The sequence below is a fragment of the Sphingomonas naasensis genome (genome assembly GCF_004792695.1).
GTDB lineage: Bacteria > Pseudomonadota > Alphaproteobacteria > Sphingomonadales > Sphingomonadaceae > Sphingomonas > Sphingomonas naasensis.
In genome coordinates this window covers 1-54,962 of the sequence record NZ_SRXU01000013.1, presented here as the reverse complement: position 1 = coordinate 54,962, position 54,962 = coordinate 1, and the positions used below count along the sequence as shown (strand labels likewise).

At 68.6% G+C, this 54,962-nt stretch carries 58 protein-coding genes and 1 pseudogene; 29 read left to right on the top strand and 30 right to left on the bottom strand.

Going from position 1 to position 54,962, the window contains the following annotated elements; all coding sequences use genetic code 11:
- Positions 1–125 precede the first annotated feature (125 nt).
- Complete coding sequence (locus tag E5A74_RS20400) at positions 126–848, top strand: hypothetical protein (RefSeq protein ID WP_135987470.1); 723 nt, start codon at positions 126–128, stop codon at positions 846–848.
- On the opposite strand, the gene E5A74_RS20395 is transcribed toward E5A74_RS20400, so the two are convergent.
- Together E5A74_RS20395 and E5A74_RS20390 are read right to left on the bottom strand one after the other, a co-directional pair.
- Positions 845–1,417, bottom strand: coding sequence for a hypothetical protein (locus E5A74_RS20395; RefSeq protein WP_135987469.1), 573 nt, complete (start codon positions 1,415–1,417; stop codon positions 845–847). The genes E5A74_RS20400 and E5A74_RS20395 overlap by 4 nt on opposite strands.
- A gap of 1 nt (position 1,418) precedes the next feature.
- A complete protein-coding gene (locus E5A74_RS20390; protein ID WP_135987468.1) occupies positions 1,419–2,261 on the bottom strand; it encodes an ABC transporter permease in 843 nt (280 codons plus the stop codon).
- 52 nt (positions 2,262–2,313) lie between these two features.
- Here E5A74_RS20390 and E5A74_RS20385 point away from each other — a divergent pair, with 52 nt between their 5' ends.
- From E5A74_RS20385 to E5A74_RS20375, 3 genes are all read left to right on the top strand, one after another.
- Positions 2,314–2,970, top strand: a complete 657-nt coding sequence (locus E5A74_RS20385) for a GcrA family cell cycle regulator (protein ID WP_135987467.1) — start codon at positions 2,314–2,316, stop codon at positions 2,968–2,970.
- A 147-nt stretch (positions 2,971–3,117) separates the two neighbouring features.
- Entirely contained in the window at positions 3,118–3,438 is a 321-nt protein-coding gene (locus tag E5A74_RS20380; RefSeq protein WP_135987466.1) for a hypothetical protein, read from the top strand.
- 3 nt (positions 3,439–3,441) lie between these two features.
- Positions 3,442–3,831: a hypothetical protein gene (locus E5A74_RS20375; RefSeq protein WP_135987465.1), complete on the top strand. Its 390-nt coding sequence runs from the start codon at positions 3,442–3,444 to the stop codon at positions 3,829–3,831.
- A gap of 4 nt (positions 3,832–3,835) precedes the next feature.
- Here the strand turns inward: E5A74_RS20375 and E5A74_RS20370 are convergent, their stop codons facing one another.
- Positions 3,836–4,996, bottom strand: a complete 1,161-nt coding sequence (locus E5A74_RS20370) for a serine hydrolase domain-containing protein (protein WP_206365934.1) — start codon at positions 4,994–4,996, stop codon at positions 3,836–3,838.
- A 130-nt stretch (positions 4,997–5,126) separates the two neighbouring features.
- On the opposite strand from E5A74_RS20370, the gene E5A74_RS21045 reads away from it, so the two are divergent.
- The 5 genes from E5A74_RS21045 to E5A74_RS20350 all read left to right on the top strand — a co-directional run bounded on the left by E5A74_RS21045 (position 5,127) and on the right by E5A74_RS20350 (position 9,930).
- Positions 5,127–5,276: a hypothetical protein gene (locus tag E5A74_RS21045; RefSeq protein WP_166745622.1), complete on the top strand. Its 150-nt coding sequence runs from the start codon at positions 5,127–5,129 to the stop codon at positions 5,274–5,276.
- A gap of 15 nt (positions 5,277–5,291) precedes the next feature.
- On the top strand, positions 5,292–7,271 hold the full coding sequence (gene parE / locus E5A74_RS20365; protein ID WP_135987464.1) for a DNA topoisomerase IV subunit B: 1,980 nt from the start codon (positions 5,292–5,294) through the stop codon (positions 7,269–7,271).
- A 218-nt stretch (positions 7,272–7,489) separates the two neighbouring features.
- On the top strand, positions 7,490–8,008 hold the full coding sequence (locus E5A74_RS20360; RefSeq protein ID WP_135987463.1) for an RNA polymerase sigma factor: 519 nt from the start codon (positions 7,490–7,492) through the stop codon (positions 8,006–8,008).
- Entirely contained in the window at positions 8,005–8,577 is a 573-nt protein-coding gene (locus tag E5A74_RS20355; RefSeq protein WP_135987462.1) for a hypothetical protein, read from the top strand. Before E5A74_RS20360 ends, E5A74_RS20355 begins: the two co-directional genes overlap by 4 nt.
- Before the next feature lie 33 nt (positions 8,578–8,610).
- Positions 8,611–9,930 (top strand): serine hydrolase, encoded by a 1,320-nt coding sequence (locus E5A74_RS20350; RefSeq protein ID WP_135987461.1) that lies wholly within the window; start codon positions 8,611–8,613, stop codon positions 9,928–9,930.
- 222 nt (positions 9,931–10,152) lie between these two features.
- Here E5A74_RS20350 and E5A74_RS20345 read toward each other — a convergent pair whose 3' ends face one another.
- From E5A74_RS20345 to E5A74_RS20325, 5 genes are read right to left on the bottom strand one after another with little or no spacing between them, the layout of a single operon-like run.
- On the bottom strand, positions 10,153–10,407 hold the full coding sequence (locus tag E5A74_RS20345) for a hypothetical protein (RefSeq protein WP_135987460.1): 255 nt from the start codon (positions 10,405–10,407) through the stop codon (positions 10,153–10,155).
- Positions 10,394–10,960: a GNAT family N-acetyltransferase gene (locus E5A74_RS20340; RefSeq protein ID WP_135987459.1), complete on the bottom strand. Its 567-nt coding sequence runs from the start codon at positions 10,958–10,960 to the stop codon at positions 10,394–10,396. Before E5A74_RS20340 ends, E5A74_RS20345 begins: the two co-directional genes overlap by 14 nt.
- Positions 10,944–11,735, bottom strand: coding sequence for a LysR family transcriptional regulator (locus tag E5A74_RS20335; protein ID WP_135987458.1), 792 nt, complete (start codon positions 11,733–11,735; stop codon positions 10,944–10,946). Before E5A74_RS20335 ends, E5A74_RS20340 begins: the two co-directional genes overlap by 17 nt.
- Positions 11,732–12,130, bottom strand: a complete 399-nt coding sequence (gene apaG, locus E5A74_RS20330) for a Co2+/Mg2+ efflux protein ApaG (RefSeq protein WP_135987498.1) — start codon at positions 12,128–12,130, stop codon at positions 11,732–11,734. Before apaG ends, E5A74_RS20335 begins: the two co-directional genes overlap by 4 nt.
- 11 nt (positions 12,131–12,141) lie before the next feature.
- A complete protein-coding gene (locus E5A74_RS20325; RefSeq protein WP_135987457.1) occupies positions 12,142–13,347 on the bottom strand; it encodes a trans-sulfuration enzyme family protein in 1,206 nt (401 codons plus the stop codon).
- Positions 13,348–13,430: 83 nt separating this feature from the next.
- Here E5A74_RS20325 and E5A74_RS20320 point away from each other — a divergent pair, with 83 nt between their 5' ends.
- A complete protein-coding gene (locus E5A74_RS20320) occupies positions 13,431–14,729 on the top strand; it encodes a phospholipid carrier-dependent glycosyltransferase (protein ID WP_135987456.1) in 1,299 nt (432 codons plus the stop codon).
- A gap of 151 nt (positions 14,730–14,880) precedes the next feature.
- On the opposite strand, the gene E5A74_RS20315 is transcribed toward E5A74_RS20320, so the two are convergent.
- The 7 genes from E5A74_RS20315 to uvrC all read right to left on the bottom strand — a co-directional run bounded on the left by E5A74_RS20315 (position 14,881) and on the right by uvrC (position 24,804).
- Positions 14,881–15,981: a glycosyltransferase gene (locus tag E5A74_RS20315; protein WP_135987497.1), complete on the bottom strand. Its 1,101-nt coding sequence runs from the start codon at positions 15,979–15,981 to the stop codon at positions 14,881–14,883.
- A complete protein-coding gene (gene leuB / locus E5A74_RS20310) occupies positions 15,981–17,033 on the bottom strand; it encodes a 3-isopropylmalate dehydrogenase (RefSeq protein ID WP_135987455.1) in 1,053 nt (350 codons plus the stop codon). The genes E5A74_RS20315 and leuB overlap by 1 nt, the downstream gene beginning before the upstream one ends.
- Before the next feature lie 182 nt (positions 17,034–17,215).
- The gene (gene recO, locus E5A74_RS20305) at positions 17,216–17,947 is read right to left on the bottom strand and encodes a DNA repair protein RecO (RefSeq protein WP_135987454.1); all 732 of its coding nucleotides are present in this window, start codon (positions 17,945–17,947) and stop codon (positions 17,216–17,218) included.
- A 146-nt stretch (positions 17,948–18,093) separates the two neighbouring features.
- Positions 18,094–19,035: a GNAT family N-acetyltransferase gene (locus E5A74_RS20300; protein WP_240699911.1), complete on the bottom strand. Its 942-nt coding sequence runs from the start codon at positions 19,033–19,035 to the stop codon at positions 18,094–18,096.
- Positions 19,032–19,988 (bottom strand): polysaccharide deacetylase family protein, encoded by a 957-nt coding sequence (locus E5A74_RS21155; RefSeq protein WP_206365933.1) that lies wholly within the window; start codon positions 19,986–19,988, stop codon positions 19,032–19,034. The genes E5A74_RS20300 and E5A74_RS21155 overlap by 4 nt, the downstream gene beginning before the upstream one ends.
- Positions 19,989–20,029: 41 nt before the next feature.
- Positions 20,030–22,825, bottom strand: a complete 2,796-nt coding sequence (locus E5A74_RS20295; RefSeq protein ID WP_135987452.1) for a DUF3857 domain-containing protein — start codon at positions 22,823–22,825, stop codon at positions 20,030–20,032.
- 56 nt (positions 22,826–22,881) lie between these two features.
- A complete protein-coding gene (gene uvrC, locus E5A74_RS20290; protein ID WP_135987451.1) occupies positions 22,882–24,804 on the bottom strand; it encodes an excinuclease ABC subunit UvrC in 1,923 nt (640 codons plus the stop codon).
- 95 nt (positions 24,805–24,899) lie between these two features.
- On the opposite strand from uvrC, the gene E5A74_RS20285 reads away from it, so the two are divergent.
- Positions 24,900–25,646 carry a class I SAM-dependent methyltransferase gene (locus E5A74_RS20285; RefSeq protein WP_135987450.1) on the top strand — a complete coding sequence of 249 codons (747 nt, stop codon included), beginning with the start codon at positions 24,900–24,902 and terminating at the stop codon, positions 25,644–25,646.
- A 6-nt stretch (positions 25,647–25,652) separates the two neighbouring features.
- Here the strand turns inward: E5A74_RS20285 and E5A74_RS20280 are convergent, their stop codons facing one another.
- A complete protein-coding gene (locus E5A74_RS20280) occupies positions 25,653–27,530 on the bottom strand; it encodes an ATP-binding protein (protein ID WP_135987449.1) in 1,878 nt (625 codons plus the stop codon).
- A gap of 161 nt (positions 27,531–27,691) precedes the next feature.
- Positions 27,692–27,931 carry a hypothetical protein gene (locus E5A74_RS20275; protein WP_135987448.1) on the bottom strand — a complete coding sequence of 80 codons (240 nt, stop codon included), beginning with the start codon at positions 27,929–27,931 and terminating at the stop codon, positions 27,692–27,694.
- Between the two features lie 105 nt (positions 27,932–28,036).
- Here E5A74_RS20275 and E5A74_RS20270 point away from each other — a divergent pair, with 105 nt between their 5' ends.
- On the top strand, positions 28,037–28,966 hold the full coding sequence (locus tag E5A74_RS20270) for a hypothetical protein (protein WP_135987447.1): 930 nt from the start codon (positions 28,037–28,039) through the stop codon (positions 28,964–28,966).
- Between the two features lie 27 nt (positions 28,967–28,993).
- Here the strand turns inward: E5A74_RS20270 and E5A74_RS20265 are convergent, their stop codons facing one another.
- The 5 genes from E5A74_RS20265 to E5A74_RS20245 form a co-directional block, all read right to left on the bottom strand.
- Positions 28,994–29,632, bottom strand: a complete 639-nt coding sequence (locus E5A74_RS20265; protein ID WP_135987446.1) for a F0F1 ATP synthase subunit B family protein — start codon at positions 29,630–29,632, stop codon at positions 28,994–28,996.
- On the bottom strand, positions 29,625–30,116 hold the full coding sequence (locus E5A74_RS20260) for a F0F1 ATP synthase subunit B family protein (RefSeq protein ID WP_135987445.1): 492 nt from the start codon (positions 30,114–30,116) through the stop codon (positions 29,625–29,627). Before E5A74_RS20260 ends, E5A74_RS20265 begins: the two co-directional genes overlap by 8 nt.
- Before the next feature lie 54 nt (positions 30,117–30,170).
- Positions 30,171–30,398: a F0F1 ATP synthase subunit C gene (locus tag E5A74_RS20255; RefSeq protein WP_135987444.1), complete on the bottom strand. Its 228-nt coding sequence runs from the start codon at positions 30,396–30,398 to the stop codon at positions 30,171–30,173.
- Between the two features lie 53 nt (positions 30,399–30,451).
- Positions 30,452–31,204, bottom strand: coding sequence for a F0F1 ATP synthase subunit A (locus E5A74_RS20250; protein ID WP_135987496.1), 753 nt, complete (start codon positions 31,202–31,204; stop codon positions 30,452–30,454).
- A gap of 69 nt (positions 31,205–31,273) precedes the next feature.
- Positions 31,274–31,591: an AtpZ/AtpI family protein gene (locus E5A74_RS20245; protein ID WP_135987443.1), complete on the bottom strand. Its 318-nt coding sequence runs from the start codon at positions 31,589–31,591 to the stop codon at positions 31,274–31,276.
- A 412-nt stretch (positions 31,592–32,003) separates the two neighbouring features.
- Here E5A74_RS20245 and radC point away from each other — a divergent pair, with 412 nt between their 5' ends.
- From radC to E5A74_RS20230, 3 genes are all read left to right on the top strand, one after another.
- A complete protein-coding gene (gene radC / locus E5A74_RS20240; RefSeq protein WP_135987442.1) occupies positions 32,004–32,687 on the top strand; it encodes a RadC family protein in 684 nt (227 codons plus the stop codon).
- An 81-nt stretch (positions 32,688–32,768) separates the two neighbouring features.
- Positions 32,769–33,287 (top strand): GNAT family N-acetyltransferase, encoded by a 519-nt coding sequence (locus E5A74_RS20235; RefSeq protein ID WP_135987441.1) that lies wholly within the window; start codon positions 32,769–32,771, stop codon positions 33,285–33,287.
- 45 nt (positions 33,288–33,332) lie between these two features.
- A complete protein-coding gene (locus E5A74_RS20230; RefSeq protein WP_135987440.1) occupies positions 33,333–34,115 on the top strand; it encodes a hypothetical protein in 783 nt (260 codons plus the stop codon).
- Positions 34,116–34,186: 71 nt separating this feature from the next.
- On the opposite strand, the gene E5A74_RS21150 is transcribed toward E5A74_RS20230, so the two are convergent.
- The gene (locus tag E5A74_RS21150; RefSeq protein WP_206365932.1) at positions 34,187–34,828 is read right to left on the bottom strand and encodes a calcium-binding protein; all 642 of its coding nucleotides are present in this window, start codon (positions 34,826–34,828) and stop codon (positions 34,187–34,189) included.
- A gap of 296 nt (positions 34,829–35,124) precedes the next feature.
- Between E5A74_RS21150 and E5A74_RS20220 the strand changes: the two genes are divergently transcribed.
- The 5 genes from E5A74_RS20220 (at position 35,125) to E5A74_RS20200 (ending at position 41,176) form a co-directional block, all read left to right on the top strand.
- Positions 35,125–35,760 carry a hypothetical protein gene (locus E5A74_RS20220; protein WP_135987439.1) on the top strand — a complete coding sequence of 212 codons (636 nt, stop codon included), beginning with the start codon at positions 35,125–35,127 and terminating at the stop codon, positions 35,758–35,760.
- Positions 35,761–35,849: 89 nt separating this feature from the next.
- The gene (purB, locus tag E5A74_RS20215; RefSeq protein ID WP_135987438.1) at positions 35,850–37,160 is read left to right on the top strand and encodes an adenylosuccinate lyase; all 1,311 of its coding nucleotides are present in this window, start codon (positions 35,850–35,852) and stop codon (positions 37,158–37,160) included.
- Entirely contained in the window at positions 37,157–37,711 is a 555-nt protein-coding gene (locus tag E5A74_RS20210; RefSeq protein ID WP_135987437.1) for a biliverdin-producing heme oxygenase, read from the top strand. The genes purB and E5A74_RS20210 overlap by 4 nt, the downstream gene beginning before the upstream one ends.
- 2 nt (positions 37,712–37,713) lie before the next feature.
- A complete protein-coding gene (locus E5A74_RS20205; RefSeq protein ID WP_135987436.1) occupies positions 37,714–40,269 on the top strand; it encodes an HWE histidine kinase domain-containing protein in 2,556 nt (851 codons plus the stop codon).
- 64 nt (positions 40,270–40,333) lie between these two features.
- Positions 40,334–41,176, top strand: a complete 843-nt coding sequence (locus E5A74_RS20200) for a hypothetical protein (protein WP_135987435.1) — start codon at positions 40,334–40,336, stop codon at positions 41,174–41,176.
- 4 nt (positions 41,177–41,180) lie between these two features.
- Here the strand turns inward: E5A74_RS20200 and E5A74_RS20195 are convergent, their stop codons facing one another.
- Positions 41,181–42,182, bottom strand: coding sequence for a tail fiber protein (locus tag E5A74_RS20195; protein WP_135987434.1), 1,002 nt, complete (start codon positions 42,180–42,182; stop codon positions 41,181–41,183).
- A gap of 186 nt (positions 42,183–42,368) precedes the next feature.
- Positions 42,369–43,151: a helix-turn-helix domain-containing protein gene (locus tag E5A74_RS20190; protein ID WP_135987433.1), complete on the bottom strand. Its 783-nt coding sequence runs from the start codon at positions 43,149–43,151 to the stop codon at positions 42,369–42,371.
- Positions 43,152–43,274: 123 nt separating this feature from the next.
- Between E5A74_RS20190 and E5A74_RS20185 the strand changes: the two genes are divergently transcribed.
- Positions 43,275–43,652, top strand: a complete 378-nt coding sequence (locus E5A74_RS20185) for a hypothetical protein (RefSeq protein ID WP_135987432.1) — start codon at positions 43,275–43,277, stop codon at positions 43,650–43,652.
- A 38-nt stretch (positions 43,653–43,690) separates the two neighbouring features.
- Here E5A74_RS20185 and dnaJ read toward each other — a convergent pair whose 3' ends face one another.
- Together dnaJ and dnaK are read right to left on the bottom strand one after the other, a co-directional pair.
- Positions 43,691–44,815 (bottom strand): molecular chaperone DnaJ, encoded by a 1,125-nt coding sequence (gene dnaJ, locus E5A74_RS20180; protein WP_135987431.1) that lies wholly within the window; start codon positions 44,813–44,815, stop codon positions 43,691–43,693.
- A gap of 66 nt (positions 44,816–44,881) precedes the next feature.
- Positions 44,882–46,798: a molecular chaperone DnaK gene (gene dnaK, locus E5A74_RS20175; RefSeq protein WP_135987430.1), complete on the bottom strand. Its 1,917-nt coding sequence runs from the start codon at positions 46,796–46,798 to the stop codon at positions 44,882–44,884.
- A gap of 177 nt (positions 46,799–46,975) precedes the next feature.
- Here dnaK and E5A74_RS20170 point away from each other — a divergent pair, with 177 nt between their 5' ends.
- From E5A74_RS20170 to E5A74_RS20140, 7 genes are all read left to right on the top strand, one after another.
- Complete coding sequence (locus E5A74_RS20170; protein ID WP_135987429.1) at positions 46,976–47,416, top strand: copper chaperone PCu(A)C; 441 nt, start codon at positions 46,976–46,978, stop codon at positions 47,414–47,416.
- A 116-nt stretch (positions 47,417–47,532) separates the two neighbouring features.
- A complete protein-coding gene (locus E5A74_RS20165; RefSeq protein WP_135987428.1) occupies positions 47,533–48,066 on the top strand; it encodes a PH domain-containing protein in 534 nt (177 codons plus the stop codon).
- 54 nt (positions 48,067–48,120) lie between these two features.
- Positions 48,121–48,579: a hypothetical protein gene (locus E5A74_RS20160; protein WP_135987427.1), complete on the top strand. Its 459-nt coding sequence runs from the start codon at positions 48,121–48,123 to the stop codon at positions 48,577–48,579.
- Between the two features lie 238 nt (positions 48,580–48,817).
- Positions 48,818–49,576, top strand: a complete 759-nt coding sequence (locus E5A74_RS20155) for a CDP-alcohol phosphatidyltransferase family protein (RefSeq protein ID WP_240699910.1) — start codon at positions 48,818–48,820, stop codon at positions 49,574–49,576.
- A gap of 5 nt (positions 49,577–49,581) precedes the next feature.
- On the top strand, positions 49,582–50,673 hold the full coding sequence (locus E5A74_RS20150; protein WP_135987425.1) for an inositol-3-phosphate synthase: 1,092 nt from the start codon (positions 49,582–49,584) through the stop codon (positions 50,671–50,673).
- 5 nt (positions 50,674–50,678) lie between these two features.
- The gene (locus E5A74_RS20145) at positions 50,679–51,380 is read left to right on the top strand and encodes an NTP transferase domain-containing protein (RefSeq protein ID WP_135987424.1); all 702 of its coding nucleotides are present in this window, start codon (positions 50,679–50,681) and stop codon (positions 51,378–51,380) included.
- A gap of 175 nt (positions 51,381–51,555) precedes the next feature.
- The gene (locus E5A74_RS20140; protein WP_135987423.1) at positions 51,556–52,431 is read left to right on the top strand and encodes an alpha/beta fold hydrolase; all 876 of its coding nucleotides are present in this window, start codon (positions 51,556–51,558) and stop codon (positions 52,429–52,431) included.
- Positions 52,432–52,592: 161 nt separating this feature from the next.
- Here the strand turns inward: E5A74_RS20140 and E5A74_RS20130 are convergent, their stop codons facing one another.
- Positions 52,593–53,288, bottom strand: coding sequence for an aspartate/glutamate racemase family protein (locus E5A74_RS20130; protein WP_135987421.1), 696 nt, complete (start codon positions 53,286–53,288; stop codon positions 52,593–52,595).
- A gap of 16 nt (positions 53,289–53,304) precedes the next feature.
- On the bottom strand, positions 53,305–53,700 hold the full coding sequence (locus E5A74_RS20125; protein WP_135987420.1) for an SEL1-like repeat protein: 396 nt from the start codon (positions 53,698–53,700) through the stop codon (positions 53,305–53,307).
- A gap of 127 nt (positions 53,701–53,827) precedes the next feature.
- Between E5A74_RS20125 and E5A74_RS20120 the strand changes: the two genes are divergently transcribed.
- Positions 53,828–54,250: a vgr related protein gene (locus tag E5A74_RS20120; protein ID WP_206365935.1), complete on the top strand. Its 423-nt coding sequence runs from the start codon at positions 53,828–53,830 to the stop codon at positions 54,248–54,250.
- Here the strand turns inward: E5A74_RS20120 and E5A74_RS21145 are convergent.
- Positions 54,247–54,962, bottom strand: a pseudogene (locus E5A74_RS21145) (hypothetical protein); the annotation flags it as partial. The gene E5A74_RS20120 and the pseudogene E5A74_RS21145 sit on opposite strands and share 4 nt — an antisense overlap.

Here is a 54,962-nt window from a genome sequence, read left to right as displayed (position 1 = left end):
CCCGGAGCGGGTGTTTAGGAGCAGTGCCACACCGGCGTCAATAATCGTTTCGGCCCGGGCCATGCCGCGATCGCATGGCCGGATCGTTTCGCCGTCGCCCGGGTTCTGCCGGAACGGAGAATGCTATGTCCGCGATCCTCGAGAAATGGGAAGTCGGCCCGCACGGGCCGCTGGTCGATATCGATCAAGGCCTGCTCACCGTCGCCGGCGAGATCGTCATGCCGCTCGGCCGCTTTCCGCGGCGGATGACGGTGATCGCGCTGCAGGGCGGCGGCACCGCGATCTGGAGCGCGATCGCGCTGCGCGAGCCCGAAATGGCGCGGATCGAGGCGCTCGGCCCGCCGCGCTTCCTGATCGTGCCCAATCAGGCGCACCGGCTCGACTCGCGGATCTGGAAGCAGCGCTATCCCGAACTGCAAGTCCTCGCTCCGCCGGGCGCGCGCGACAAGGTGGCCGAGGCGGTACCGGTCGACGCGACCGACGACATCATCGGCGATCCCGCGATCGCCTTCGCCACCATCGCCGGCGCGAAGCTCGGCGAGTTCGCGCTGCAGGTGAAGCGCGCCGGCGGCACCACCCTGATCCTCAACGACGTGATCGGCCATGTCCGCCACCCGCATGGCATCGGCGCGTGGCTGATGGCGCGGCTGATGGGATTCGGCGTCCATGGGCCGCGCGTCCCGCGGCCGATCCGGCGGAGGATGATCGACGATCCGCAGGCGCTCGCCGCGCAGCTCCGCGAATGGGCGGCGACCCCCGATCTCCGCCGCATCATCGTCAGCCATGGCGACCCGATCGAAAGCGATCCCGCCGCCGCCTTGCGCAAGGTCGCCGCTAGCCTCGGCTAGAGAAGCGTCGCTTGCACCGAGACTGTGAGGGCGGCGATGGAGACCGCGGCGAAGACGATCAGCGCAACCCACTTGGACACTCTGAATACGGGCTCTCCGGCCTTGACGCGCTCCCATTCGGCTTTGAGTATCTCGCTCGTCCCCATCACGAGCCGTTCCGTCAGCGCCGATAGCGGGCCCACAAAGGCATCCGGATTGCCGCCCTCGAAATGAGAGATCTTGTTCAGGGTGATCTCCATCTCCCGGATGATGTCCAGCACATTTTGGGAGGGCGCCTCCTTCGGATTCAGCCGTAGCCGCAGCCGGGTGGCAGTGGCGTTCGCCTCCAGAAAATCGGTGCGCGCCAGCTTCCACGCCTCGCTTTCCTCACCCGAGCGGGTCCTGAATTCGTCGAGGATGCCGAAGCAGGATGCGACCAGCTTGGCGACGTCCTCTCGCACCGCGTCGATCCACGCCTGACGGAACTCGGAGGTCTTTTGCTCCTTGCTCGCCACCAGCCCGAGAAAGGAAAGCACCGCCGCGATACATGCCGCGACCACCGCGCCAATGGCGATCGGCGGCAGCGTCATGTCAGTTCTTGATCTTCCAGCCGCTACGCAGCAGCGCGTAGCAGGCCAGCCCCAGCGCGACATCGAGTGCGAGGATGACGCCGCTGCCCAGCAGGATCGGGGAGTCGGCGACTCCGAGAAAGCCGTAGCGGAAGCCCGAGATGATGTAGAAGAACGGGTTGAGGTGGCTGATCGTCTGGAACACCGGCGACAGCTTGTCGACCGAGTAGAAGGTCCCCGAGAGCAGCGACAGCGGCGCCACCACGAAATTGGTCACCGCCGCGGCGTGATCGAACTTCTCCGCCCAGATCGACGTGAGCACCCCGAGCAGCGACAGGAACAGCGCGCCGAGGAAGCCGAACCACAGGATCGCCCACAAATGCCGCGGCATAACCTCGACGCCCGGCCACAGCGCCATCGCCAGCCACACCGCGCCGCCGACGCAGAAAGCGCGCGTCACCGATCCGCCGCACAGCCCCGCCAGCACTTCGCCGGTGGAAAGCGGCGGCATCAGATAGTCGACGATCGTCCCCTGGATCTTGCCGACGAGCAGCGAGAAGCTCGCATTGGCGAAGGCGTTCTGCAGCATGCCCATCACGATCAGCCCGGGCGCGATGAAATCGGCGAAGTGGATGCTCTGGCCGTGCAGCTCGACGGTGCGCCCGCCGCCGCCCAGCGCGACGGTGAAGATCACGAGGAACAGCAGCGTCGTGACCGCCGGTGCCCACACCGTCTGGAGCTGGACCTTGAAGAAACGGCGCACCTCCTTGATATAGAGCGTACGCAATCCTCCCCAGTTCACGTTTCGAATCACCGGAACGCCGGGTTCGGGGAGGCTATGACCGGTTTCTGGGTGGCTGCTCATCGCGTGCTCGCGTAAACGCTGGCCGCGCCGCCCGCAAGTTGAAGGAAGAGACGTGAGCTGGACCGAAGAGCGTATCGATACGCTGAAGAAGATGTGGGACAGCGGCATGACCGCGACCCAGATCGCCGAGGAGCTCGGCGGCGTGTCGCGCAACGCCGTGATCGGCAAGGCGCACCGGCTGGGGCTCCAGTCGCGCCCCTCGCCGGTCAAGCCGAACGAGCCCAAGGCCGAAGCCGCGGCACCCGCGCCCAAGCCTGCCGCGCCCGCCGCGCCGCCGCCCGCGCCTGCCGCACCCCGGGTCGCCGAGACTCGCGCCGCGCCGCCGAGCGCGCCTGCGCCCGCGGCCCCGGCCGAACCCAAGGAGCCGAACGCGCCCGTGCTCCGCTCGGTCGGCCCGGGCGGCTTCCTCCGCCAGAATCCCGGCGAGCAGTCGGCGCCGATCACGCCCGCGCCGCCGCGCCGTCTCGTCCCCGCCAAGCCGAGCGAGGCGATCGCGGGCAAGACCAGCCTGCTCGATCTCAACGACCGCATCTGCAAATGGCCGCTCGGCCATCCCGGCGAGCCCGATTTCCATTTCTGCGGCGACAAGGTGAACCCGGGCTTCCCGTACTGCGTCGAGCATTGCGGCCACGCCTATCAGGCGCAGCTCCCGCGCCGCGATCGCCGCCCACCGCCGCCGCTGCCCTTCGGCGGCCCGCGGGTGCGCTGATCCAGCCCTGACATCGCATCGCCCCGGAACCCGTTTCCGGGGCGATTGCTTTCCGGCGGGAATGGTCTCGCGCGGCGCATATCTGCACAATTGTGCAATCACTCCGAATGCGATATTCTCGCGCGCCTGCGGTCGGGGGCACGCGCGATGGCATCTGCAGCTCGGGACTATGGCAGCTATCTGTTCGACGCGGCGCAACGTCATGTTGCGGCGATGGGCCGCGGGTTCGGTGACGGCGCGGATGCCGCGCTGCGCGAGATGACGGCGCGCGCCGGCGCGTTCTTCAGCGAGGAAGAGGCGCAGGGCCGTCCGGTCGACATCGCCGCGGCCGAGGCCGATCTGATCGCGTTGCTCGATCATGCCGCCATGCTCGCACGCGACATTCCCGGCTATCCCGACGGGCTACTCGGCGAGCAGAGCCTCTTCCCTGCATTGTCGTGGTTCTGCCCACGCCATCCCTTCTGCTGAGCGATGGCGACGTCGATCGAAGGGCTCAAGGCCGCGGCCGACATCGCCAAGCAGATCATCACGCTGTCGACCGGCTCGGTCGCCTTCACGATCACCTTCCTCGACAAGTTCCAGATCCGCGGCAAGGATCAGTTCGCGACGATCCCGGTCGCGCTCTACGTCGCCTGGGTGCTGTTCGGCGTGACGATCCTGTTCGCGCTGCTCCATCTGATGGGCATCACCGGCTCGCTCGAGAGCATCGACCGCAAGGCCAATGGCTGGTCGCTCACCCCGCATCAGACGATGGCGGCCGACGGTGGCACCGATCATCTGCGCTGGCCGGGCATCCTGATGCTCGCCTTTTTCCTGTTCGCGGTGATCGCGATGATCGTCTCGGGCTTCAAGCTGGGCTGATTGCTCAGGGCTTGAACCGGTCGGGATATTCCCAGCGCCAGGGCAGCCCGGTCTCGCCGAGCGCCGCGGCGACCAGCGCGGGGAACGCCCCCTCGGCGCGGACGTCGTTCGACAGCAGCACGACGCAGCGCCGCCCGCGCTCGATGCACACCATGTTGTTGCCGGTCGATTCGTTGTGCCCGCTCTTGAAGAAGCCCGGTCCCTGCGGCCCGCCGAACGCGATCACCCCCAGCCCCGCGGCGACGCCTTTCGGCCGCGCCGCGGCCGGCGCCTCGGGCTGGAGCGTCGGGAATTGCGACACGGTGGTGATCGGCAATTGCCCGCGCACCATCTCGCGGCGCGACGCTGCGCTGAGCCCTTCGCCGCGGACCAGTCCCGCCGCGAAGCGCGCCATGTCGGCGATGCTGGTGTCCATCGAACCCGCCGCGCGCACCCGACTGCGCTCGTCGTGCGGCTCGGTCTTGCCCTCCTCGGTCCAGCCATCGGCAAGGTTGCGCGCGAAATCGGCGCGCCACGTCATGCTGGTGTTGGTCATGCCGAGCCGGTCGAACACCCGGCGCTGCATCTCGGCGCCGAGATCGAGCCCCAGCCCCTTCTCCAGCGCGAACTGGAGCAGGATGATCCCCTCGCCCGAATAGGCATAGCGGCTGCCCGGCGCGAAATGGATGCGCAGCTTCTCGTCGGGCTCGAGCCAGGCGAAATTGGCGAAGCCGGTGCTGTGGGTCAGCACCATCCGCGGCGTGATCTTGCGCCATCGCGCATCGCCGGCGAGATCGCCCCAATTGCCATAGGCGTCGAGATTGCCATAATCGGGCAGCGGCCTGGGCAGATAGTCCGCGATCGGCTTGTCGAGGTCGATCTTCCCGTCGTCGACCAGCTGCATCACGGTATAGGCGAACACCGCCTTGGTCAGCGACGCGCCGTACATCACCGTGTCGGTCTCGAGCGGCGCCCCCGCGGCGTTGCGCACGCCATAGCTGCGCACCAGCACCGGCTTGCCGTCCTCGACGATCGCGACCGCCAGCCCCTTGGCGCCGGTCTTCGCCATCGCCGCCTGCGCCGCCGCGTCGATCGCCGCCGCGCGCCGGTCGTCCGCCGGGCCCGCCATCGCGACGCCGGTCAGCAGCAACCCCGCGGCCGTCGCCGCCCATCCCGTCATCCGCATCGTCGCTCCCCGCTCGTTTCGGGCGCGATCCTACAGCCCCGGCCCGGGCCAGCAACCCTCGCCATTGTTCTTCGTTTGTTCTTTACCTGCGAAGCCGTTTCGGCTAGGCACCGCAGCAAGGAGAACCGCCATGTATCAGCACCCGGGCGAATGGTCGCATCTCGGCGAGGCGCGCCGCATCGGCGCCATTCTGGGCGAGATGCGCGAGATCGCGGCGCTGCGCGCGAAGGCTGCCGGTGGCGGCGGACGCAAGCTTGCCTTGCGCGGCAATTCGGCGTGACCCTATACCCCTGACATGTCCGAAGACCTGTTTGCCGCGCCGGGCGTCCCCTCCGGCACCTATGACGCCTCCTCGATCGAAGTCCTCGAAGGCCTCGAACCGGTCCGCCGGCGGCCGGGCATGTATATCGGCGGCACCGACGAGCGCGCGCTCCATCATCTCGCCGCCGAGGTGCTCGACAATGCGATGGACGAGGCGGTGGCGGGCCATGCCAACCGCATCGAGATCGTGCTCGAGGTCGGCAACCGGCTGACCATTATCGACAATGGCCGCGGCATGCCGATCGATCCGCACCCCAAATTCCCCGACAAATCGGCGCTCGAGGTCATCCTCTCGATGCTCCATTCGGGCGGCAAGTTCAGCGGCAAGGCCTATGCCACCTCGGGCGGCCTCCACGGCGTCGGCATCTCGGTGGTCAACGCGCTCTCGGTCGATACCGAGATCGAAGTCGCGCGCGATCGCCAGCTCTATCGCCAGCGCTTCAGCCAGGGCCAGACGCTCGGCCCGCTCGAGCATCTCGGCGGCACGCCCAATCGCCGCGGCACCTCGGTGGCGTTCACCCCCGATACCGAGATTTTCGGCGAGATGCTGTTCAAGCCCGCGCGGCTCTACAAGCTCGCCCGCTCCAAGGCCTATCTGTTCGCCGGCGTCGAGATCCGCTGGAAATGCGATGCCGCGCTGATCTCGGACGATACCCCGCCCGAGGCGGTGTTCCAGTTCCCCGGCGGGCTCGGCGATCACCTCAAGGAGCAGATCGGCACGCGCGAATGCGCCACTGCCGAGTTCTTCACCGGCCAGCAGGATTTCCCCGGCGAGAATCAGGGCCGGGTCGAATGGGCGGTGGCATGGCCGCTGTGGAGCGAGGGCTCGTACAGCTGGTATTGCAACACCATCCCCACCCCCGATGGCGGCACCCATGAGCAGGGCTTGCGCCAGGCCCTGGTCCGCGGCATCCGCGCGTTCGGCGAGCTGGTCGGCCAGAAAAAGGCCAAGGACATCACCGCCGACGACGTGATGGTCGGCTCCGAGCTGATGCTCTCGGTGTTCATCCGCGAGCCGCAATTCCAGTCGCAGACCAAGGACCGGCTGACCTCGCCCGAGGCGACCGCGCTGGTCGAGCGCGCGGTGCGCGACCATTTCGATCATTTCCTCTCGGATCATATGGATCGCGGCAAGGCGCTGCTCGCCTATGTCCTCGATCGCATGGACGATCGCCTGCGCCGCAAGCAGGAGCGCGAGGTCAAGCGCAAGACCGCGACCTCGTCGCGCAAGCTGCGCCTGCCCGGCAAGCTCACCGATTGCGCCGCCGACAGCCCCGAGGGCACCGAGCTGTTCATCGTCGAGGGCGATTCGGCCGGCGGCTCGGCCAAGCAGGCACGCGACCGCAAGACCCAGGCGATCCTGCCGATCCGCGGCAAGATCCTCAACGTCGCCAGCGCGACCTCGGCCAAGATCCTCGCCAATCAGGAGATCGCCGATCTGATCCTCGCGATGGGCTGCGGCACGCGCAAGGACTGCGACGCCGCCAATCTGCGCTACGAGCGGATCATCATCATGACCGACGCCGATGTCGACGGCGCGCACATCGCCACGCTGCTGATGACCTTCTTCTTCCAGGAGATGCCCGACATCGTCCGGCAGGGGCATCTCTATCTCGCCCAGCCGCCGCTCTATCGCCTCACCGTCGGCGCGAAGAGCCTCTATGCCCGCGACGACGCGCACCGGATCGAGATCGAGGAAGGCCCGTTCAAGGGCAAGAAGGTCGAGGTCAGCCGGTTCAAGGGGCTCGGCGAGATGAACCCCAACCAGCTCAAGGAAACCACGATGGACCCCGCGACGCGCGGGCTGCTGCGCGTCACGCTGCCGCAGGAATATGAGGAGCGCGCGGGCGTCAAGGATCTGGTCGACCGGCTGATGGGCAACAACCCCGCGCACCGTTTCGCCTTCATCCAGGAAAATGCCGCCCGGCTCGACGAGGAAGTCATCGACGCCTGAGGCTCGATCTGATCCTCCCCCGCCAGGGGGAGGTGGCATGCGAAGCATGACGGAGGGGGAGGAAGCACGACGGCCAGTTGGCTGCTTGCCTCCCCCTCCGTCGCCTTCGGCGACACCTCCCCCTTGCGGGGGAGGATAGACCCGCCTTCTCCCCGCCCCCTGTAAGAAATCCCCCTCGCGTGGGACTAAAGCAGTGAACGGGAGGGAAAGCCCACGCAATGCCCAGCGATCGGACAAGGCAGGACGCGCACTATGCCGAGGCCGGCGCCGCGTTCGCGCCGGCGATCGCCCGTCTCGCGCGCTCGGTCGAGGCCGATGCCGATCAGGCGCGCGATCTCGAGCAGGAGATCCATCTCGCGCTGTGGCGCAGCCTCGCCGGGTTCGACGGGCGTTGCGCACTGTCGACCTGGGTCTATCGCGTCGCGCACAATGTCGCCGCCAGCCATGTCGCGCGGCGCGCGCGCGGCGCAAAGCTGGTCGCGCTCGACGACGCCGATCTGCTCGCCGCCGACGATATCGAGGCCGAAGTCGGCGTGGCGCAGACGATCGCGCGGCTCCACGCGCTGATCCGCCGCCTCCATTCGCCCGATCGCGAGGTCATCCTGCTCTATCTCGAAGGGCTCGATGCGCGCGCGATCGCCGAAGTCACCGGGCTCGCCACGGGCACCGTCGCGGTGAAGGTCCATCGCATCAAGGCGCTGCTCGCGCGGCGCTTCCATTCCGGAGAAGCGGCATGAGCGATCCCCTCGCCACGCTCTGGGCGCAGCAGCATGCGGACGCCGTGCCGCCCGATGCCGATGCGCTCGCCCGCGCCGATGCGCGCTTCCGCCGCGGCATCCGCCGGCGCGACGCGATCGAATATGTCGCCGGGCTGCTCGGCATCGGCGTGTTCGCCCACACCGCATGGCAGGCCCCCGATTGGGGCATTCGCATCGGCTGCGCCGCGATCATCCTCGGCGTGCTGGTGGTGATGCGCAATCTGTGGAAGCGGCGTCCGCAGCGGCCCGATTCGGCGCTCGGCGCGCCCAGCCTCGCCTTCCATCGCGCCAATCTCGTCGCGCAGCGCGATACCGTCGCCAGCGTATGGCGCTGGTATCTCGCGCCGCCCGTGCCCGGCATGGTGCTGCTCCTGCTCGCGATCCTCCGCGTCTCGGCCGAGCGCATGCCGCTCTGGGCGGCGCTGCTCGCGATGCTGCTCACCGCCTTGCCCGTCGCCGGCGTCTTCTGGGGCATCCACCGGCTCAACCTCGCCGCCGCGCGCCGCCTCCAGACGATGATCGACGCGCTCGACCGCGGCGAGCTCTGACGGCTACACTCGAACCCAAGGGGAGATATCGGAATGCGCCTGTTGCTGCCTTGCCTGCTCGTCCTCGCGCCCGCCGCCGCGGATGCCCAGACGGCCCCTGCCGCACCCGCCGCGGCGATCGCCCCGGCCCCCGCGTTCGAGGCGCGCGCGAAGGAGCTCACCACGCTCCTCACCGATCTCGCCGGCTATGACGGCTTCTTCTCGCCCTCCTTTCGCGCCGCAATCCCGCGCGACAAGTTCGAGCCGCTGCGCGCCAGCCTCGTCGAGGCCAACGGACCGGTCACCGGGGTCCGTGTCGACACGATGACCTCGCCCTGGCTGGGCACGCTCGAAATCGACTATCGCGACGCCGTCGCCATGGCGACGATGGTGGTCGATTCCGCCGCGCCGCATCAGGTGTCGGGTCTGCGCATCACCAGCGTCGCCAGCCGCGTATCGAGCATCGACGCGGTGTCCGCCGCTCTCCGCGCGCTCCACGGCAACACCGGCTTCGCCCTTGCGAAGCTCGGCGCCGGTGCGCCCCGGTTGCTGGCCAGCCACCAGCCCGATCGCCCCTTCGCGATCGGCTCGGCGTTCAAGCTGATCATTCTCGCCGAGCTGGTCCGCGCCACCAACGCGGGCGAGCGCAAGTGGGACGATATGGTCACGCTCGACGGGTCCGAGCTTCCCGGCGGCGGCTACACGATGAAACCCAGGGGCGCGCAGGTCAGCCTGCGCGAGCTCGCCACCCAGATGATCTCGATCAGCGACAACAGCGCCACCGACATTTTGCTGCGCACACTCGGTCGCGAGAGGGTCGAGGCGATGCTGCCGGTCGTCGGCGTCAAGGATCCGGCCCGCAACCGCCCGTTCCTCGGCACGCTCGAGATGTTCAAATTGAAGGGAATCGAGGCCAATGATCTCGCCGGCCGCTGGCTTGCCGCCGATGAGGCCGGCCGCCGCGCGCTGCTCGACGGCGAAGTCGCGAAGACGCCGATGCTGCTGATCCGCCCAACCCTGTTCCGCGACGGTAAGCCGGTGCGGATCGAGCAGATCGAATGGTTCCTCTCCCCCGCCGATCTCGTGCGCGTGATGGATTGGCTCCGCCGCAACACCGAGGAGCCGAAAGGCGCCGATGCGCGCGCGGTGCTGTCGAAGAACCCCGGCATCACCCCCGCCGCCGCCGGTAAATGGCAATGGGTCGGCTACAAGGGCGGCTCGGAGCCCGGGGTGATGAACATGACGCTGCTGCTCGCGGCGAAGACCGGCGATTGGTACGTGCTGACGGGAAGCTGGAACGACCCCGCCCAGGCGGTGTCCGAGCTGCGCTTCGCCGGCCTGATCAGCCGCGCAGCGGAGCTGGCGGCGCCGTAGTCGGGTCCGCGGATGATCCGCCTTGCAAAATAGGATCTCGCCTGCTGCGCTGAACGCCGGCACGGCAGCTGTCGCGCCCGCTCTTTGACGCCGTCGATTTCCCTACAGCTTTGCGCAACCATATTTCCTACCCGCGCAACGGGAGAGTCGTTCTACCGCGACTCTTACGACTCTAGGCCGGCCAAACCCTGCAAAATGCCGCCGCGACCGTCCTACAGCGCCCTAGTTCCGCATCCGCGCCCGATGATAGGCGGTGCGGGTCGAGACCGCCGCGATCAGGATCAGCACGCCGAGGCCGAGCACCCCGACGCCCAGCCACAGGGGCACGGCCTCGATCCCCTTGCGATGCGCCAGCACCAGCAGCGCCCCGGCCAGCGCGACGAGGATCCCCGCCCGCCGCGGCCCCACCGCGATTCCGCGCAGCTCCTGCCGGTAGGCGGCGCGCTGCGCGGGGTCGTCGAGGTCAGGCGCCGTCATGCCGGTCCTCGCGGAGCAAGCCGTAGAGCGCGGTGTCGCGCACCCCGATATGCGTCTCCCATTCGCCGCGCAGCATGCCCTCGAGCCGGAAGCCGAGCCGTTCGAGCAGGCGGCGCGAGGCGGCGTTGTCGGGGTCGACATCCGCCACGATCTTGCGCTGGCCCTCGGCAAAGATCTGGCCGATCACCGCGGCCACGGCCTCGCCGGCATAGCCGCTGCCCCGCGCATCGGGGACGAAGAGGTAGCCGACCTCGCTGACATTGCCTTGCCGCTTCTCGCCCACGGCGACGAAGCCGATCGCCACGTCCGAGGGCAGGCAGGTGACGATCCAGCGCCGCCATCCCGGCCGCGGCAGCGCGAGATCGGCGCGCGTCTGGTCGAGCGTCTCGAACGGCGCATGCGTCCACCAGCGCATGCTCGTGGCGTCGGAATAGGCGCGATGCAGCGCCTCGGCGTCCTCAAAGGCTTCGGGGCGCAGCCGCAGCCGCGCCGTCGTCAGGACCGGCGTCGGACGCCCGGCGGGAGCGGTCGGCCGGCTACGAGGCCAGCGCATCGACCAGCGCCTTGACCTTCTTCTGCCGCCATTGCGGCAGCGGCGCGACCAGCCAATAGCCGAGCCGCGACGATTTGGGCTCGCCGATCGTCGCCACCCGGCCCGAGGCGATGTCGGCGCGCGCGATCAGCTCGGGCACCGTCGCCCGGCCCAGCCCCTCGGCCGCCGCGTCGACCGCCAGCCCGGCATCGGCGACGCGGACCAGCGAGCCGGCGTCCTCGGCGAGGCAGCCGGCCCAGGCGATCGGCGTGTCGGCGCCGCCGCCCGGCCGCGCGACGGTGACCATGCCGTCGCTCTCCAGCGCCTCGCCCTCATGCTCGCCCGGGCCTTCGCCCCAGCGGATCGCTAGGTCGAGATTGGCTTCGGTGAAGTCGATCGCCTCGTCGGCGGGCACCAGCATGAAGCGCAGCTCGCCATCGCCGCGCGCGATCTCGGCGAGCCGCGGCATCAGCCATTTGGCGGTCAGGTCTCGCGGCGCCGCGATGGTCAGCGACTTGGACGATTGCCCGGCCTGCATCGCCCGCACCGATTCCTCGAACTGGAGGAAGCCGGCGCGCAGCGCGGCGAGCCCGGCCTCGGCCTCGGGAGTGAGTTCGAGCCCCTTGGTGGTGCGGCGGAACAGCACCACGCCCAGCGTATCCTCGAGCGCGCGAATCTGCTGCCCTACCGCCGCGGGAGTCACCGCCAGCTCGTCGGCGGCGCGGGTGAACGAGAGGTGCCGCGCCGCAGCGTCGAGCACGCGCAGGCCGTTGAGCGGGAGATGGGTCCGCTTCATCCGGTCACCGCCGGCGCGATCAGCGCGAATTTGGGGATCGCCACGTCGAACGCCGCGCCGTCCTCGCCGATCATGTGATAGCTGCCCTGCATGTTGCCGGTCGGCGTCGAGAGCGGGCAGCCCGAGACATAGTCGAAGCTCGCGCCGGGCTCGATCATCGGCTGCTCGCCGACCACGCCCTCGCCTTCGACTGTATGCCGCGCGCCGCGCCCGTCGGTGATCACCCAGTGGCGGGTGAGCAGCTGGACGCTGTGTTCGCCCTTGTTCTCGATGCGGATGTGATAGGCCCAGAACCAGCGGCCGCGCTGGGGTTCGGACTGTTCGGGCAGATAGGAGACGGAGACGCGCACCACGATGCCGCGAGTCTCGGCCTCGTCGGCGAACAGCGCCTTCATCACCGCGTCGCTCACAGGCCGACCTGCCCCAGCGCCTGATCGAGATCGGCGATCAGGTCGTCGGGATCCTCGAGGCCGACATTGAGCCGCAGCATGCCTTCGGTCACGCCCATCTCGATCCGCTTGTCCTCGGCGACGCCGTAATGCGTCGTCGACGAAGGATGCGTCATCAGCGAACGCGAATCGCCGATATTGTTCGAGATGTCGATCAGCGCGAGCGCGTCGAGTAGCGCATGTGCCTGCGTCCGCCCCTCGACTTCGAACGAGAAGATCGAACCGGCGGCGCTCATCTGCCGCGAGAACAGATTGTGCTGCGGATGGCTCGGCAGCGCCGGGAAGTTGATCCGCGGCACCCGTCCTTCGAGGAAGCGGCCGACCTTCAGCGCGTTCTCGCTCTGCCGATGGATGCGCAGATCGAGCGTCTCGAGTCCCTTGAGCACTACCCAGGCGTTGAACGGGCTCAGCGTCGGCCCGGTGTTGCGGGTGAAGGCGAGCAGCGTCTCGTTGATGAACTTCTCGCTGCCGGTGACGGCGCCGGCGAGCACGCGGCCCTGCCCGTCCATCATCTTGGTCGCCGAATAGGCGACGACATCGGCGCCGAACTCGAGCGGGCGCTGGAGCGCGGGGGTGGCGAAGGCATTGTCGACCACGGTGGTGACGCCGTGCTTCTTCGCGATGCCGCACACCGCCTCGAGATCGACCACGTCCATCGTCGGATTGGCCGGGGTCTCGAAGAAGAACACCTTGGTGTTCGGCCGGACCGCATCCGCGAATTGCTGCGCGTCGCGCGCGTCGACGATCGTGGTCTGGATGCCGAACTTGGGCAGCAGCGTATCGGTCAGCCAGCGGCACGAGCCGAACGCCGCGCGGCCGCCGACGAGATGGTCGCCCGCCTCGAGCTGGCAGAGCAGAGCCGCGGTCATCGCCGCCATGCCCGATGCCATCGTCCGGCAGGCCTCGGCGCCCTCGAGCAGCGCGATCCGCTCCTCGAGCATCTGCACCGTCGGGTTCTGCAGGCGCGAATAGGTCATGCCCTGCTGCTCGCCCGCGAAGCGCGCGGCGGCGTCGCCGGCGCAGTCATAGGCATAGCCCGAGGTGAGGAAGAGCGCTTCGCTGGTCTCGCCGAAGTCGGAGCGCATGGTGCCGCCGCGGATCGCCTGGGTTGCGGGCTTCCAGTTGCGCGTGACGCTACGGTCCTGTCCGGTACGGCGTTTCATGCAAATCGCTTTGCAGGCGCGGGGCGCCTCCCGTCAACCAAGACCGGCATGACGCGGGTGAAATGATCGTTTAGGCAAGGGCCATGCTCGATCGCCTCAAGGCCCTCCGCACCCGCCCCTGGCTCGTCGCGTTGCTGCTGGGGCTCGCCGCCCAGACCCTGTTCACCGTCCATCTCGACCGGCCGAGCCGGATCATGTTCGACGAGGTCCATTACGTCCCCGCCGCGCAGGCGCTGCTCGATCGCGAGGGGCCGCGCAACATCGAGCATCCGCTGGTCGGCAAGGAGCTGATCGGCGCCGGCATCGTGCTGTTCGGCGACAACCCGTTCGGCTGGCGCGCCTTCACCACGCTCGCCGGCACAGCCACCGTGCTCGGTGCCTTCGCCTTCCTCTGGCTGCTGCTCGGCTCGATGCGCGCCGCGCTGGTCGCAGCCATTCTCACCACGCTCAACCAGAGCGTCTATGTCCAGGCGCGCACTGCGATGCTCGACATCTTTCTCGGCGCCTTCCTGCTCTGGGCGATGGTGTTGATGCTCTGGGCGATGAAGGGGCCGCCGCCGCAAGTGAAGCGCCGCTGGATCGGCGCGGCGGTGCTGCTCGGGCTCGCGGTCGGCACCAAATGGGCGGCGATCCCTTATGTCGCGCTCGCTGGTTTCGCCTTCATCGTCATCCGCCTGCGCGATGCCCGCCGCGCCAAAAACCCGCTGGCGTCGGCCTTGTCGGGCAAGGACCAGCCCCACTGGCCCGGGCTCGGCCTTCTCCCCGGCTTGCTGATCCTCGGCGGGGTTAGCATCGCCACCTATTTCGCGACCTTCTTCCCGGCCTTCTTCTACGAGCGCGATCCGCTCACCTTCGCCCGGCTGATCCCGCTCCAGCAGGAAATGTACGCGCTCCAGACGCAGGTGCTGGCCAGGCACACCTATCAGTCGGACTGGTGGAGCTGGCCGTTGATGCTCCGCCCGATCTGGTATTTCTACGAATGGGACGCCGGCGCGCAGCGCGGCGTGCTGCTGATCGGCAATCCGCTGATCATGTGGGGCGGATTGGTCGCGGTGCTCGCCTGCCTATGGGCGTGGCTGCGCGAGCACGCGATCCGGCCGGGGGCGATCGCGCTGCTGTGGATCGCCAGCCTCGGCATCTATGTCGTCATCCCCAAGTCGCTCGGCTTCTATTATTATTATCACCTGTCGGCGATCTTCCTGTGCCTCGCGCTGGCCGCGGCCTTCCACCATTTCGACCGCGGACGCGACAAGGGGCGCGAGGAATGGTTCGTCGCCGCCTCGCTGCTCGCCTTCCTCTATTTCTACCCGATCCTCGCTGCCTCGGCGCTGTCCGACGCACAGGGCTTCCGCAAATGGATGTGGTTCCCGGGCTGGTTGTGAATCGAATTTCCTTCTCCCCTCGTGGGAGAAGGAAGGGGCCCGCTGCGAAGCAGTGGGAAGGATGAGGGGCCTGTGTCTCAGGACACACCCCCCCTCACCCTTCCGCCGATTTCATCGGCTCCCTCCCTCTCCCACAAGGGGAGAGGGACCTTCAGTAGCGGCCCCAGGTGAAGCGCGACGACAGCGCGAAATTCCACACCGCCGCCACCGCGATCCCGGCCAGCGCCGAGAGCCGCCAGTCGCCATGCTGGACATCGTGGAGGAACGCCGAGACGCCGACATTGGCCGCCGCGCCCACTGCGCAGACGAGGCAGAAGCTTACCCAGCCGCCGATCAGTTCCTTCGCGCCCTTGAGCCTTTGCTCGCGATAGGTGAGCGCGTTGTTGAGGAAGAAGTTGAAGGTCATCGCGACCACGGTGGCGACGATCGTCCCGGTGACGAAGGGCCAGCCGAGCAGGCGGAACAGCGCCCCCAGCACGACGAAATGCACTGCCGCGCCCAGCGCCCCGATCGCCGAGAACATCGCGAACCGCACCGGCACGACCTTACCGAACATCCGGTCGTACAGCGCGATCAGATATTCCATCGCGACGACGTGATCGAGCTTGCTCTCGCCTTCGGTACGGATGCGGAAGGTGTAGGGCAGCTCGCGGAATTTGAGCGGGTGCGGCGCCGCGGTCATGATGTCGAGCAGGATCTTGAAACCGATCCCCGACAGCGTCGGCACCAGATCGCGGACGATCTGGGTGCGGATCATGAAGAAGCCGCTCATCGGATCGCTGAGATCGGCCTTCAGCACCTGCCGCGACAGCTTCGTCGCGAACGCCGATTTGGCGACGCGGTCGCGGTCCCATTCGCCGGTGCCGCCGCCCGCGACGAAGCGCGAGCCGACCACGACTTCGAGGCCGTCGTCCCCTTCCAGCGCGTCGAGCATCGCCGGCAGGATCGTCTCGTCATGCTGCAGATCGCCGTCGATCACCGCGACGAACGGCGCGGCGGTCGCGCACATCCCCTCGATACACGCCGAGGAGAGCCCGCGCCGACCGATCCGCTGGATCACCCGCACGCGCTTGTCGAGCCGGCCCAGCTCGCGCGCCGCCGCGGCGGTGCCGTCGGGGCTGTCGTCGTCGACGAAGATCGCTTCCCAGTTGCGCCCCGCCAGCGCCTGATCGAGCTTCGCAATGAGCACGGGCACGTTCGCCCGCTCGTTGAACGTCGGGATGACGACCGCGAGCTCGAGCAGGTCGGGGATCACACCAGCTCCCGCAGCACCGCGTCGCCCATCTCGGTCGTGCTCAGGCTACCGCCGAGATCGGCGGTGCGCGCGCCCTTCGCCAGCGCGCCCGCAACGGCCTTCTCGACGCGCTGCGCCGAAGCCTCGTCGCTCAGGCTGTGGCGGAGCAGCATCGCCGCCGACAGGATCGCGGCGCAGGGATTGGCCTTGCCCTGCCCGGCGATGTCAGGCGCGCTGCCGTGGATCGGCTCGTACATGCCGTTGTCGCCGCTCCACGCGCGCAGCGACGCCGAAGGCAGCATCCCGATCGAGCCCGCGCACATGCTCGCCTGATCGGACAGGATGTCGCCGAACAGATTGCCGGTGACGATCACATCGAATGCGTTGGGCTGGCGGACGAGCTGCATCGCGGCGTTATCGACATACATGTGGGTCAATTCGATTTCAGGATATTGCGTGCTCATTTCGTTGACCACGTCGCGCCACAGCTGCGAGGTCTCGAGCACATTGGCCTTGTCGACCGAGCAGAGCTTCTTCTTGCGCCGCTTCGCCATCTCGAAGCCGACCCGGGCGATGCGCTCGACCTCGGCTTCGTTGTAGCTCATCACGTCATAGCCCTGGCGCAGGCCCTCGGCATTGTGACGCCGACCCTTCTCGCCGAAATAGACGTCGCCGACGAGCTCGCGGACGATGACGATGTCGAGCCCCGCGACGGCTTCGGGCTTGAGCGAGGTCGCCGATTCGAGCCCCGGGAACAGCGTCGCCGGGCGGATATTGGCGAACAGGCCGAGCTCGCGACGGATACCGAGCAACGCCGCCTCGGGGCGGAGCTGGCGTTCGAGCGCCTCGAAGCGCGGATCGCCGATCGCGCCGAACAGCACGGCGTTGGCGCGCTTGGCGAGCGTCAGCGTCTCGGGGGGAAGCGGCCGCCCGGAGACCAGATAGGCCGCGCCGCCGACCGGCGCTTCCTCGAACTGAAGCCCGAGATCGAGCGCTTCGAGCACGCGGCGCGCCTGGGTGGTGACTTCGGGCCCGATCCCGTCGCCGGGCAGAACAGCAATCAGCGGCATTCTTTTTCCCTTATTCCCCCTCCCTGAAAGGGAGGGGTCAGGGGTGGGTCCAGCGCCGGACGGGGCTCGATGCCCCGTTCGGCGCTTTGGCGCGCGCAGGTGCTCGCTCCGCTCGCAACCCACCCCCAACCCCTCCCTTGCAGGGAGGGGAGTTCCGTGCCGCTTTGCCCACCCCTGCCCGGTTACGCAACCGCCCGCATCAGCCGATCCACCAGCCGCGCCCGCGCCGCGACGATCTCGGCGCCCTTGCCGATCAGCAGATCGCGCTGGAGGAAATGGCCGGTGAGGCGCAGCCCGTCGACGATATCGTCCCATTCCGCCGCGCCGCCTTCGGTGAGGAAGCGCGGCAGGCGGAGCAACTGGCGCTCATAGCCCGCGGCGCCGATCCGGCTCACAGCGATCCCGCTCTTCGGGCTGACGAAGACCAGTTCCTCGCGGCTTCCGGTCGCCGCGCAGCGCTCGAGGTCGAGCCCGAAGCCGAGCTCGGCGAGCAGCAGCAATTCGTAGCGCACCAGCGCCACCGCCCATCCCCGCGCCGCCGGCGCCGCCTCGATCGCCGAGAGCAGCCCGTCGAGCGCCGACCAGAGCCGCGGATAGGGCTGCGCGTCGGGGAGCACCGCCGCGGTCAGCGCGGTCGCCCATTGCAGCGCCGCCGCGGGCAAGGGCTCGCCGAACAGCGGCGCGCGGCTGTGGATCAGCTCGACGGTGAGCCCGGCAAGCTGCTCCTCGGTGCGCGACCGCCATTCGCCGAGCACGAGGTTCGACGGCTGGAGCACCGGCCGCAGCGCGCGCGAGCGTCCACCGCGGACATAGCCCGGCTGAAGCCCATGCTCCTCGGTGAGCGCCCGCACGATCGCGCCGTGCTCGCCATGCGCGCGGACCGCGAGAAGAATGGCTTGGGCGCGCAGATGCATGGAACGGACTTAGACAATCCTCCCCCGGAGGGGGAGGGGGACCGCGAAGCGGTGGAGGGGTAGTCGCCCCAAGGGCATGGTTCTCGCTCGTGGAGACTACCTCTCCACCAGCTTCGCTGGTCCCCTTTCCCTCCGGGAGAGGATTTCTAACTGCCTCGCCGCAGCCTTTTCGCGAATCCCGCCAGCCCGGCGCCCTGCACGACCCGCTTGGCCGCCGCCACGCTCGCGTCGAACGCAGCCAAAGCCGTCATCACCGCCCGGTTCGCCAGCGTCGGCCGCAGCAGCAGCAGGTCGACGCACGCCACCCCGCCGGTGGCGAACTGGCGCTTGTGCTGGCCTTCTCCCTCGGTGAAGTCGAACGCCGCGAAGCGCCGCTCGCCGAACAGGTCCTGCATCGCCTCGAGCTGGAGCACCGCGCCGGGCGACCAATCATTGGATTTCGGATCATGCCCGACATGGGCATAGATCACGGTGTCGCCCTCGATCGGACAGTAGAGATACGCCGCCGGCGAACCTGCGATGTAGAGCAGCCACGCCCGCACCTGATCCGCTGCGGCACGCCGCAACATCGTGTCGACGAATTCCGGGCCTTCGGGCAGCCCCGAATCTAGCAGCCGTTCCTGATAGGTCGTCGCCGAGATCGCCCGCGCGATCGGATGGAACGCCGCCAGTTCCTCGGCCGTGCGGAAGCGCCGCACGTCGAGCGCGCCGCCGGAGGCCGCCGCGATCCTCTTCGCTTTCCGGCGCAGTCCTTGCCGCGCGTTCGACGACAGGCTGGCGAACCAGCCGTCATAATCCCCGGCGAAATCGAGATGATAGCGCGTGTAGCGCTGCCGCACGAAAGCCAGCATGCCACCCGCGCCGGCGGCGAGCGCCGCGATCCGATCCGCGGGCAGCGAGGTCACCAGATAGCCGTCCGCGCTTCGGTCGAGCGCGGGCAGCGCCGGCACCAGCCCGCTGCGCGCCTCGGCGAGCGTCAGCGGCACGCGCACCAGCGATCGCCGCACGGCCAGCAGCGTCCGCGCGCCGATCTCGAACTTGAGCCGCACCGGTTGCGGCGCGGCAGTCACTTCGCGCACCGCGTTCACGCCGCGCGCTCCTCGACCCAGTTCGACCAGAGCTGCTCGGCCTGGCGCAGCCGGGTGCGGAACAGGCTGGGCGCGAGCGGCTGATCGCCCTGCCCCAGCGCGAGCGCGGGCCGGTCGGCGAAATGCGCGGTCGGAAGCGTTTCGCGCCGCTCGGCGAGCATCCGGCACAAGGCCTCGAAGCGGCGGACATGCACCGCGTTGGCGCGTGTCCCCGCGCGATTGGCGAGCTCGAAGCCATGGCTGACGATCGTCACCGCGGCATGGCCTTCGCGCGCGGCATGATCGAGCGCCGCCTTCATTTCTCCGGTGGAGAGCGCGCAGATCTGGAAGTGACGCAGATGCCCGCGCTGGTCCTCGATCAGGGTCACCGGCACTTCGATCACCCCGTGATGCGCGACCGGGGCGATCTGGCGCGGTGCGAGGCTGATCGCGCTCGGCCAGGGGTGCTCGGAGCCATTGTGGCTCGAATCATAGACGAACTCGAGCCGGGCCAGCGCCGCCAGCGTGTCGTCGCTCGCCGAATAGGAGCCCGAGCGGAACGCGATCGGATCGGGCGCGCCCGCGGCGGTCAGCATGTCCGCCGCGCCGGCGATCAGATCGACCTGCTCGGCGAGGCTATAGTCGATCAGCTCGAACGGCCCGTACGCCGCGCCGCGATCGCCCGCCTGCGCGCCGGTCCAGTTGGGATGGAGGTGCAGCTGCACTTCCTGCCCCGCCTCGAGGATCGATCCCACCACGCGGCGGATCGGCTCGAGGCCATAGACAAGCGCCGGCATCGGATCGACGAAGAAACACGCCTTGAGTCGGTGCGCCGCGAGCTGCGCCAGCTGCCAGCCAACCCCCACCGCGGCGGGCTCGAGCGAGCGCTGGACGATCGTGGCGACGTCGAGCCCGGCGCAGTGATGGCGCCACATCAGCTCGGTATCGACAGTCAGGAAGACGCGGGTCGGCATGCTCCCTTCCTATTATCCGCGAGTGAAGAAACTCCCAATCGCTAGGGCTTGATGCCGTAGCGCGCATAATCCTCGTCGATCCGCGGCCACATCAGCCGCGCCGCGGCGAGATCCTCCTCACCGGCCTTGTCGTTCATGCGCCGGCGGACGATCCCGCGCAAATACAGGCTCGCGCCCTGGCTCGGCGCCACTTCGAGCGCCGCGTTGAGATCCGCGAGCGCGTCGTCGAGCCGGCCCATGCGGAAATAGACCATCGCCCGGCTGTCGTAGATCGACGCCGGCTGCTCGGCCATTTCGATGCCGCGCGTGCAATCCTTGAGCGCGGTGTCGAGCGCGATCTGCATCGTCGCCTTGAGCCAGCAGCGGCTGTTGAACAGATCGGCCTTGCCCGGCGTCGCCTTGATCGCCGCGTCGAGCACTGCCACGCCTTCCTCGGCGCGCCCCGCCTCGCCGAGCAATTGCGACTGGAGCCCGACCAGCCCGAGCTCCTCCTTGCCGCCCGCCGCGATCCGCTCGGCGACCATGGTCAGCGCCGCATCGCGCTCGCCCTTGCGGAACCGCAGGCTCGCGACCTGATCGATCGCGGCGGTCGAGGACGGATCGAGCGCGAGCGCGGCTTCGGCGTCGGCGAGCGCGCCGGCATCGTCGCGCAGCGCCTGCCGGGTGTGCGACCGCGCGAGATAGAGATCGCCATCGGGCTCGATCTCGATCGCCTTGCCGTAATCGGCGGCAGCCGCCTTCCAGTCCCAGATCCCGGCGAGAAACGATCCGCGGTTGCGATAGCCGTTGGCGTCCTTGGCGTCCTTGGCGATCACCTTGCCATAGGCCGCGAACAGCCGATCGAAGCTGCCGTTGCGGCGCGCCGCCTCGACTGCCTTCCAGCGCGCCGGATAGGCCTCCGGCGCGACCGCGCTGAGCAGTCGCGACTTGGCCAGCGCCACTTGCGCGCGCGTCGCGGCGATGTCCGCGGGCGCGATCTCGGTGCCGAGCGTCTCGATGCGATCGTCGAGCGTGATCAGGCCATTGGCGAGGCTCGCCTTGCGCAGGATATGCGCGCCGCCGATCGGGGCGGGAAAGGTCTGATCCCCGTCGAGCGCATAGTTCGCGCCGGCGTCGGGAAGCTGTATCCGGACGCGGTATCGCGCCGTCCCGATATCGCCATTGGCGACGGGAATGTCCTTCCACGCCGGCCGGGCGCGGTCGGGCTGGAAATTGATCTGGTCGATCGTCTTGTCGAGCGTGAGCCGGTAGCGCCCGTCGGTCATCCGCCACGGCGTCCCGACGAGGCCGTGCGCGATGATCTGCGCGGTCGCCGTCTCGGCATCGTAGCGGATCGCCGCCTCGCTGAGCAGCGCGTCGCCGAACAGCTGGTTGACCATCGCCTGCGCGCCTTGCTCGATCTGCTCCTTGCCGACCTGGCTCGATGCACCCTGCATCATCGCCGCGAGCGGGCCGCGCAGCGTCGAGGTCGCGGTGAACAGCGCCGGCAGATTGAGCCCGGCGCGCTGGTCGAGCTCGACATCGACCTCGGCGATCGGCCGCGCCGCCGCGCGCGCCTCGATCGCCAGCAATCCGGCACCGGCGGGGCGCAGCGGCAGCACATTGCGGAAGGACGGCGTGTCGTCGAGATCGGCGAGCCGCGTCCCGCTGCTCGTGCCGTCGAGCCAGAGCGACTTGCCGTCGATCACCGCGCGGACCAGCACATGGTCGAACGCGCCCGGCGCCGGCAGTCGCTGCGGCACCTGATCGCCCAGCCCGCTATTGGCCGCGACCGCCTCGGCCTCGATCCCCAGCTCGCGGAGCAGCGACAGCAGCAGCAGCGTCTTGGCCTTGCAGTCGCCATAGCGCAGCGACCAGGTCTGGGCCGGTTGCTGGGGGATGTAGTTGCCGCCGTCCATCCCCCTGAACAGATAGCGCACCTCGTCCTGCACCAGCCGCAGCGCGAACGCCGCGCGCGCGCGCGGATCGGTCGTCCGCGCGGCGATCTTCGCCACTTCGCCCGCGAGCGGGCTGCCGGGCGCGATCCGCCCCTGCGTGTCGTAGAGCGGCGCGAGCACCTTCGACACCGCCGCCCAATCGGCGAAGCTCGACGCTTCGAGCAGCGGCATGGGGCGGAAGCGCAGCGGCGCATCCGCGGGCAGATCGGGCTGCTTCGCCAGCGGCAAGGCGATCTCGACGGTATCGAACCCGTCCTTGCTCACCACCGCGGGGTGCAGCGCCTCGGGCGAGGCGCGCCATTTGATCGGGTTGCCCGTCGGCCAAGAGAAACGCGTCCGCGCGAACCGCGCCCGCATCGGCTCGGCGACCAGCGGCTGAAACGCCTGCACATTGCCCTGCAGCGCCTTGTCGCGGCTGGTCACCGTATAGGTCAGCCGCAGCACGTCGCCGACGCGCAGGCCCTCCACCGCCATCGTCGCGGTGAGCGTGCCGTTCAGCTGGAGCTGCTCCATCTGCTCCTCGCGCTGCAGCACCTGCAGGCGCTGCCCGGTGGCGATCAGATCGATATGCTCGGCGCCGCGGATGATCTCCGCGCGATGGACGATCAGATCGCCCTCGTCGGGTTGCCACTGCAGCTTCACCTGTCCAATATCGGTGAGCATCTGCGCCGAGGAGACGCGCATCGCCTGATCGACATAGGAGCGGACCTCGCCGTCGCGCATCCGCTGCTGCTGATCGAGGATGAGGATGGCCGGATCACTGTCGCCCAGCCTGGCGAAATCGGGCTCGACGGCCGCCACCACCCAATCGGGCCGCGGCTGATAGAGCGGCTTGTCTCCGGCCCATGCGGCACTGGCGCCGCACAGCAATACGACTGCGGTAACTCCGCGAACGATCATGAAAAACCCCCGTGTAACCCGCTAAATGTACCGGCTCGGCGGCGGGGAGCAAGCGCTCAGCGCGTATGAAAATAATCGTAGAGCTGCTGCGCCATCGCCCGTGACACGCCCGGCGCCTTCTGCAGATCCTCGAGGCTCGCCGAACGCACCGCGCGCGCGGTGCCGAAGTGCATCAGCAGCGCTTTCTTGCGCGCCGGGCCGATCCCGGGGACCTCGTCGAGCGGGCTCGCGCCGATCGCCTTGCTGCGCTTGTCGCGATGCGCGCCGATCGCGAAGCGATGCGCCTCGTCGCGCAGCCGCTGGATGTAGAACAGCAAGGGCGAATTGACCGGCAACGTCAGCTCGCGCCCGTCCATCAAATGGAACACCTCGCGCCCCTCGCGCCCGTGATGCGGCCCCTTGGCGACGCCGACGAGGCAGACATCCTCGATGCCGAGATCCTCGAGCACACCCTTCACCGCGTTGAGCTGGCCGCGCCCGCCGTCGATCAGCACCAGATCGGGCCAAGTCTCGCCCTGCCGATCGGGATCCTCTTCCTGCGCGCGGGCGAAGCGGCGGCCGAACATCTCGCGCATCATCCCGTAATCGTCGCCGGCGATCGTCTCGGGGCGCTTCATGTTGAACTTGCGATACTGGTTCTTCTGGAAGCCCTCTGGACCCGCCACGACCATCGCGCCGAGCGCGCTGGTGCCCTGGATATGGCTATTGTCGTAGATCTCGATCCGCTCGGGCGGCTCGGGCAGCTCGAAAATGTCGGCGATCTCGGCAAGCAGCCTGGCCTGCGTCGTCCCCTCGGCCAGTCGTCGATCGAGCGCCTCGACGGCGTTGCGCTGCGCCTGTTCGAGCAGCCGACGCCTTGGGCCCCGCTGCGGCACGCCCAGCGCGACCTTGTGCCCCGCGCGCTCGGCCAGCGCCTCGCTGAGCAGCTTCGCCTCCTCCAGATTGCGGTCGACGAAGATCGTCCTCGGCGGCGGCACCTCCTCGTAGAATTGCATCAGGAACTGGCTGAGCACTTCGTCCTCGGGCACCTCGGCGGTGTGCGCGGGGAAGAAGCTGCGATGCCCCCAATTCTGCCCGCCGCGGATGAAGAAGGCCTGGATGCCCATCACCCCCGATTTGCAGGCGAGCGCGAAGATATCGACGTCGCCGACGCCCTCGGCGTTGATCGCCTGGCTGCCCTGGATGAAGGTCAGCGCCTTCAGCCGATCGCGCAGGATCGCCGCCAGCTCGAAATCGAGATTCGCCGCCGCGGCCTGCATCTGCTCGCCCAGCTTGGCCTGGACCTGGGTCTTCTTGCCCTGGAGGAAGTCGCGCGCATCGCCCACCAGCTCGGCATAGCCGGCCTCGTCGATCCGCCCGACGCACGGCGCCGAGCAGCGGCGGATCTGGTAGAGCAGGCACGGCCGGTCGCGCGTCGCGAAGAAGCCGTCGGTGCACGAGCGCAGCAGGAACAGCTTCTGCAGCGCGTTGAGCGTCTTGCGCACTTGCCCCGCCCCCGCGAACGGCCCGAAATAATCGCCCTTGTAGCGCCGCGCGCCGCGATGGAGCTGGACGCGGGCGAACGCGTGATCTTGCCGCAGCAGGATGAACGGGAAGCTTTTGTCGTCGCGCAGCAGCACGTTGTAGGGCGGGCGATAGCGCTTGATCAGCTGCGCCTCGAGCAGCAGCGCCTCGGCCTCGTTGTTGGTCGTCACGATCGTCATCGACCGGGTCTGCGCCACCATCCGCTGGAGCCGCTTCGACAGCCGCATCACCTGGGTGTAGTTGGTCACCCGGTTCTTCAGCGCGCGCGCCTTGCCCACATAGAGCACGTCGCCGCGCGCATCCTGCATGCGATAGACGCCGGGGCGCACCGGCAACGTCTTCAGCACGTTGCGGATCGCCGCCACCCCCGCGTCGAGATCGGGCGCATCGGCGCCGCGAACCGCATAGGTGGCCTTTTCCTCGTTGAATCGGTTCGGGGAATTGGGATCGGACATCGTCCGATGCGATGTAGGCGCGCCCGGAATTCCGGGCAACTTGAACGGTCATATTAACGTGTCATAGTGCGCTCAAACACTGTGGGAGAGTCGCCGTGAAACTGCTCGTGTCCACTGCCCTGCTCGCGCTCGCCGTGCCGCTCGCCGCGAGCGCCCAGACCGTTCCCGCACCGATCACCGCCGCGCTCGCCGATCCGGGCCGTCCGGCCGCCGACAAGGAGCGAGATGCGGCGCGGCACCCGGGCGAGCTGCTTGCCTTTGCCGGGATCAAGCCGGGCGATCGGGTGGCCGACTTCATCATGGGCGGTGGCTATTTCACGCGCATTCTCGCGAAGACCGTCGGCGACAAGGGGCATGTCTATGCCTATCAGCCCGCCGAGTTCATCCAGTTCCGCGCCGCCTATGCCGACGAGCAGAAAACCGCGGTCGCCGGCTATGCCAATGTCACGCCGCTCAGCGATTCGCTCGCCACGGTGAAGTTCGCCGAGCCGCTCGACGCGATCATCACCGTGCAGAACTGGCACGATCTCCACTTGAAGATGTCGCCCCCCGGTTTCGCCGCGGCGATGGCGAAGCGGCTCTATGACAATCTCAAGCCCGGCGGCGTGCTGCTCGTGGTCGATCATGTTGCCGCGAGCGATCCCGGCTTCGCGGTGCCCGACAAGCTGCACCGGATCGATCCCGCCGCCGCACGCGCGGAAATCGAGAGCGCCGGCTTCAAGTTCGAGGCCAGCCTGCCGATCCTCGCCAATCCGGCCGATCCGCACACCGCGATCGTGTTCGACCCGTCGATCCGCGGCAAGACCGATCAGTTCGTCTTCCGCTTCCGCAAGCCGCGCTGACCGGGGTCAGCCGGCGGCGGTCTTCTCGTCGAGCACCTGCCGCACGCGCCCGGCGAGCTGGGCGACGGTGAAGGGCTTGGGAAGCAGCGCGACACCTTCGGTGAGCATCCCGTCGCTGACGATGCCGTCGCTCGGGTAGCCGCTCATATAGAGTTGCCGGATCTCGGGCCGGGCCGCCTCGACCCGCGCGGCGAGCTCGGGGCCGCTCATCACCGGCATCAGCACGTCGGTGAGTAGCAGATCGACGCGCGGCTGGCTCTCGAGCAGCGCCAGCGCCGCTTCGCCGCCCGGTGCCTGAAGCACGATATAGCCGAGCTCGCGCAGCGCATCGACGGCGAGCTCGCGCACCCGGTCCTCGTCGTCGACGACGAGGATGATCTCGCTGTCGCGCGCGCCGGGCAGCCGCGTCTCGGGGCCCGCCTGCCAGCTCTCGGTCTCCGCCGCCTTGCCCTTGTGACGTGGCAGATAGAGGCACACCGCGGTGCCGCGGCCGAGATCGGAATCGATCGCGACATGCCCGCCCGATTGCTTGACGAAGCCATAGACCTGGCTGAGCCCGAGCCCGGTGCCCTTGCCCAGCGCCTTGGTGGTGAAGAAGGGCTCGAACGCGCGATCGCGGACCTCGGGCGGCATGCCCGCGCCGGTGTCCGCCACGGTGATGCGCACATAGTCGCCCGGCGCGACATCGGGATGCGTCGCCGCATAGGCGCGGTCGAGCGTCACATTGGCGGTGCCGACGGTGAGCTTGCCGCCATCGGGCATCGCGTCGCGGGCGTTGAGGCATAGATTGACCAGCGCGCTCTCGAGCTGCCCGACATCGGCGAAGACCGGCCACAGCCCGATCGCCGGATCGACCTGGAAATCGATCTTGCCGCCGATCGTGCGGCGCAGCAGCTCGGACAGCCGGCGGAGCAGCTGGCTGGCGTCGAACGCGCTGGGCGCGAGCGGCTGGCGGCGCCCGAACGCGAGGAGCTGCGAGGTGAGCTGCGCCGCGCGTTGCGCGCCCGACATCGCCGCGTCGATATGCTCCTGCGCGCGCTTGACGTCCTTCTCGACGCGTCGCCGGGCGAGATCGAGCGACCCGATCACGATCGCCAGCATGTTGTTGAAGTCATGCGCGATGCCGCCGGTGAGCTGGCCGATCGACTCCATCTTCTGAAGCTGGCGCAGCTGGGTCTCGGCGGCCTCGCGGCTCGCCGCCTCCTCGTGCAGCCGGGCATTGGCGTTGAGCAGCTGGTCGCGCGCGATCGAGGCGTTGCGCGCCGTAGACAGCGCCTTGAGCGTCGAGCGCAGCGCGAACGCCATCACCGCCGCCGCGCAGAGCAGCAGCCAGCCCGAGAGCAGGGTGGCCTGCCGATCCGCCGAGAGCCGCTGCGCATCGAACTGGCGCTCCTCCTCGGCCTTCATCGCCACCACGATCGAGCGGCAGCGATCGGTCACCGGCCGGTCGAGCACCGCGCGGATCGAGCGCCGCGCCTCCTCGATCTGCCCCGAGCGGGCGAGCCCCATGCGGACGTCGCCATAGGACAGGCGCTCGCGCCAGCAGCGATCGAGCCGCACCGCCGCGGCGCGCTGAAGCGGATCCTGCGCCAGCAGCCGCTGGAGCGCCGCGAGCTCGACGAAGAGCCGCGCGCGCGCCTCGCGATGCCGCGCGGCGAAACGCTCGTCGCCGGCGAGCAGGAAGCCGCTCTCGCCGAGCAGCGTTTCCTGCGCGCGGGTGATCAGGCTGTTGAGCCGCTCCTCGACCTGCAATGTCTGGACGACCGCGGCGTCGGCGCGCTGCTCGGAGCGAAACAGGAAGAAGGTGCCGGCCATCGCCGCGCAGATCAACGCGAGCCCCGAAAGCAGGGCGACGCGACCTACATCGAGGCGTTTCTTGATCATCGAAGGTTTTTTGCGCAGCACGCAAAGAAGAGCAAATGAATTCGCGGCCAAAGCCAACCAATCCAACCCTGATATTATTTATCTTCGCATTTCAGCAAATTACGTAAACGTCAGCCACAGCAAATAGTTACCGCGGTAACCACACAGCTATCGCCCGCTGGTCACTTGGACGCTTCGCGCTCGATCCTCTGCGCTTCGGCCTCGATCCGGTTCATCTCGGCCGCCACGCGCGCCTTGACGTCCCCGGCCGCGCGGCGCTCGTCCGAAGCGCTTTGCCATGCGAGCAGCACCGCCGCCGCCGCTAGCACCAGCGCCACGATCGCGCCGATCCCGAGCCAGCGCGTCGCGCCCTCGCCTGCCCTTGCCGGCGTCGCCGCCCCGTCGTTCCGCTTCGCTGCCATCGTGCCAGCCTAGCATGCTCGCCGCGCCCCGCCAGAGCCGATGCGCCGGGCTGGACATTTGCGAAGTCTGTGAAACAATCGCCGCAGCTCTGGGGGGAAAGCCGCATGTCGGAAGCCCGTGCCTATACCTTGTTCGGCAGGATCAGCATCCTCGTGTTGTCGATCCAGTGGATCGTCTTCGGATCGATGCATTTCTCGCATCTCAAAAAGACGATCGCGCAGCTTCCCGGCATTTTCCCCGAACCGAGCCACGTCCCGATCGTGATCGTCACCGGCATCGCCGAAGTCGCGGTCGGCATCCTCATCCTCATCGCCGAGACGCGAAAGGCCGCGGCGATGGGATCGCTGGTGCTGCTCGTGCTGCTGCTCCCCGCGATGTACCATATTCTCGAGACCGGCGCTGCGCCCGAGAACTATCCCGACATCCCCGGCTGGTTGCGCACCGCGCTCGTTCCCAACAACATCTTCCTCGCGATCTGCTCGGTCTATCTGTGGCGCAACCCGCATCTCGGCCTCGCCGATCCGGACGCCGCCGCAGCGCTCTCGCCTCCCCCGCCGCGCTGGTGGCACTCCAGCGATTTCGGCACGCCGCTGATCGCGGCATTGCTGCTGATGGCCAATATCGCCGGCTTCGTCGCCGCCGCCTGGCCGAGCCGCGACACCGGCGCCGCGGTGCTCTGGGCGATGGCGAGCATCGCGGTGGGGGCGCTGATCGGCTTCCTGTTCGCGGTCCCGCGGATCAATCCGGAGGTCAAGGTCCGCAGCCGGCTGATCCCCAATGCCAATGTCGAGGCGGTGTCGGATTGGCTGACCAAGATCCTCGTCGGGGTCGGGCTGGTCAATTTCCAGTCGATCGGCCGCTTCGTCGACGGCCTCGCCGGACAATTGTCGCAAGGGACCGGGCGGACCCACGCCTATGCGCTGGGCCTGATCGTCTACTTCCTCGCCGTCGGCGTGATCCAGGGATATGTGCTCACGCGGATCTTCCTCACCGCGCGCTTCCGCGCGGAGATGCAGGACGATCTGGTGGGATGAGGCCGGGCGCGCGCGGCGCCCGGAGCCTCAATGCGCGCGGCCGAGCCCCGCGATGGTCTGGTCGACCAACGCCTTGTCGGCATCGGCGCTGTGCTTGTCGGCGATGATCGCCGCGGCGGCGCGGGTCGCCGCTTCGGCGGCCTGGGTGCGGACCGCCTGGATCGCGGCGCGCTCGGCGGCGGCGATCTTGTCCTCGGCCATCTTCGCGCGACGGGCGGTCAGCTCGGTCGCATCGGCTTCGGCCTTGGCGAGAACGGCTTTGGCCTCCTCGTCGGCATGCGCGAGCATCGCCTGGGCCTGCGCCTCGGCGCCGGCGATCTTGCGGGCATATTCGTCGCGCAGCGCCTCGGCCTCGGCGCGGAGCTGCTTCGCTTCGTCGAGCCGGTTGCGGATCGCCGCGATCTGATTGTCGAGCCCGCGGGTGATCAGGCCGGGCACCTTCTTCCAGACGAGGATCAGGATGAACGCGGTCATCGCGATCGACACCCAGACGGTGGCGTCGAGCCCGAAGATCGACGGATCGGCATGCGCCTCGCTGGGCCCGCCATGCTCGATCGTCACTGCCTTGGTGCCGGTTTCGGGAACCGCCATGCCTTCGCCGTGCTTCGCCTCGGTCAGGTTCTCGGCGACCGTATCGGCCGCTGCGGGATGTGCTGCCTCAGCCATTGAGCGCCGCCTTCACTGCCTTCTTGGCCTCCGCGGCCGTTACCTTGGCGCCCGAGAAGCGCGCGACGATGTCCCGCGCCGCCTCGGCCGCCACTGCCTCGATCTCGGCACCCGCTGCGGCGCTGGCCTCGGCGATCTGCGCCTCGGCCGCGGCGATGCGGGCATCGGTCTCGGCATGCGCCGCAGCGAGCCGCTTCTCGGCCGCCGCGGTGCCCTGCGCACGCGCCTCGGCGATGCGCTTCTGCGCCGCCTCGCGCGCCGCATTCTCCTCCGTCCGCCAATTCTCCTCGGCCGCATCGGCGGCGGCGCGCGCGGCTTCGGCAGCGGCGAGATCGTCGGACACCGACTTGTCGCGCTGGTCCACCGTCGACAGCACCTTGGGCAGCATCAGCTTGCCCACGACGAAGAAGACGAAGCCGAACGTCACGAGCAGCCAGAAGATCTGGGACGCGAAGGTCTCGGCGAGCTGGGAGATCTGGGGCATTGGATTCCTATCCAGGAGCAGGCCGGGGACTGGGCCCCGGCCCGAACCGGAGAATTAGGCGACGAAGATCAAGATCATCGCCACGACGAACGCGAGCAGACCGAGAAGCTCGGCGGCCGCGAAGCCGATGAACAGGCGGCCCTGCTGGCCGTCAGCCGCGCCCGGGTTGCGCAGCGCGCCCTCGAGGAAGCTGCCGAACACGTTGCCCACGCCGATGGCGGCCATGCCGGCGCCGATCGCCGCGAGACCTGCACCGACGAGCTTGGCTGCTGCTGGATCCATTTTTTCAAACTCCTGCTTCGAACATGTTGGTTGGTACGATTACGATTTTAAACTCAGTGCAGATGCTCGGCGTCGTTGATGTACAGCGACGTGAGCAGCGCAAAGACATAGGCCTGGATGCCGGCGACGAGGATCTCGAGCGCCGAGATGCCGACCATCAGCACGAAGCTGGGGATGCCGACGCCAAGGCCGGGGATCAGCCCGGCATTGCCGGCGTTGATCACGAAGCCCGCGAGCACCTTCAGCAGGATGTGCCCGGCGATCATCGCGACGAACAGTCGCAGGCCCAGCGAAAACGGGCGCACCATGAACGAGACGAACTCGATCGCGGGGATCAGCCAGATCAGCCACAGCGGCGTGCCGTGCGGCACGAACAGCGAGAAGAAGTGCAGCCCATGCTTCCAGAAGCCGACGATCAGCACGATCGAGAAGCTCATGATCGCGAGCACCCCGGTGACGGTGAAATGGCTGGTGAAGGTGAACGGGTGGATGCCGACCAGGCCCAGGGGCAGCAGCCCGAGCAGGTTGGCGAAGAGGATGAACATGAACAGCGAGAAGACGTACGGGAGGTACTTGCGCCCTTCCTTGCCGATGTTCGCCGCGAGCATCGAATCGATGAAGCCGGTGAAGTTCTCGACCAGCATCTGCCAGCGGCCGGGGACCACCGCGCGCTTCATCCCGCCGAGCATGAATGCCCAGAGGACGACCGCCGCGACGCACATCCACAGCGCCGAATTGGTGAAGGCGATCTGGTGCCCGGCAATATTGAAGCCGTCCCAGATCGTCTGCACCTCGAACTGGTGCATCGGGTCGATCTTGCCTGATTCAGCCGCCACGCTCGTTGATCCGCTTCATTAGCCAAAGCGCCCGAAGAATCACTTCGAGCGCTGGTTCGAAATCCTGATGATGTTCCTGAAAGCGCTCACTATTCCGAGGAACAGGAGTGCGAGCAGGAGCCACGGGGAGGTTCCCAGCAGCCAATCGAGCGTACCGCCGATCACTGCTCCTCCGACCATGCTGCCAATCAGTTCGGCCAGCACGCGGTTCCCGAGGCGATAGCTGGCATCGCCCTTGGTATCCACGGCGCCGGTCCTGATCGCCTCTTCCGTCTTTGCTCGCCGAAGTCGCTCGTCGAGCGAGTTAAGGCGCGCATCCTCGGGCAAGGGGTCCAGTCCGGGCTCGTTCTCGGCCAATTGCCTCTCCTGTCAGCCGTTTCCGGCAGGCCAGACGCATGTGCCGAGCGGCGAGCCCGCCAAGGCAGGCGCCGATTAGGATGGGGGGCGGGCTGAGTCAACCGTTGCGGTTTCTTGACAGTCGGTTCGCCCGGCCCGCCGTCATCCCGGCGAAGGCCGGGATCTCGCGCGGCGGGCGAACGACATGCCCAAGTCAGCCCTTCCCTTGGAGGGATGGGAAGGGGCGGGTCAGCGGCGGACGGGGCTCGATCCCCCGTTCGGCGCTTCGAGGCTCGTTCCGGACGCTCGCTTCGCTCGCGACCCACCATGATCGGGTGAACAGCGCCCCGCGCTGTTCAGGCCATGCCGGGAGCATCGCCGGCCCGGCCATCCCTCCCTTGAAAGGGAGGGGCTTTCAGTCGACAACCCGCCCATGCCCGCCGACGCCCCCGACGCCTCCGGCCACCGCGCGCGCCTGCGCCGGCGCCTGTTCGAGGGCGGCCCGGATGCATTGCTCGATCACGAGCTGGTCGAATATCTCCTCGCGCTTGCCATCCCGCGCCGCGACACCAAGCCGCTGGCACGGGCGCTGCTCACCGAGTTCGGCGGGATCGGCGGGCTGCTCACCGCCGACGCGGAGGCGCTCGCCCGCGTCCCCGGCATGGGCGAGACCAGCGCGGCGGCGCTCAAGGCCGCGCACGCCGCCGCGCTGCGCCTGCTCCGCTCGGCGGTCACCGAACGCCCGATCCTCGCCAATTGGCAGGCGCTGCTCGATTATCTGCGCGCCGACATGGCCCACCATGCGATCGAGCGCGTCCGCGTGCTCCATCTCAACGCGCGCAACATGCTGATCCGCGACGAGCTGATGAACGAAGGCTCGGTCGACGAGGCGCCGGTCTATGTCCGCGAAGTGATCCGCCGCGCGATCGATCTCGGCTCGGCGGCGATCATCCTCGTCCACAACCACCCTTCGGGCGATCCCTCGCCCAGCCGCGCCGATATCGAGATCACCCGCCAGGTCGCCGAAGCCGGCAAGCGGCTCGGCATCGCGGTGCACGATCACATCATCCTCGGCACCGAAGGCCATGTCAGCCTGCGCGCGCAGGGGCTGATCTAGGAACCAACCCTGGAAAACGACACTCTCCCGTTCGACACGCGCTGGGCGAGCGCGGCCGATCTCCCGGCGCTGCAGGCATTGATGCGACGCGCCATCGATACCTTGCAGGCGGACTTTCTTTCGCCCGCGCAAGTCGCGGCGAGCCGCGCGGTGATGGGCCTCGACACCCAGCTGATCGCCGACGGGACCTATCTCGTCGTCGAGCAGGCCGGGCGCATCGTCGGCTGCGGCGGCTGGAGCCGGCGCGCCACGCTATATGGCGGCGATCACAGCACCGGGCTGCGCGATCCCGCGCCGCTCGATCCCGCCCGCGATCCGGCCAGAATCCGGGCGATGTACACCCACCCCGATTTCGCCCGCCGCGGCATCGGCCGTCTCATCCTCGCGACCTGCGAGAACGCCGCCGCTGCCGAGGGCTTCGCGGCGGTCGAGCTGATGGCAACCCTCAGCGGCCAGCCGCTCTATGTCGCGTGCGGCTATCGAGGCGTCGAGGCGGCCGAGGCGATCGTGGAGGGGGTCAGCGTGCCGCTCGTCCGCATGCGCAAGGATCTTTCGGGCCCCTCCGGCGCTCAGCGGAACGGCCGATCCAGGGTTCGTTAAGCCCGATCGACTAGACCGCGGGCGACCCCGGGGGAGACGATCGCGATGCCGGTCCTGCTCAAGCGCTGCATCACCGGCGCAGCCTATACGCCGTTCGACGCCGACCAGCCCGACTATTTCAGGGGCGGCCAGAACTACTACGAGTTCCGCGCGGGACGCTGCCTGTGGGAGCCCGGCTATGACCACATCACTTCGGCGACGCAGGAGCGCAAGACCGCGGGCCGCATCCCGGACATCATCACCGTCCGCACGATCCGCGTGTGCAGCCAGCGCTTCAAGGACTTCGTCGAGAGCTGGGAGCCCGGACTCCATTTCTTCGAGCCCTTCACGCTGCGGCGCAAGACAGGCGAGGATCTCGGCGCGTGGTACAAGTACAGCGTCGGACAGGACATCGATTGCCTGCTGACCGCCGGCGTCGAACAGCATTTCTCGAGCTACCCCGATCACGACGGCGGCACGCGCTGGAATTTCGACATCGGCAATGCCGTGAAGCACGCGCACTACAGCCAGCAGCATCCCGACAAGGCGGACACGCCCCCGCTACGCGTCAGCGGCGCGGCAATCGAAGGCGCGCATTGGTGGACCATGGGCCTGCTCGGCCTGCACGGCGTGGACTCGCCGATGCTGATGTCCGACGCGATGTACGCGGCCTTCCGCAAGGAGAAATTCCGCGAGTTCGATGATCTGGGCCGCGTCGAGATTGCCGACCAGCCCTGGCGCGCCGAAGAGAATATGGGCCCGATGCTCGACCAATGGCGCGCCCGCGAAGCCGAGATCGCACGCCGCTGGCCCGCGGACCCGCCGCGCCGCGGCCGCGCAGCCGGCTGAACGCCAAACGGCCGCCGGAAGGATCCGACGGCCGCTCGGGAGCCGCGCCATGCGTACGGGCGCGAGGGAGATCAGGACGCCTTGGGCGTCAGGAACGTCGTGAGCTCGGCCTGGTTGATCGCCTTGCTCTTGTCGGCATCGGCGGCGGCGAAGGCCTGGCCGAGCCAGACATTGGCGTCGGCCGAACCAGGCACGAAGCTCGGTTCCGAAGCCTTGCGCAGCGCGCTCATCCAGGTGCCGAATTCGGCGTCGCTCAGCATGCCGTTGGCATCCTTGTCATAGGTGCCGAAATCGCGGCTGACGGCCTGCGCGACCTGATCCTGCGTTGCCGCGGGCTGGGCGGCCGGCTGGGCCGCGGCCGTCCCCGCGGTTCCGGCGCCGCTGGTGCCCGAAGGCGCAGCCTCAGGCGTGGGCTGGGTCGGCTGGGGGGGCTGCGCCGGGGCCGGCTGCGTCGCGGGCTGGGCGGGCTGCGTCGGAGTCGGCTGCGCGGCCTCGGTGGCCGGTGCCGGAGTCGCCGCTGGCGCCTCCTCTACCGTTCCCGAGCCCTGCGTGCCCGGCGCGGCGTCGTCGGTCGTCGCGGGCGTCGCCGGCTTTGCGGCCTTGTCCTTGGGGGCGACCTTCTGCTCCTGTTTGGTTTCGGTCGCAGGCTTGTCCTGCGCAAAGACCGGCGCAGCAACGAGTATAGATGTGGTGAGAAGAACAGCCTTCAGCATATAGATAAACTCCTGTTTGCACTCCTGCGTGTAGATCGCGGAGCTTGAAATCTCTCGGAACTCGAAGATATCAACTGCCAGGCTTTCGCCTTGTTCCGGCATTTGATCTTCGGTTACACCGCTCATCCTCCCCATGCTGCGGCTTATCGCATTTCGTTTGCCGTGTTGCCTCAACGCAACGCGGCCACCTTGCAGGCAAAGTTTGTGCCGATCTTGCGAATCTCCTCCGCCGCCATGGCCGGCCGGCGCCCGCTGGCCTACCGAACCCGCCCATCACCCTGCCCCGGAGCGTTTTCGTGAAGCGTTTTCGCCTGTTGCTGCTGTCCGCCCTCGCGGGGCTCTGTGCGAACCCCGCACAGGCGCAGGACCTGTCGCCGCCCGGCCTCGGCAATTCGACCGCGGCGCCGGTCGGCAAGCCGTTCGCTCTCCCGGAAGGCGTCACGCTTCGTCAGCCGATCAAGCCCTATGACGCGTCTCGTCCACAGGACTGCGGCAACCGGGACGCGAAAAAGGCCTATGGCACCGACGGGCATCTCATCGCCCTGTGCCTGCAGTTCACCAACCGGACCGGCGCGCCGATCGACGTCACGCTGCCGCCCGGGCTGATCTTTCGCTCGCGCAACGTCCGGAAGCAGAATGGAATCGTCGTGCAGAGCCAGGTGATCCAGGTGCCGCCCGCCGCGATCTTCTACGCGCCGCTGCGGCTCTACTGCGCCAACGGGAATCGTCCGGGTCCCGGCGACGACGATCTCTACGATCTCGGGCCGATCACCGAGGCGCCGCAATTGATCGCGCTGTTCCGCAAGCTCGCCGGCAAGAATCTCGCCGGCGTCGACGTGATCCAGGGCTTTGTCTGGGATACCGCGGCCACCGGCGAGATCAGTGCCTTTGTCGACATGATGGACACGCTGCCGGCGCCCGCCTCGCGCTAGTCGCGGCGCCCCCCGTGCGGCTTGCCTTGCCGCTCGGTCCCTCCGGCTGCTAGGGGCGCGCGCAAGCCCGTCCCTGTCGGAGATACACCATGGTCCCCCGTTACTCGCGGCCGGAGATGACCGCGATCTGGTCGCCCGAAGCCCGTTTCCGCATCTGGTTCGAGATCGAGGCGCACGCCACCGAGGCGCTCGCCGAGCTCGGCGTGGTGCCCCGATCGGCCGCCAAGGCGCTGTGGGACTGGTGGGCGACCAATCCCGCGATCGACGTCGCCGCGATCGACGCGATCGAGGCGGTGACCAAGCACGACGTCATCGCCTTCCTCACCTGGGTGGCCGAGCAGGTCGGCGAGGAAGCGCGCTTCATGCACCAAGGCATGACCAGCTCGGACGTGCTCGATACCTGCCTCGCGGTCCAGCTCGCCCGCGCCGCGGACATCCTCCTCGCCGATCTCGATCAGCTGCTCGCGATCCTCGAGCGTCGGGCGAAGGAGCACAAATTCACTCCGACGATCGGCCGCAGCCACGGCATCCATGCCGAGCCGGTCACCTTCGGCCTCAAGCTCGCCGAGGCCTATGCCGAGTTCAGGCGCAACCGCGCCCGCCTCGTCGCCGCGCGCGCCGACATCGCCACCTGCGCGATCTCGGGCGCGGTCGGCACCTTCGCCAATATCGATCCGCGCGTGGAAGCGCATGTCGCCGCGAAGCTCGGCCTGTCGGTCGAGCCGGTCTCGACCCAGGTCATCCCGCGCGATCGCCACGCGATGTTCTTCGCCACTTTGGGCGTGATCGCCTCGTCGATCGAGCGCCTCGCGGTCGAGGTCCGCCACTTGCAGCGCACCGAGGTTCTGGAAGCCGAGGAATATTTCTCGCCCGGCCAGAAGGGCTCGTCGGCGATGCCGCACAAGCGCAACCCGGTGCTCACCGAGAATCTCACCGGACTCGCCCGCATGGTCCGCAGCGCCACCATCCCGGCGATGGAGAATGTCGCGCTGTGGCATGAGCGCGACATCAGCCACTCCTCGGTCGAACGCTATATCGGCCCCGACGCGACGATCACGCTCGACTTCGCGCTCGCCCGGCTCAGCAACGTCATGGACAAATTGCTGGTATATCCGGAACGGATGCAAAAGAACCTCGATCGCATGGGGGGGCTCGTCCACTCGCAGCGCGTGCTGCTCGCGCTCACCCAGGCCGGGGTCTCCCGGGAGGACAGCTATCGCCTCGTCCAGCGCAACGCGATGAAGGTGTGGGAATCGGACGGCCAGCTCTCGCTGCTCGAATTGCTCAAGGCCGATCCCGAAGTCACCGCGGCGCTGTCCGCAGAGGAGCTCGAGGACAAGTTCGACCTCGGCTATCACTACAGGCAAGTCGATACGATCTTCGACCGCGTGTTTGCTTGAACCCTGCCCATAAGGCTCTTCGCGACGGCACCGCCGAAGCGCACGACCGGGTCGACGCCGCCTTCGCGGCGTTCGATCTCGGCGATCGCGAGAGCTATGCGGCGTTCCTGCGCGCGCATGCCGAGGTGCTGCTGCCGCTCGAGGCGGCGCTCCCCGGCGCGCGGGTCACGCCCGATTGGGAGGATCGCAAGCGCGGGGCGCTGCTGCGCGAGGATCTGGCGTTCCTCCGCGACGCCCCTCTCCGCCACCCCGGCGAAACCCCGGACGACGGTGAAAAGGCGGACGGCGCATGGGACGAAGCCGCCATCGCCGGCGCGCTCTACGTCATCGAAGGCTCGCGCCTCGGCGGCCGCTTCCTCGCCCGGCAATTGCCTCACGGCTTCCCGCGCGCCTATCTTGATGCAGATCAACCATCTGAAAAATGGCGTAATTTGCTGGAGCGTTTCGAACCGATCCTCTATCAGCCTGCCCAATTGCAGTCCGCCCTGGCCAGCGCGCACAGCGTGTTCGCGGCTTTCGAGCGTTCCGCGAAGCGCTGGGCGAAAGGCTGAACTTGGCGGATAGCGATCAGTTCGAGGTCGACCTCACAAACTGCGATCGCGAGCCGATCCACGAGCTCGGCGCGATCCAGCCCTTCGGCTTCCTGCTGGCGCTCTCCACCGACTGGCTGATCCGCCGCGCCTCGGCCAACATCCACGAATTCCTCGGCGTCGAGGCGGGCGAGCTGCTCGGCACCTCGGCGATCGCGCTGTTCGGCGAGCACGCGGTGCACACGCTGCGCAATCGCCTCGCGATGCTGCGCGGCGACGACGCGGTCGAGCGCGTGTTCGGGCTCGTCATCGCCAATGGCCGCCGGCTCGATTTCGCGCTCCATCTGGTGGGCGACGTCATCGTCATCGAGGGCGAGAACAGCGGCGACGAGGCGGCGTCCGATGCGGGCTCGGCGATCCGCGCGATGATGGCGCGGCTCGACGCGACCCAGGACACCACCGCTTTCTACCGCGAGGGCGCCCGCCAGGTCCGCGCGCTGACCGGCTTCGATCGCGTCATGGTCTATCGCTTCGATCGCGACGGCTCGGGCGTGGTCGTCGCCGAGGCGGCGCGCGCCGGGATCGGCAGCTTTCTCGATCTGCGCTATCCGGCCTCGGACATCCCGCAACAGGCGCGCAAGCTCTATCTGCGCACCCCGTTCCGGATCATCGCCGATGTCGAGGCCGATCCGGTGCCGATCCTGCCGCGGCGCGACGAGACCGGCGCGCCGATCGACCTGTCGCTCTCAGTGCTGCGCTCGGTCTCGCCGATCCACATCGAATATCTCAAGAACATGGGCGTCGGCGCCTCGCTGTCGATCTCGATCATCGTCGAGGGCCAGCTCTGGGGGTTGTTCGCCTGCCACCATTACGGCCATCGCCGGCCGAGCTTCGAGCGCCGCTCGATCGCCGAGCTGTTCGGCCAGATGTTCGCGCTCAAGCTCGAGAGCCGCGAGCGCAAGGCGCTCCAGTCGTACGAGACCAGCGCCCGCGCGAGCAGCGACCGGCTGCTCGCCGCGGTGGCGGGTGACTCCGGCCTGCTCGACAATCCCGATTGGCTCGGCGCGATGCTGCGCGAGACGGTGCCGTGCGACGGCATCGCGATCTGGATCGACGGCAAATGCGCGCACAGCGGGCTCACGCCGCCGCCCGAGGCCTTTGCCGCGCTGGTCCGCCGGCTCAACGCGATGGCCGCCGGACGCATCTTCGCGACCGACCGCCTCGCCGAGACGCTGCCCGCCGCGGGCGCGTGGGACGATGTCGCCGCCGGCCTGCTCGCCATCCCGATCTCGCGCAGCCCGCGCGACTATGTGCTGCTGTTCCGCCAGGAGAAGGTCCGCACGGTCAAATGGGCGGGCGATCCGCACAAGCCCGCCCAGCTCGGCCCGCACGGCCCGCGCCTGACGCCGCGCAAGAGCTTCGAACTGTGGAGCCAGGAAGTCCGCGGCCGTTCCGAGCCCTTCTCCGCCGCCGAGATCCGCGTCGCCGAGATGCTGCGCGCCTCGCTGATCGAGGTCGTGCTGCGCCTGTCCGACGATGCGCAGGAAGAACGCCGCCGCTTCTCGGAGCGGCAGGAGCTGCTCATCGCCGAGCTCAATCACCGCGTCCGCAACATCCTCAGCCTGATCCGCGGCCTGGTCCGCCAGTCGCTCGACCCCGACGCCGATACGCGCAACACGATCGCGCTGCTCGAGGGCCGGATCGAGAGCCTCGCCCGCGCGCATGATCAGATCACGCAGGACAATTGGTCCGCCGCCCCGCTCGGCCGGCTGATCGAGACCGAGGCCGCGGCCTATCTCGGCGGCAAGAGCCGGCGCCTCGTCTGCAGCGGCCCCGCGGTGCTGCTCCATCCCAACGCCTTCTCGACGCTGGCGCTGGTGTTCCACGAGTTGATGACCAATTCGGCCAAATATGGCGCGCTGTCGGACAATGGCACCGTCCAGGTCGAATGGCGGCTCGACGACGACGGCGATCTGCGCATCGACTGGCGCGAGCATGGCGGCCCCGCGGTCAAGCCTCCGAAGCGGCAAGGCTTCGGAACCACGATCATCCAGCGCTCGATCCCCTATGATCTCGGCGGCAGGGCCGAGGTCCGCTATGCGCTGACCGGGCTCGAGGCCGATTTCTGCGTTCCGGCGCGCCATGTCGCAGCGAGCAACAGCGCGCATGGTCCGGGGGCCGCGATCAGCATCTCCGCCGACGCCGTGCCCGATCGCGCAGTGCTGCGCGGCGCGGTGCTGCTCGTCGAGGACAGCCTGATCATCGCGATGGATGCCGAGGACATCCTCGTCCGGCTCGGCGCCGAGCGCGTCGTCACCGCCGCGAGCATCGGTCAGGCGCGGCGCGAGATCGAGCGCGACACGTTCGAGGTCGCGGTGCTCGACGTCAATCTGGGCAACGAGACCAGCATCACGATCGCCGACACGCTGCGCGCCGGCGGGGTCCCCTATGTCTTCGCCACCGGCTATGGCGAGCAGCTGCGCCTCCCGCCCGAGCATGAGGGCGCGCCGATCGTCCAGAAGCCCTACACGCTCGCCAGCCTCGCCCAGGCGCTCGCGCCCGCCGTTCGCGCGCGCTGACCCCCGGCTTTCCAGCGCCGCCGATCGCGCTTATTCTGGCGCGGGCTGAATCGGGGAACGGGCGATGGCGATCGGGGCATCGGTAGGCAGGAATGGCGTCAACGAGCTCGCCGACGTTCTCGTCGTCCAGCATCTGCTCAACGACTGGCTGACCACCCTGCGGCAGACGTTGGTGCCGACCAAGGGCATTTGCGGGCCGATGACGATCGAGACGATCGAGGCGTTCCAGACGCGCGTGCTCGGCAGCACCGCGCCCGACGGACGAATCGATCCGGGCGGGCGCACGTGGAACGCGCTGACGTCGCGCAACTTCGCGCCGGCACCGGCGCCCACTCCCGCCCCCGCCGCCCCGGCGACCGCGCTCAGCGGCGCGACGTGGTGGCAGGCCAATCAGGCGCGCTTCCCCAACAGCGCCACGATCGCCGATCTCGTCCCACCGTTCCGCGACAAGGTCACCGCGTTCGTCGCCGCGCTCAGGGACGCCGGCGCCACGGTCAAGGTGTCGGCGACGCGCCGCAACCGCACCCGCGCCCAGCTCATGCATTTCTGCTGGCGCGTCGCGCATGGCGAGGTTGCGCCGAAGGACGTGCCGGCGATCGCCGGCTGCGACATCAAATGGGATCACGGCGATCTCGCCAAATCGAAGAAGGGCGCGCAGGAGATGGTCGATCTGTTCGGCATCGCCTTCCAGCCCTCGCTCACCTCGCTGCATATCGAAGGGCGCGCGATCGACATGACGATCGGCTGGAACGGGACGATGCAGGTCCGCGACCAGGCAGGCACCCGCCGCACGATCGGCGCGCCGCGCTCGGGCGACGCCAATCGCGATCTCCACGCGGTCGGCGCCAGCTATGGCGTGATCAAATTGCTCTCCGATCCGCCGCACTGGAGCGACAACGGCCACTGATCGATCAGGCGCCGATCAGGATGCGCCCGCGCAGATCGGGCAATGCGAAGCTCTGGCCGGCACCGCCATAGGTCGTGCCGATCAATTCGAACAACGCCGGATATTGCCCGGCGGCGAGCAGCGCGCCGTCGCATAAGGCCCAGCCCGGCGGCGGCGCGCTGCCGGCATAGGCGATCACCTGCCCCAACCATCCCTCGGATTGCGGGAAGGCACCCGTCCCACTCGCGGGCGGCGCCGCGGCGGCGACGTTGATCAGATAGTTGAGCCCCATCGCGGGCACCGGTTCGGGGACATGCCCGCCGAGCGCGACGGCGGGCAGGCCCGGCGCCGCGCCCGCGCCGATCACTGCGAAGCCCGCCAGCCCGGGCAACCCGAAGGTCACGGCATTGCCGCCAAAGGTCTGGCCGATCACCTGGTAGAGCGCGACGTTGCTCGGGATCGTCAGCAGCGATCCGTCGCATTTCGCCCAGCCCGCCGGCACGGTGTTGCCGCCAAAGGCCACCACCATTCCCGGCAGCGGCGCGCCGCTCGTCGCCGCAGTCGCGATCAGATAGGTCATCGCGAGCGTCTGCGGCCCCGTCATGCCGAGCTGCTGCCCGCCCACCGGAGTACGGCCGGTCAGATCGGGCAGCGCGAGGTGCGTGCCGTCGCCGCCATAGGAAAGGCCGATCACCGCCATCAGCGGCTGGTTGGTCGGAACCGGCAGCAGCCGCTTGTCGGCGGGTGGCGCGCCGAAGGCCTGCGCTTGCCCCGCGAAGCTCTGGATCATGCCAAGCGTGAAGCCGTTCGCGGCGCCCGAAGGCGTCGGAAACGCGCCCGCCACCGCCATCAGCTGGGGCAGCGCGAGCATCGGTTGCGGTGCCGGTCCGGGTCTGTCCAGCGGCGGTGCATCGCGCGGCGGCGCCGCCGGAATGCCTCGGGCCGGCACCCCGGTGCCGCCGGCCGATTGGTCGAAGCCGAGCAAACGAAACAGGCGCCGCAGCGCGTCGATGAGTCGTGTCAGCATGGGCGATGCCCCCCGTGGAGCCTGTCCGCCCCGGCAAATACATACGCCTCGGCGAACACGCGGTCCAACAATCGGTCGGGTATTGCTCGAAACTGGACGCAACGATTTGCGGGGCGATCCGATTCATCTTCGGGGGCCGGCCGCCGATTGCGATATTCGCGCCGATTTGGCCCTTGCCGCCGGCGATCATTTTGCGCCGAGTAGCGCCAGCGTCGTTTCGTCGGCGGGGAAAAAGGCTTCGATCGCGAGCTCGTCGAGCGTCACGTCGCGCGGGGTTCCGAAGATCGTGGTGGTGCTGAAGAAGCGCAGCGTGCCCAGAGGCGTCGCCAGCGCGAGCGGCACCGCCACCTCGCCGAACCCGTCGACATCGCCGCTCCCCTCAGCCGAGGGATAGCCGCAAAACTCGTCGAGCAGCGCCGCCAGCGCCGGGTCGCTGGTCAGCCAGGCCTGCCGCCGCAGCCGCTCGAGCAGATGCCCGCGCCATTCGCCGAGGTTCAGGATGCGCGGCGCCAGCCCTTGCGGGTGCAGGCTCAGCCGCAGCACGTTGATCGGCCCCTCGAGCAGAAAGGGGGCGACGCCCTCGAGCAGCGGCGCCACCGCGGCGTTGGCGGCGACCATGTGCCAGTGCCGGTCGATCGCGAGCGCAGGAAAGGGTTCGTGCCCCTTGAGCACCATCTCGACCGCGCGCCGCGCCGGGGCGAGCTGCGGATCGTCGAGCGGGCGCTCGGCATAGACCGGCGCGTAGCCGGCGCCGAGCAGCATCGCGTTGCGCTCGCGCAAGGGCAGGTCGAGCTGCTCGGCGAGCAGCAGCACCATCGCCCGGCTCGGCTGGGCCCGCCCGGTCTCGATGAAGCTCAGATGCCGGGTCGAGATCTCGGCCTCGAGCGCGAGGTCCATCTGGCTCAGCCGGCGCTGCTGGCGCCAATGCCGGATCTGCTCGCCGAGCGGACGAACCTGCTGCCTGTCCATAACATTCTCCTTGCCCGGGCCCTGCTAGCCGCGGACCGGCGCCCGACCAATTACCTCGCGGGTAATCGACCGGCTGCGGAAAATCGCAATTTTGGGGGGCACCGCAAGCAAGGAGAAACGATCATGACCCGCCACCCGCTGCTCCGTCCGGTGCTGTTGTTCGATGCCGCCACCTGCCTCGCCATGGGCGGCCTGCTCGTCGCCGCCGCCGGTCCGATCGCCGGCCTCACCGATCTGCCCGAGCCGCTGCTGCGCGAAGCCGGTATCCTGCTCTTCCCCTTCGCGCTGTTTGTGCTGTGGGCGGCGCGGCGGGGCGCCGGCTGGCCCGCGCGGACCGTCGCCTCGGCCAATCTCGGCTGGGTGGCCGCGAGCCTGGCCGCGATCCTCTGGACCGCGCCCAATGCGTTCGGGATCGCCTTCGTCGCCGCGCAGGCGCTGGCGGTCGCCGGCATCGCCGCGCTCCAGCTGCACGCGCTGGGCGCACGGGCGCAGAGGATGTGATCCCGATCCTCCCCCGCCGGGGGGAGGATCAATCGGGCCTAGCCGGCGACGGCCTTTTTCAGCTTTTCGAAGAAGCCGCTCGTCTGGGGGCATTCCTCGCCGGTCTCGGTCGCGCGGAATGCCTCGAGCAGCTCGCGCTGCCTGGCATTGAGCTTGGTCGGGGTCTCGACCTCGAGCCGCACGACCAGATCGCCGCGCCCGCGCCCCTGCAGCACCGGCATGCCGGCGCCGCGCTGGCGCACTTCGCGGCCCGATTGGGTGCCCGGCGCGATCTTGATGACGTGCTTCTCGCCGTCGAGCCCGGGCAAGGTGATCTCGCCGCCCAATGCCGCGGTGGTGAAGCTGATCGGTGCGGTCGCGAACAGGCTGGTCCCCTGCCGCTCGAACAGCGGGTGCCGGGTCACGTGGAGGAAGATGTAGAGATCGCCCGACGGCGCGCCGCGCGCGCCTGCCTCACCCTCGCCCGAAAGCCGGATGCGCGTGCCTTCATCGACGCCTGGCGGGATGTTGATCTTGAGCGTCTTGGTCTTGTCGGTGCGTCCCTCGCCGCGGCAGTCGCGGCAGGGATCGCTGATCACCTCGCCCGCGCCGTGGCAGACCGGGCAGGTCCGCTCGACCATGAAGAAGCCCTGCTGCGCGCGCACCTTGCCGTGGCCGTTGCACTGCTTGCAGGCATGCGCCTGCGTGCCGGGGGTCGCGCCGCTGCCCGAGCAGCTGTCGCACACGCCCGAGACGTCGACGGTGATCTCGCTCGATCGCCCGTGCCACGCGTCCTCGAGGCTGATCTCCATGTCGTAGCGCAGATCGGCGCCGCGCAGGTTGGGACGCCCGCCGCGCCCGCCCATGAACTCGCCGAACACGCTTTCGAAAATGTCGCTGAACGCGCCGAAATCCTGCGCGCCATGGCCGCCGCCGCCGAAGCCGCTCGCGCCGTTCTTGAACGCGGCATGCCCGAAGCGGTCATATGCCGCGCGCTTCTGCGGGTCCTTGAGGCACTCATAGGCTTCACTGACGGCCTTGAACTTGGCCTCGTGATCCTTGCACCCGCCATTCTTGTCGGGATGATACTTCATCGCGAGCTTGCGATACGCCGATTTGAGCGTCGCATCGTCCGCGCTGCGCTCGACTTCGAGCAGTTCGTAATAATCGACTTCGGTGGTCATCTAACCTCGGCCCCCGCCCAAAACCGTCACCCCGGTGCCCCCGGGGTGACGGCAGGTACGCTGCAGTTACGCCTTGTTGTCGTCCACCTCGGAGAACTCCGCGTCGACGACTTCCTCGCCGCCCGCCTCGTTCCCCGCAGCCGCGCCGGCCTCGCCCGAAGGCGATGCCTCGGCCTGCTGCTGCTTCTCGTAGATCGCCTGGCCCAGCTTCATCGCCACCTGGGCGAGATTCTGCGCCTTGGCCTGCATCTCGTCGGCGTCGCCGCCTTCGATCGCAGCCTTGGTCTCGGCGATCGCCGCCTCGATCTCGCCCTTCAGCGCCGCGTCGACCTTGTCGCCATTCTCGGCGATCTGGCGCTCGGTGGTGTGGACGAGGCTCTCGGCGTTGTTCTTCGCCTCGGCCGCGGCACGCCGCTTCTTGTCCTCTTCGGCGAACTGCTCGGCATCGCGGACCATCGATTCGATGTCGGCGTCCGAGAGGCCGCCCGAGGCCTGGATGCGGATCTGCTGCTCCTTGCCGGTGCCCTTGTCCTTGGCGCTGACGTTGACGATGCCGTTGGCGTCGATGTCGAACGTCACTTCGATCTGCGGCACGCCGCGCGGCGCCGGCGGGATGCCGACGAGATCGAACTGGCCGAGCATCTTGTTGTCCGCCGCCATCTCGCGCTCGCCCTGGAAAACGCGGATCGTCACGGCGTTCTGATTGTCGTCGGCAGTCGAATAGGTCTGCGACTTCTTGGTCGGGATCGTCGTGTTGCGGTCGATCATCCGGGTGAACACGCCGCCCAGCGTCTCGATGCCGAGGCTCAGCGGAGTCACGTCGAGCAGCAGCACGTCCTTGACGTCGCCCTGCAGCACGCCCGCCTGGATCGCCGCGCCGATCGCCACGACCTCGTCGGGGTTCACGCCGGTGTGCGGCTCCTTGCCGAAGAACTGCTTCACGACTTCGCGCACCTTGGGCATGCGGGTCATGCCGCCGACCATCACGACCTCGTCGATCGCGCTCGCCTTGAGGCCGGCATCGGCCAGCGCCTTGCGGCACGGCTCGAGCGTGCGCTGGATCAGATCGTCGACCAGACGCTCGAGATCGGCGCGCGAGATCGACTTCACCAGATGCTTCGGCCCGTTGGCGTCGGCGGTGATGAAGGGCAGGTTGACCTCGGTGGTCTGCGCCGACGACAGCTCGATCTTGGCCTTCTCGGCGGCTTCCTTGAGCCGCTGCAGCGCCAGCTTGTCCTTGGTCAGGTCGATGCCCTCGGCCTTGCGGAACTCGTCCGCGAGGAACTGGACGATCTTCGAATCGAAGTCCTCGCCGCCGAGGAAGGTGTCGCCGTTGGTCGCCTTCACTTCGAACACGCCGTCGCCGATCTCGAGGATCGAGATGTCGAACGTGCCGCCGCCGAGGTCATAGACCGCGATCGTCTTGCCGTCGTTCTTCTCGAGGCCATAGGCGAGCGCCGCCGCGGTCGGCTCGTTGATGATGCGCAGCACTTCGAGGCCGGCGATCTTGCCGGCATCCTTGGTCGCCTGGCGCTGGGCGTCGTTGAAATAGGCCGGGACGGTGATCACCGCCTGCGTCACGGTCTCGCCGAGATACGATTCGGCGGTTTCCTTCATCTTCTGCAGCGTGAACGCCGAGATCTGCGACGGCGAATAATCCTCGCCGCCCGCCTTGACCCATGCGTCGCCGTTCGGCCCGCGCACGATCGAATAGGGCACCAGCTCGGTGTCCTTCTTGGTCACCGGATCATCGAAGCGGCGGCCGATCAGGCGCTTCACTGCGAAGATGGTGTTGTCGCCGTTGGTGACGGCCTGGCGCTTGGCCGGCTGGCCGACCAGCCGCTCGCCATCCTTGGCGAAGGCGACGATCGAAGGCGTGGTGCGCGCGCCTTCGGCATTTTCGATGACCTTGGGCTTGCCGCCTTCCATAACGGCAACGCAGCTGTTGGTCGTGCCCAGATCGATCCCGATAACTTTAGCCATGGTCCCTCGTTGGCCCCCAGTGTTCAAAGGTCAGTGTTCAAAATCAAAAACTTGCCCGCCCCGCGCGCCGATCAGGCGACGCCGGGAGAGCCGGTTGCGCAGTCGATATAGGTGCGCTTCGGCTTGCCGCAAGAAGGACGTAATTCTAGGAGCTTTCCCGAAATGGGAGGTGGGCCGATGCGTGGATTTGCGGGAATCGTTGCGGCGGGATTGTTGCTCGCGGGATGCGGGCAGCCTGCCGAGCTCGGCGCGGACAAGGCGTGGGTGCGCCTGCCGGCGGTCGCCGGCCGCCCCGCCGCGGCCTATTTCACGCTTCACGGCGGCGCCCAGGCCGACACCTTGCTCGCCGTGTCGACTCCAGCGGCGCTGCGCGTCGAGCTCCATCAGACGACCGATCATCAGGGCGTCAAATCGATGCAGCCCATCCACGACGTCCCCGTCCCGGCAAAGGGCGCAGTCGAATTCGCCCCCGGCGGCCGCCACGTCATGCTGTTCGATATCGGCCCGGGGGTGAAGCCGGGCACTCGCATCCCCCTCGCGCTCGCCTTTGCCGGCGGCAAGCGGATCGAGGTGCAGGCCCAGGTCGTCGGCGCCGGCGATCCCCCGCCGCATCCATAACCCGTCATCCCGGCGAAGGCCGGGATCTCGTGCCGCAGACCGTTCGCGGGCGGCCCGCGATCCCGGCTTTCGTCGGGATGACGAGATGGCTATCCTCGGCAAAAGGGAGGGCTCACATGCCGCAGACCATCGACCGTTTCCGCTCGTCCACGCTCGGCTGGCTGCGCGGCACGCTCGCCGGCTGGGGGACGATCCTGCTCGCCGCGGCCGGGCTGATCGGCTCGATCTGGGCGCTCGCCCAGCGTCCCGTCGGCGTCTGGGCGTGGCTGTTCCCGCTCCTCCTCGTCGCCGCGCTCGCGCTGCTGCTCACCAAATGGCTCGCCAACCTCGCGACCACCTATGAAGTCACCGAGGACCGGATCATCCTCCATCGCGGCATCGTCCGCAAATCGATCGACGAGATCGAGCTCTACCGGGTCAAGGACGTCCGCATCGACTTCTCGATCGTCAACCAGCTCGCCGATCTCGGCACGATCAGCATCGCCTCGTCGGACGAGACCACCCGCGACGGTCCGCTCGTCATCGCCGATGTCGAGCGCGCCCGTGCGCGCCGCGAGCAGTTGCGCGATCTGGTCAACACCGCGCGCCGCAACCGCGGGGTGCGCGAGATCGACATGGTGCACGAGGACCTCGGCGACCTGACGCCGTAGCCGCAACGCGCCGCGGGGCCGGACCCCGCACCGTCAACGAACCGGGGGAAATCGATGCGCACCATCGCCACGCTCGCGGCGCTCGCCGGGCTGCTCCTGCCCAGCCTCGCCGTGGCCGAGGGCTGCCCGCGCACCGCCGAGGGCGCCCGCGCGCTCGTCGCCGGGCGCACGGTCATCGCGTCCCGGGCCGAGGGCGGCTTCGCGCAGGACGGCTTCACCAGTTTCGCCGGCAGCGGCCTGATGTTCGGCATCCAGCCGGTCGAATATGAGCTGCAGACCAAGCGCGGCCAGGTCCGCGAGCTGCGCATCTACCTCCCGGGCACCAATGTCGCGCCTTATTCCTATGCCTTTCGCAACGCGCACGGCGGCGCCACCTGTACGGCGAGCGAATGCAAATGGGAGAAGCCCGGCAGCCCGCTCGGCGCGCTCAACCGGGCGACGCTGATGGAGACGATCTACAAGCGCGGTGCGGTGACGCTCTGGTGCTTCTACACCAACCAATCCGGCTGGTGAGGAAGCGCGCCCCTGGGGCGAGGCGCGCGCGGCGAACCCGATAAAACGCACTTTCCCCGAGGTCGTTCCGCGCGCGTCGCGATTTCGCCGCAAATGACTTGCTGATTACCTCGCCCGCGCTGTATGTGACTGGTCGATGACAGTCCCTCCACCGGACGGATCACGAGATCGCCGGATCGAGGATCCGACCAACCTTTGGCTCATACATCCGGCGGGGCGCCTCCTGCTCCCCTGGTTCGTGGCGCACGGCATTTCGGCCAATGCCGTATCGGTGCTCGGCCTCGTCCTCGGCGCGCTCGCCGCCGCCGCCTACGCCAATTGGACGTCGTGGCCCTTCGCCTTTCTCGGGCTGGTCTTCTCGATCGGCTGGCTGATCGCCGACGGGCTCGACGGCATGATCGCCCGCGCGACCGGCACCGCCAGCGCGCTTGGCCGCGCGCTCGACGGGATGTGCGATCACGGGGTGTTCGCGCTGATCTATCTCGTGCTCGCCTTTTCGGTGGGCACCGCCGAGGGCTGGGCGCTGGCGGTCGGCGCCGGCGTGCTCCACGCCGTCCAGTCCAATCTCTACGAAAGCGAGCGCGCCCGCTTCCATCGCCGCTGCAAGGGCCTCGCCCCGGCTGCGCCCGCGCCGAGCCGCAATCCGCTCGTCCAGCTCTATGATCGCGTCGCCGGCAGCGTCGATCGAATCGCCTTCCGGTTCGACGCGGCGCTCGCCGCCGCCACCGATCCGCGCGCCTTCGGCGAGGCCTATGGCGCCCGCGCGCTCGGCCCGATGCGGCTGATGCGGCTGCTCACCGCCAATGCCCGCGTGCTCGCGATCTTCGCCGCCTGCCTCGCCGCCGATCCGCGGCTGTTCTGGTGGTTCGAGATCGTCCCGCTCACGGCGGTGCTGGTCATCGGTCTCGCCTGGCACCGCGCCATCGAATCCCGCCTCCTGCGCAATGCCGGAGCGGCGACCCAACAACTCCCGCAATCACCTATCCAGAGGACCTGAAAGTCATGAAAAGCATCAACGTCGCGATCGTCGGCATCGGCAACTGCGCCAGCTCGCTCGTCCAGGGCCTGTCGCATTATCGTGACGGCGCCAACGACACGGTCGGCCTGATGCACTGGGACCTCGGCGGCTACCGCCCCAGCGACATCCATGTCGTCGCGGCGTGGGACGTCGATGCGCGCAAGGTCGGCAAGGACGTCTCGGAGGCGATCTTCGCCAAGCCCAATTGCACCGCCGTCTTCTGCGAGAGCATCGAGCCGACCGGCGCCGTGGTCCAGATGGGCCGCATCCTCGACGGCGTCGCCGAGCATATGTCGGACTATAACGACGATCGCACCTTCGTCGTCGCCAATGATCGCGAAGCCACCAAGGAAGAGGTCGTCCGCGTCCTGCGCGAGACCAAGACCGACGTGCTGATGAACTATCTCCCGGTCGGGTCGCAGGAAGCCAGCGAGTTCTACGCCGAATGCGCGCTCGAAGCCGGCGTCGCCTTCGTCAACAACATCCCGGTGTTCATCGCCAGCAACCCCGAATGGGCCGATCGCTTCACTGCGGCGGGCGTGCCGATCATCGGCGACGACATCAAGGCGCAGCTCGGCGCGACGATCGTCCACCGCGTGCTGACCGATCTGTTCGCCAAGCGCGGCGTCAAGCTCGATCGCACCTATCAGCTCAACACCGGCGGCAACACCGACTTCCTCAACATGTCGAACCACCGCCGTCTCGCCTCGAAGAAGATCTCGAAGACCGAGGCCGTGCAGTCGGTCGCGGCCGAGCGCCTCGAGGACGAGAATGTCCATATCGGCCCGTCGGATTACGTGCCGTGGCAGAACGACAACAAGGTCTGCTTCCTGCGCATGGAAGGCTCGATGTTCGGCGGCGTGCCGATGAACCTCGAGCTGCGCCTGTCGGTCGAAGATTCGCCCAACAGCGCCGGCGTCGCGATCGACATGATCCGCTGCGCCAAGCTCGCCAAGGACCGCGGCATCGCCGGCCCGATCGACGCCGCCTCGGCCTATTTCTGCAAGCATCCGCGCACCCAGATGACCGACGATCTCGCCCAGACCGCGGTCGAGGCGTTCATCGCCGCCGCCTGAGCCCGATGATCACCACCGCCATCCTGCTCGCCGCTGGCGAAGGCAGTCGCCTTCGCGCCGCGGCGGCCTCCAAGCCCCTGTGCCCGGTCGGCGGCAAGCCGCTGATCGAGCACGCCATTGCCGGCTTCGCCGCGGCGGGGCTCGAACGGGTGGTGGTGGTGCTCGGCTATGAAGCCGGCGCAATCGAGGCGCATCTCGCCGCCGGCACCTGGCCGATCGCGGTCGAGACCGTGCGCACCGCCGACTATCGCCAACCCAACGGCGTCTCGGTGCTCGCCGCCGAGGCTGCGCTCGCCGGCGGCGAGGCGGTGCTGGCGATGTGCGATCATCTCGTCGATCCCGCGCTCTACGCCCGGGTGGCGCAGGCCGGCGCGGGCGCCGGAGCCCGCCTCGCGATCGACCGCGACATCACCAGCGATCTCGTCGATCTCGACGACGTCACCGCGGTGCGCACCGAAGGCGAGGCGATCGTCGCGATCGGCAAGCATCTCCCCGACTATGACTGTTTCGACACCGGCGTCTTCGCGATCGGCCCCGGGCTGTTCGCCGCGCTGAACGGCCTCGAATCGCCGTCGCTCACCGAGGGCATGCGCGTCCTCGCCGCGGCGGGCACCGCGCTGACCATCGACTGCAGCGACCTGAGCTGGATCGACGTCGACGATCCCGCCGCGCTCGACAAGGCCGAGCACTGGCTCCGCGCGGCCTGAGCGGCTCGCCGATCGCTAGCCCTACCTCATCCTCGGGACAGGGCGGCGGCAACCCCTGACGGTACCGCACTCGACTTTGATCCGATCGACGACGGTGCTTGCAGCGCCCTAGCCTCCCGGTCGCCGAGCAGCGGTCCAGCCCGGATCGCCGCCTGTCGACCGGAAGGAAATTCCCATGCCCATGATCCCCACCAGCGACGGCACCCAGATTTTCTACAAGGATTGGGGTCCCCGCGATGCGCAGCCGGTGATGTTCCACCATGGCTGGCCGCTCAGCGCCGATGACTGGGACAACCAGATGATGGCGTTTCTCGCCCAAGGCTATCGCGTGATCGCGCACGATCGGCGCGGCCACGGCCGCTCGAGCCAGACCAGCGAGGGCAACGACATGGACACCTATGCGTCCGACGTCGCCGCGCTGGTCGAGGCGCTCGACCTGCGCAACGCCATTCATATCGGCCATTCGACCGGCGGCGGCGAGGTCGCCCGTTACGCCGCCCGCGCCCTGCCGGGGCGCGTCGCCAAGGCGGTGCTGATCGACGCCGTGCCGCCGCTTCTCGTCAAGACCGCGGCCAATCCGGGCGGAACCCCGGTCGAAGTGTTCGACGGCATGCGCGCCGCGCTCGTCACCAACCGCGCCCAATTCTATCTCGATTTCGCCAGCGGGCCTTTCTACGGCTTCAACCGCCCGGGCGCGAAGGTCTCGGACGGCCTGATCCGCAACTGGTGGCGCCAGGCGATGATGGGCAGCATCAAGTCGCAATATGAGTGCACCAAGGCCTTTTCGGAGACCGACTTCAGCGACGACCTCAAGGCGATCGAGGTCCCCGTGCTCGTCATTCACAGCGAGGACGACCAGATCGTGCCCTATGCCGATTCGGCGCCGCTCACGGTCAAGCTGCTCCGCAACGGCATCCTCAAGACCTTCAAGGACCTGCCGCACGGCTGCTGCCAGACGCATCCCGAGCTGATCAATGCCGAGCTGCTCGCCTTCGCCCGCGGCGAGACCGTGCGCGCCGAGCCGGCGCTCATCGCGTCCGTGGTCGCGTGAGACAAGACTCCCTCTCCCCTTGTGGGAGAGGGAGGGAGCCGACTTTGGTCGGCGGAAGGGTGAGGGGGATGGCCAAGAGCCTGCTCCCCCTCATCCTTCCCACGCCTTCGGCGCGGGCCCCTTCCTTCTCCCACAAGGGGGGGAAGAGGTCAGCCCCTGCCTCACGTCGCCAGCGCCACCGCCACCGCGGCTTGCGCGTGCAGCGCGGTCGTGTCGAACAGCGGCACCGCGCTGTCCTCCTGCCGCACCAGCAGCTTGATCTCGGTGCAGCCGAGGATCACCGCCTCGGCGCCGTCGGCGACCAGCCGCGCGATGATTCGGCGAAACGCCGCACGCGATTCGGGCAGGACCTTCCCGGCGACCAGCTCGTCATAGATGATCCGGTGCACCACCGCGCGGTCAGCCGCATCCGGGATGCGCACGTCGAGGCCGTGCCGCTCGGTGAGCCGATCCTTGTAGAAGCCCTGCTCCATCGTGAAGGCGGTGCCGAGCAGGGCGACGGTGCGAAGCCCCGCCGCCCTGATCGCCCCGGCGGTCGGGTCGGCGATGTGGAGCAGCGGCACCGCCACCGCCGCCTCGATCGCCGGCGCCATCCGATGCATCGTGTTGGTGCAGATCAGCAGCAGCTCGGCGCCCCCCGCCTCGAGCCGCCGGGCGGCGTCGATCATGCGCCCGGTCAGCCCCTCCCAGTCGCCGCGATGCTGCAGCGCCTCGATCTCCGAAAAGTCGAATGACCACAGCAGGCATCGCGCCGAGGCAGTCGGCCCCAGCCGGTCGCGCACGCCCTCGTTGAGGATGCGATAATATTCGGCCGAGCTCTCCCAGCTCATTCCGCCGATCAGCCCGATCATCCGCATCGCCGGAACGCCACGCCTATTTTTTGCAGAGGCCGAACGATTCCAGATAGACCTCGTCCGAGACGATCCTCGAATTGCATACCTTGGGTGCCAGCGCGGCGGCCTTGGCCGGATCCTTCGGCCCACCCTCGCCGAGCGAGGCCATCTTGAACAATTTCAGGCAGGAAGTGCCGGTGGTCCAGTCGTCGGGCTTGCAGCCGCGCGCATAGGCGCTGCGCGCCTTGACGGGATCGGGGGTTATCCCAAAGCCGAGTTCATAGGCGGCGCCGAGCCGCTGGCATTCCTGCATGTCGCCGGCGTTGCAGCTCGCCTCGCGCTTGGCGAAGTCGGATTGCCCGGTGCCGGCGAGACCGGGCGATGCCAGGCCCAACGTCGCAACCGCCAGCCCGGCGGCGCCCACAAGATACTTCATCCAACTCCCCCATCCCTGTGTCGCGGCAAATAATGCCGCCGCAAAAGGCCAGTGACAAGCGCCGCGCGCGCCGTATGCTGCCGCCGTGCCCAACGACGCCCGCTCTCTGACCGAAGGCGAGACCCGCATGTGCGCGTCGGTGTTCGGCGATGCGATCGACTATGCCCGGGCCCGCGTCGCCAACAGCAAATGGATCTTCTTCCAGCCGTCGAACACCACGATGGCGCCGCGCGGGACGATCCATTTCCATCCGAAGAGCGGCATCTATCACGAAGATTTCAGCCAGGCGCCGCTCGGCGTCCAGGGGCTGTTCGTCCACGAGATGACGCATATCTGGCAGCATCAGAAGGGCATCTTCCTGCCGATCAAGCGCCATCCCTTCTGCCGCTACGACTATGCGCTCAAGCCCGGCCAGGCGTTCGAGAAATACGGCCTCGAGCAGCAGGCCGAGATCGTCCGCCACGCCTTTCTCCTGCGCCACCGCGCGATCATCGCCGCGGCGCCCGCGCTCGCGCAGTACGAGACGCTTCTCCCCTTCCGACCCACCTAGTCCTCGCGCGTGGCGCGGCCCTTGGGGCCCGCCGGCGAATAGGGCGTCGACGACCGCGCGGGTGCCGGTGCCGCGCGCGGGGCGGGCGGCGGCGCGGCGCGCGGGGCGGCCGACGGCGTGCTCGGCGTGTAGCTCGGCCGCGGCGGCGGGGCGCTGCGTTCCGGGCGCGGACCCTCCGCGGACCAGTTGCGCCGCGGCGTGGACGACGGCGCTCCGCCCGACCAGTCCCTGCGCGGCGTCGGTGCGGGCGAGGGCGCAGCGCCACCATCGGCCGGTGCCGGCCGCCGCCAGCCAGACCGCGCGCCGTCGGGGCGTGTCCAGCGCGGTGTGGAGGTGGTTGACGGCGTCGCGGTGCCATCAGAGGGGGACGGCGGCCGCCGCCAGCCGGACCGTTCGCCGTCCGGGCGCGTCCAGCGGGGACGCCCTTGCGACGCCGGCGTCGGCGGAGTGGCCGAACCATCGGGCTGCGCGGTTGCGCCGCTACCCGGGCGCGGGCGGCCACCCCAGCCGGGGCGTCGCGGCCGATCGCCCGGCACCGTCTGCGACGTGTCGGGAGTCACCGCGCCCGAATCGACCGGACCGAGCTTGGCCGGGCGCCGCGGTCCGCGCGGATAGTTCGGCACGGATTGGCCGGCATCGGGACGCGGCGGCCGCCCCGCGCCCGGGCCGCCCGGGCGATGCCATTGCCCCGGCTGCCGCGGCGGGCGTCCCG

Coding starts and splice junctions, on each gene's coding strand:
- E5A74_RS20260 (WP_135987445.1), bottom strand. CDS start 30,116: ATGCCCCAGATCTCCCAGCTCGCCGAGACCTTCGCGTCCCAGATCTTC.
- E5A74_RS20160 (WP_135987427.1), top strand. CDS start 48,121: ATGCGCACCATCGCCACGCTCGCGGCGCTCGCCGGGCTGCTCCTGCCC.
- parE (WP_135987464.1), top strand. CDS start 5,292: ATGTCCGAAGACCTGTTTGCCGCGCCGGGCGTCCCCTCCGGCACCTAT.
- E5A74_RS20345 (WP_135987460.1), bottom strand. CDS start 10,407: ATGACGGCGCCTGACCTCGACGACCCCGCGCAGCGCGCCGCCTACCGG.
- recO (WP_135987454.1), bottom strand. CDS start 17,947: ATGCATCTGCGCGCCCAAGCCATTCTTCTCGCGGTCCGCGCGCATGGC.
- E5A74_RS20235 (WP_135987441.1), top strand. CDS start 32,769: ATGCGACGCGCCATCGATACCTTGCAGGCGGACTTTCTTTCGCCCGCG.
- E5A74_RS20360 (WP_135987463.1), top strand. CDS start 7,490: ATGCCCAGCGATCGGACAAGGCAGGACGCGCACTATGCCGAGGCCGGC.
- E5A74_RS20370 (WP_206365934.1), bottom strand. CDS start 4,996: ATGCGGATGACGGGATGGGCGGCGACGGCCGCGGGGTTGCTGCTGACC.
- E5A74_RS21150 (WP_206365932.1), bottom strand. CDS start 34,828: ATGCTGAAGGCTGTTCTTCTCACCACATCTATACTCGTTGCTGCGCCG.
- E5A74_RS21155 (WP_206365933.1), bottom strand. CDS start 19,988: ATGCCGACCCGCGTCTTCCTGACTGTCGATACCGAGCTGATGTGGCGC.
- E5A74_RS20350 (WP_135987461.1), top strand. CDS start 8,611: ATGCGCCTGTTGCTGCCTTGCCTGCTCGTCCTCGCGCCCGCCGCCGCG.
- E5A74_RS20255 (WP_135987444.1), bottom strand. CDS start 30,398: ATGGATCCAGCAGCAGCCAAGCTCGTCGGTGCAGGTCTCGCGGCGATC.
- E5A74_RS20400 (WP_135987470.1), top strand. CDS start 126: ATGTCCGCGATCCTCGAGAAATGGGAAGTCGGCCCGCACGGGCCGCTG.
- E5A74_RS20120 (WP_206365935.1), top strand. CDS start 53,828: ATGTGCGCGTCGGTGTTCGGCGATGCGATCGACTATGCCCGGGCCCGC.
- radC (WP_135987442.1), top strand. CDS start 32,004: ATGCCCGCCGACGCCCCCGACGCCTCCGGCCACCGCGCGCGCCTGCGC.
- E5A74_RS20145 (WP_135987424.1), top strand. CDS start 50,679: ATGATCACCACCGCCATCCTGCTCGCCGCTGGCGAAGGCAGTCGCCTT.
- E5A74_RS20275 (WP_135987448.1), bottom strand. CDS start 27,931: ATGGCAGCGAAGCGGAACGACGGGGCGGCGACGCCGGCAAGGGCAGGC.
- E5A74_RS20280 (WP_135987449.1), bottom strand. CDS start 27,530: ATGATCAAGAAACGCCTCGATGTAGGTCGCGTCGCCCTGCTTTCGGGG.
- E5A74_RS20340 (WP_135987459.1), bottom strand. CDS start 10,960: ATGCGCTGGCCTCGTAGCCGGCCGACCGCTCCCGCCGGGCGTCCGACG.
- E5A74_RS20380 (WP_135987466.1), top strand. CDS start 3,118: ATGGCATCTGCAGCTCGGGACTATGGCAGCTATCTGTTCGACGCGGCG.
- E5A74_RS20230 (WP_135987440.1), top strand. CDS start 33,333: ATGCCGGTCCTGCTCAAGCGCTGCATCACCGGCGCAGCCTATACGCCG.
- E5A74_RS20195 (WP_135987434.1), bottom strand. CDS start 42,182: ATGCTGACACGACTCATCGACGCGCTGCGGCGCCTGTTTCGTTTGCTC.
- E5A74_RS20125 (WP_135987420.1), bottom strand. CDS start 53,700: ATGAAGTATCTTGTGGGCGCCGCCGGGCTGGCGGTTGCGACGTTGGGC.
- E5A74_RS20355 (WP_135987462.1), top strand. CDS start 8,005: ATGAGCGATCCCCTCGCCACGCTCTGGGCGCAGCAGCATGCGGACGCC.
- E5A74_RS20150 (WP_135987425.1), top strand. CDS start 49,582: ATGAAAAGCATCAACGTCGCGATCGTCGGCATCGGCAACTGCGCCAGC.
- E5A74_RS20325 (WP_135987457.1), bottom strand. CDS start 13,347: ATGAAACGCCGTACCGGACAGGACCGTAGCGTCACGCGCAACTGGAAG.
- E5A74_RS20165 (WP_135987428.1), top strand. CDS start 47,533: ATGCCGCAGACCATCGACCGTTTCCGCTCGTCCACGCTCGGCTGGCTG.
- leuB (WP_135987455.1), bottom strand. CDS start 17,033: ATGCCGCTGATTGCTGTTCTGCCCGGCGACGGGATCGGGCCCGAAGTC.
- E5A74_RS20200 (WP_135987435.1), top strand. CDS start 40,334: ATGGCGATCGGGGCATCGGTAGGCAGGAATGGCGTCAACGAGCTCGCC.
- purB (WP_135987438.1), top strand. CDS start 35,850: ATGGTCCCCCGTTACTCGCGGCCGGAGATGACCGCGATCTGGTCGCCC.
- uvrC (WP_135987451.1), bottom strand. CDS start 24,804: ATGTCCGATCCCAATTCCCCGAACCGATTCAACGAGGAAAAGGCCACC.
- E5A74_RS20295 (WP_135987452.1), bottom strand. CDS start 22,825: ATGATCGTTCGCGGAGTTACCGCAGTCGTATTGCTGTGCGGCGCCAGT.
- E5A74_RS20250 (WP_135987496.1), bottom strand. CDS start 31,204: ATGCACCAGTTCGAGGTGCAGACGATCTGGGACGGCTTCAATATTGCC.
- E5A74_RS20335 (WP_135987458.1), bottom strand. CDS start 11,735: ATGAAGCGGACCCATCTCCCGCTCAACGGCCTGCGCGTGCTCGACGCT.
- E5A74_RS20270 (WP_135987447.1), top strand. CDS start 28,037: ATGTCGGAAGCCCGTGCCTATACCTTGTTCGGCAGGATCAGCATCCTC.
- E5A74_RS20390 (WP_135987468.1), bottom strand. CDS start 2,261: ATGAGCAGCCACCCAGAAACCGGTCATAGCCTCCCCGAACCCGGCGTT.
- E5A74_RS20395 (WP_135987469.1), bottom strand. CDS start 1,417: ATGACGCTGCCGCCGATCGCCATTGGCGCGGTGGTCGCGGCATGTATC.
- apaG (WP_135987498.1), bottom strand. CDS start 12,130: ATGAAGGCGCTGTTCGCCGACGAGGCCGAGACTCGCGGCATCGTGGTG.
- E5A74_RS20320 (WP_135987456.1), top strand. CDS start 13,431: ATGCTCGATCGCCTCAAGGCCCTCCGCACCCGCCCCTGGCTCGTCGCG.
- E5A74_RS20185 (WP_135987432.1), top strand. CDS start 43,275: ATGACCCGCCACCCGCTGCTCCGTCCGGTGCTGTTGTTCGATGCCGCC.
- E5A74_RS21045 (WP_166745622.1), top strand. CDS start 5,127: ATGTATCAGCACCCGGGCGAATGGTCGCATCTCGGCGAGGCGCGCCGC.
- E5A74_RS20190 (WP_135987433.1), bottom strand. CDS start 43,151: ATGGACAGGCAGCAGGTTCGTCCGCTCGGCGAGCAGATCCGGCATTGG.
- dnaK (WP_135987430.1), bottom strand. CDS start 46,798: ATGGCTAAAGTTATCGGGATCGATCTGGGCACGACCAACAGCTGCGTT.
- E5A74_RS20140 (WP_135987423.1), top strand. CDS start 51,556: ATGCCCATGATCCCCACCAGCGACGGCACCCAGATTTTCTACAAGGAT.
- E5A74_RS20170 (WP_135987429.1), top strand. CDS start 46,976: ATGCGTGGATTTGCGGGAATCGTTGCGGCGGGATTGTTGCTCGCGGGA.
- E5A74_RS20265 (WP_135987446.1), bottom strand. CDS start 29,632: ATGGCTGAGGCAGCACATCCCGCAGCGGCCGATACGGTCGCCGAGAAC.
- E5A74_RS20130 (WP_135987421.1), bottom strand. CDS start 53,288: ATGCGGATGATCGGGCTGATCGGCGGAATGAGCTGGGAGAGCTCGGCC.
- dnaJ (WP_135987431.1), bottom strand. CDS start 44,815: ATGACCACCGAAGTCGATTATTACGAACTGCTCGAAGTCGAGCGCAGC.
- E5A74_RS20375 (WP_135987465.1), top strand. CDS start 3,442: ATGGCGACGTCGATCGAAGGGCTCAAGGCCGCGGCCGACATCGCCAAG.